General features: G+C 46.3%; 33 protein-coding genes and 1 pseudogene. 13 read left to right on the top strand and 21 right to left on the bottom strand.

What is annotated here, in order from left to right:
* A partial coding sequence (locus IQ270_RS03880) for a MerR family transcriptional regulator (protein WP_193971944.1) occupies positions 1-460 on the bottom strand: 460 nt, incomplete at its 3' end.
* Between the two features lie 291 nt (positions 461-751).
* Between IQ270_RS03880 and IQ270_RS03885 the strand changes: the two genes are divergently transcribed.
* Positions 752-1,852 (top strand): flagellar assembly protein H, encoded by a 1,101-nt coding sequence (locus IQ270_RS03885; protein ID WP_193971945.1) that lies wholly within the window; start codon positions 752-754, stop codon positions 1,850-1,852.
* A 178-nt stretch (positions 1,853-2,030) separates the two neighbouring features.
* Positions 2,031-3,944 (top strand): heavy metal translocating P-type ATPase, encoded by a 1,914-nt coding sequence (locus IQ270_RS03890; protein WP_193971946.1) that lies wholly within the window; start codon positions 2,031-2,033, stop codon positions 3,942-3,944.
* A gap of 238 nt (positions 3,945-4,182) precedes the next feature.
* Here IQ270_RS03890 and IQ270_RS03895 read toward each other — a convergent pair whose 3' ends face one another.
* The 4 genes from IQ270_RS03895 to IQ270_RS03910 all read right to left on the bottom strand — a co-directional run bounded on the left by IQ270_RS03895 (position 4,183) and on the right by IQ270_RS03910 (position 10,463).
* Positions 4,183-5,508, bottom strand: coding sequence for a hypothetical protein (locus IQ270_RS03895; protein WP_193971947.1), 1,326 nt, complete (start codon positions 5,506-5,508; stop codon positions 4,183-4,185).
* 280 nt (positions 5,509-5,788) lie between these two features.
* Positions 5,789-6,214 carry a hypothetical protein gene (locus IQ270_RS03900; protein ID WP_193971948.1) on the bottom strand — a complete coding sequence of 142 codons (426 nt, stop codon included), beginning with the start codon at positions 6,212-6,214 and terminating at the stop codon, positions 5,789-5,791.
* A 6-nt stretch (positions 6,215-6,220) separates the two neighbouring features.
* Positions 6,221-9,154, bottom strand: a complete 2,934-nt coding sequence (locus IQ270_RS03905) for a CHAT domain-containing protein (protein ID WP_228056062.1) — start codon at positions 9,152-9,154, stop codon at positions 6,221-6,223.
* Positions 9,155-9,368: 214 nt separating this feature from the next.
* Positions 9,369-10,463, bottom strand: a complete 1,095-nt coding sequence (locus IQ270_RS03910; RefSeq protein ID WP_193971949.1) for an ArsA family ATPase — start codon at positions 10,461-10,463, stop codon at positions 9,369-9,371.
* A 356-nt stretch (positions 10,464-10,819) separates the two neighbouring features.
* Between IQ270_RS03910 and IQ270_RS31790 the strand changes: the two genes are divergently transcribed.
* The 3 genes from IQ270_RS31790 to argJ all read left to right on the top strand — a co-directional run bounded on the left by IQ270_RS31790 (position 10,820) and on the right by argJ (position 12,996).
* A complete protein-coding gene (locus IQ270_RS31790; protein ID WP_255532362.1) occupies positions 10,820-10,942 on the top strand; it encodes a hypothetical protein in 123 nt (40 codons plus the stop codon).
* 113 nt (positions 10,943-11,055) lie between these two features.
* On the top strand, positions 11,056-11,250 hold the full coding sequence (locus IQ270_RS03915; RefSeq protein WP_193971950.1) for a hypothetical protein: 195 nt from the start codon (positions 11,056-11,058) through the stop codon (positions 11,248-11,250).
* 504 nt (positions 11,251-11,754) lie between these two features.
* The gene (argJ, locus tag IQ270_RS03920; RefSeq protein ID WP_193971951.1) at positions 11,755-12,996 is read left to right on the top strand and encodes a bifunctional ornithine acetyltransferase/N-acetylglutamate synthase; all 1,242 of its coding nucleotides are present in this window, start codon (positions 11,755-11,757) and stop codon (positions 12,994-12,996) included.
* A gap of 290 nt (positions 12,997-13,286) precedes the next feature.
* Here argJ and IQ270_RS03925 read toward each other — a convergent pair whose 3' ends face one another.
* Positions 13,287-14,288 carry a zinc-dependent alcohol dehydrogenase family protein gene (locus IQ270_RS03925; RefSeq protein WP_193971952.1) on the bottom strand — a complete coding sequence of 334 codons (1,002 nt, stop codon included), beginning with the start codon at positions 14,286-14,288 and terminating at the stop codon, positions 13,287-13,289.
* Between the two features lie 137 nt (positions 14,289-14,425).
* On the opposite strand from IQ270_RS03925, the gene IQ270_RS03930 reads away from it, so the two are divergent.
* Entirely contained in the window at positions 14,426-17,971 is a 3,546-nt protein-coding gene (locus IQ270_RS03930) for a bifunctional diguanylate cyclase/phosphodiesterase (RefSeq protein ID WP_193971953.1), read from the top strand.
* Between the two features lie 159 nt (positions 17,972-18,130).
* Here the strand turns inward: IQ270_RS03930 and ilvN are convergent, their stop codons facing one another.
* The 5 genes and pseudogenes from ilvN to IQ270_RS03955 all read right to left on the bottom strand — a co-directional run bounded on the left by ilvN (position 18,131) and on the right by IQ270_RS03955 (position 20,977).
* A complete protein-coding gene (ilvN, locus tag IQ270_RS03935) occupies positions 18,131-18,649 on the bottom strand; it encodes an acetolactate synthase small subunit (protein ID WP_193971954.1) in 519 nt (172 codons plus the stop codon).
* 216 nt (positions 18,650-18,865) lie between these two features.
* Positions 18,866-18,952: pseudogene (locus IQ270_RS03940) on the bottom strand (carbon-nitrogen hydrolase family protein); the annotation flags it as partial.
* 19 nt (positions 18,953-18,971) lie between these two features.
* Positions 18,972-19,784 carry a carbon-nitrogen hydrolase family protein gene (locus IQ270_RS03945; RefSeq protein ID WP_193971955.1) on the bottom strand — a complete coding sequence of 271 codons (813 nt, stop codon included), beginning with the start codon at positions 19,782-19,784 and terminating at the stop codon, positions 18,972-18,974.
* 459 nt (positions 19,785-20,243) lie between these two features.
* Positions 20,244-20,372, bottom strand: coding sequence for a photosystem I reaction center subunit IX (gene psaJ, locus IQ270_RS03950; RefSeq protein ID WP_193971956.1), 129 nt, complete (start codon positions 20,370-20,372; stop codon positions 20,244-20,246).
* 116 nt (positions 20,373-20,488) lie between these two features.
* On the bottom strand, positions 20,489-20,977 hold the full coding sequence (locus tag IQ270_RS03955) for a Photosystem I reaction center subunit III (RefSeq protein WP_193971957.1): 489 nt from the start codon (positions 20,975-20,977) through the stop codon (positions 20,489-20,491).
* A 333-nt stretch (positions 20,978-21,310) separates the two neighbouring features.
* Between IQ270_RS03955 and tsaD the strand changes: the two genes are divergently transcribed.
* The 3 genes from tsaD (at position 21,311) to IQ270_RS30675 (ending at position 23,643) form a co-directional block, all read left to right on the top strand.
* Positions 21,311-22,381, top strand: a complete 1,071-nt coding sequence (tsaD, locus tag IQ270_RS03960; RefSeq protein WP_193971958.1) for a tRNA (adenosine(37)-N6)-threonylcarbamoyltransferase complex transferase subunit TsaD — start codon at positions 21,311-21,313, stop codon at positions 22,379-22,381.
* 273 nt (positions 22,382-22,654) lie between these two features.
* Positions 22,655-23,146, top strand: a complete 492-nt coding sequence (locus IQ270_RS03965) for a GNAT family N-acetyltransferase (RefSeq protein ID WP_193971959.1) — start codon at positions 22,655-22,657, stop codon at positions 23,144-23,146.
* 338 nt (positions 23,147-23,484) lie between these two features.
* Positions 23,485-23,643 carry a hypothetical protein gene (locus IQ270_RS30675; protein ID WP_228056063.1) on the top strand — a complete coding sequence of 53 codons (159 nt, stop codon included), beginning with the start codon at positions 23,485-23,487 and terminating at the stop codon, positions 23,641-23,643.
* 12 nt (positions 23,644-23,655) lie between these two features.
* Here IQ270_RS30675 and IQ270_RS31795 read toward each other — a convergent pair whose 3' ends face one another.
* Positions 23,656-23,790, bottom strand: a complete 135-nt coding sequence (locus tag IQ270_RS31795; protein ID WP_255532363.1) for a hypothetical protein — start codon at positions 23,788-23,790, stop codon at positions 23,656-23,658.
* A gap of 139 nt (positions 23,791-23,929) precedes the next feature.
* On the opposite strand from IQ270_RS31795, the gene IQ270_RS03975 reads away from it, so the two are divergent.
* Both IQ270_RS03975 and IQ270_RS03980 read left to right on the top strand, forming a co-directional pair.
* Positions 23,930-27,208 (top strand): PAS domain S-box protein, encoded by a 3,279-nt coding sequence (locus IQ270_RS03975; protein ID WP_193971961.1) that lies wholly within the window; start codon positions 23,930-23,932, stop codon positions 27,206-27,208.
* A 421-nt stretch (positions 27,209-27,629) separates the two neighbouring features.
* On the top strand, positions 27,630-30,839 hold the full coding sequence (locus IQ270_RS03980; RefSeq protein ID WP_193971962.1) for an EAL domain-containing protein: 3,210 nt from the start codon (positions 27,630-27,632) through the stop codon (positions 30,837-30,839).
* 74 nt (positions 30,840-30,913) lie between these two features.
* Here IQ270_RS03980 and IQ270_RS03985 read toward each other — a convergent pair whose 3' ends face one another.
* The 7 genes from IQ270_RS03985 to IQ270_RS04015 all read right to left on the bottom strand — a co-directional run bounded on the left by IQ270_RS03985 (position 30,914) and on the right by IQ270_RS04015 (position 44,719).
* The gene (locus IQ270_RS03985) at positions 30,914-32,023 is read right to left on the bottom strand and encodes an ATP-binding protein (protein ID WP_193971963.1); all 1,110 of its coding nucleotides are present in this window, start codon (positions 32,021-32,023) and stop codon (positions 30,914-30,916) included.
* 4 nt (positions 32,024-32,027) lie between these two features.
* A complete protein-coding gene (locus IQ270_RS03990; RefSeq protein ID WP_228056064.1) occupies positions 32,028-35,732 on the bottom strand; it encodes a PAS domain S-box protein in 3,705 nt (1,234 codons plus the stop codon).
* A gap of 394 nt (positions 35,733-36,126) precedes the next feature.
* The gene (locus IQ270_RS03995; RefSeq protein WP_193971964.1) at positions 36,127-38,913 is read right to left on the bottom strand and encodes an adenylate/guanylate cyclase domain-containing protein; all 2,787 of its coding nucleotides are present in this window, start codon (positions 38,911-38,913) and stop codon (positions 36,127-36,129) included.
* A gap of 294 nt (positions 38,914-39,207) precedes the next feature.
* Positions 39,208-40,752, bottom strand: a complete 1,545-nt coding sequence (locus IQ270_RS04000; RefSeq protein ID WP_193971965.1) for a PAS domain-containing sensor histidine kinase — start codon at positions 40,750-40,752, stop codon at positions 39,208-39,210.
* Positions 40,749-41,285, bottom strand: coding sequence for a Rab family GTPase (locus IQ270_RS04005; protein ID WP_193971966.1), 537 nt, complete (start codon positions 41,283-41,285; stop codon positions 40,749-40,751). Before IQ270_RS04005 ends, IQ270_RS04000 begins: the two co-directional genes overlap by 4 nt.
* 2 nt (positions 41,286-41,287) lie before the next feature.
* Positions 41,288-44,104, bottom strand: a complete 2,817-nt coding sequence (locus tag IQ270_RS04010; RefSeq protein WP_193971967.1) for an OmpA family protein — start codon at positions 44,102-44,104, stop codon at positions 41,288-41,290.
* Positions 44,105-44,110: 6 nt separating this feature from the next.
* Positions 44,111-44,719 carry a hypothetical protein gene (locus tag IQ270_RS04015; protein ID WP_193971968.1) on the bottom strand — a complete coding sequence of 203 codons (609 nt, stop codon included), beginning with the start codon at positions 44,717-44,719 and terminating at the stop codon, positions 44,111-44,113.
* 1,428 nt (positions 44,720-46,147) lie between these two features.
* Between IQ270_RS04015 and alaS the strand changes: the two genes are divergently transcribed.
* Positions 46,148-48,844 (top strand): alanine--tRNA ligase, encoded by a 2,697-nt coding sequence (gene alaS, locus IQ270_RS04020; protein WP_193971969.1) that lies wholly within the window; start codon positions 46,148-46,150, stop codon positions 48,842-48,844.
* Positions 48,845-49,144: 300 nt separating this feature from the next.
* Here alaS and IQ270_RS04025 read toward each other — a convergent pair whose 3' ends face one another.
* Positions 49,145-50,974: a CHASE2 domain-containing protein gene (locus IQ270_RS04025; protein WP_193971970.1), complete on the bottom strand. Its 1,830-nt coding sequence runs from the start codon at positions 50,972-50,974 to the stop codon at positions 49,145-49,147.
* 560 nt (positions 50,975-51,534) lie between these two features.
* A complete protein-coding gene (locus tag IQ270_RS04030) occupies positions 51,535-52,743 on the bottom strand; it encodes a FecR domain-containing protein (protein ID WP_228056065.1) in 1,209 nt (402 codons plus the stop codon).
* A gap of 558 nt (positions 52,744-53,301) precedes the next feature.
* Between IQ270_RS04030 and IQ270_RS04035 the strand changes: the two genes are divergently transcribed.
* Positions 53,302-53,437 (top strand): cytochrome b6f subunit family protein (locus IQ270_RS04035; protein ID WP_193971971.1); only part of this gene is annotated, 136 nt, incomplete at its 3' end.

A 53,437-nucleotide genomic window follows, 5' to 3' on the forward strand; every position in this document is an offset into this window, starting at 1 on the left:
CATCCCAACCCTCCCAAACTTGTTCCAACCCTTCCAACTCCCCCTCAGTTTCGGCCTGCAACAGCCTCAATTGCGCCAATGCGCCCGCTTGCGCCGCTTGACACGAAAGATCCCGCCCCAGCAATCCTTCCAGCGCCGATGCCGTTTCTCTGAGGCGAACAATCTGCTGAATTACCTCCAGATATTGCCGTTGCAAAGCCGCCATCAGCGTCTCGCCGGAAGCATCGCTGTCAGTTTCTAACAGTTTGCGGATGTGAGACAGTTGAAAGCCTTGTTGTTTGAGTGCGACAATTTTTTGCAGTTTCTGTACGTCGCGGAGGGTGTACAGTCTGTAGTTGGAGGTCGATCGCACCGCCGGAGATAGCAGCCCCAAAGCGTGATAGTGCCGCACCATCCGAGGGGTAATTGTGCCTTTTACCGCTTCTGTAAGTTGTTTGATTGTCAGGTATTTTTGTTGCACAACACCAATTCTGCAAACTAGGACTAAATCTTCTAAATTATATCCGATATCTGTAGGGAAACGGCATTGCCTTGTCCGGCGCGGGACTATGCAATTTTTATAATAAATATTTTTATTTGAGAGCGTTTAATCGTTGATCGAAGTCAATCTTTAGAATTGTTATTACGACGAATAAAGTAATTCATATCTTGAAAATTGCTTTTTTTTAATAAACTAAAAGCTAAAATATTGCTATAAAGCATGATAAAGTCAACTGATGTAGTGAATCCAAAATCTTAAATATAAAATCTAATGACTCGATTAATTCACGATCGCTTTGCCAAAGAATACCTAGAAGAGATGCTGTCTCCATTAGGAACAGTCAATATCGGTCGCGATGTCACTTCCGAAGTGCAAGAAATCGATGTTTACTTTACTCATGAAGCCACAGTCCCAGAACATATCGAAAACTTAGGATTGTTGGGGCAACTAGCAACTGCGACGGCAATTTTTGAACCGTTCCGCAACCCGGTAACTATCAGGGAAGTTGTCGGTTGCATCAGCAAATTGTTTGATATTCAGGGCGAATTAGAGCGAGAAGCCAGAAGAGAGAATATTCGACTTAACGAAAATGACTTTCCGAAATTGTGGATTCTGACTCCCACAGCGTCAGAATCGCTGTTAAACGGGTTTCGGGCGCAACCAGACCAACCCAATTGGATGCCGGGAATCTATTTTTTGGGGGAATATTTGCGATCGGCAATTGTGGTAATCCATCAGTTGCCAAAAACTCCCGAAACCTTGTGGTTGAGGATTTTGGGCAGAGGAAAGGTGCAGGAAAAAGCAGTGGCTGAGTTGATCGCCTTGGCTACAGACAACCCCCTGCGAACTAATGCGTTAGAATTGCTGTATCGACTGCAATCAAACTTAGTAGCAGATTTAGAACAGCCCATAGAAATAGAAGACCGGGAGTTAATTATGACTATCGCACCTCTCTTTCAAGAACAGTTACAAGCAGCACAGGAACAAGGATTAGAACAAGGATTAGAACAAGGAAGACAAGCACAACAGCGCTTAATTTTAGAGAATTTTCTGCGAGTGAGATTTGGAGAACTAGACTCGTTGATGATAGCGTTTCTCTCTCCCGTGTCCAGGATACCTGCTGCCGAGTTTACGGTGATTTTACTGGCGATATCTATGCTCGCGGTGGATGCAGCAGGCAGGCAAGAAGCGGTGAGATTGTTAGCAGAAAATGTCTTGGCACTGCGGTTAAATGAATTTGGCGATAGTTTACCTACACTGGTTGCTAATTTGTTGGCTTTACCTGTCGCAGAGTTGACATTGTTGTTGGAACAATTGCCTCAGTTATCGGCTGATGAATTGAGTAGCAGATTGGGACAGATACCAGGGTAGAATTTGTTTTGAGCGCGATCGACTTTACCGACAGTTTATAGGGGTTTTCAATTCTAGGAAAGACAGGAAACGGCAGTTCCGTTTCCCTACCCGCAGGGAATTTAAACCAAAAGCTTGACATTGACATTAATGTCAAGGTTTACGATGCAGGAGTCATTCTACCAAGTCAAATTTTCCCATGACTCCCAATTCCCTCCCCACCTCGCGCCTGTCGCGCCTCGCCGCAGAGCACCCCGATGCTGTGACTGCCGCCCTGTGCGGAATTCTGGTAATTTTGGGCTCGATCGCCCTACAAGTCGGTTGGCTGGGCTTAGCGGTGTTAATTTTGCCCGCTGCTTACGTGATCGGCGGCTATTCCAGCACCCGCGAAGGCTTGACTACGCTTTTTCAAGAACATGAATTAGATGTAGATTTGTTGATGATTGTTGCTGCTTTAGGTGCGGCTGGTTTGGGGCTGTGGCGCCAAGAATATCATTTAATTGTTGACGGTGCGGTGCTGATTTTAATTTTTGCAATTAGCGGCGCGCTGGAAGGTTATGCGATGCAGCGGACTGAACGCAGTATTCGCAGTTTGATGAGTTTGACGGCGGATACTGCTAGGGTGATAATGTACGATGGGGAACGGTTGGTGGCGATCGACAAATTGGAAATTGGCGATCGGCTTTTAGTCAAGCCCGGAGAAATCGTCCCCACAGATGCGATAATTATTGAAGGCTACAGCGCGATCGACCAAGCCTCGATTACCGGCGAATCGATCCCAGTTGAAAAAACCACCGGCGATGAAGTTTATGCAGGTACAATTAACGGTGCCGGCGCGCTAAAACTCGAAGTTCATAAAACTCCCGAAAGCAGCTTGATTCAGCGAGTGATTCGGCTGGTGCAACAAGCACAAACCGAAGCGCCTCCTTCTCAAATGTTTGTGGAAAAATTCGAGCGCGGTTATGCTAAATTAATTGTCGGTTTAGGCTTGTTGCTGGCAATTTTGCCGCCCTTTATTTTGGGCTGGAATTGGGAAGATACAATTTATCGGGCGCTGATTTTCCTAGTAGTGGCTTCTCCCTGCGCGCTGATGGCTTCGATTATGCCTGCGCTGCTTTCCGGCATGGCTAACGGGGCGAAACAAGGAATTTTGTTTAAAAGTGGCGCGCAATTAGAGATAATTAGTAAAGTCCGGGCGATCGCCTTTGACAAAACCGGAACTCTCACCACCGGAAAACCTGAAGTTATCCAAATTGTACCAGCAGCCGGATATACTGAAACAGAAGTTCTGCAATTAGCTGCGGCCTTGGAAGCTCATTCCGAACACGCGATCGCCTCTTCAATTGTCCGCGCCGCCGGGCAGCAACAGTTACAATTGTCAACCGCTACCGACGTACAAGCAAAAATCGGCCGCGGCATTGTCGGCCGAGTTAACAATCAAATCATTGCCATTGGTAAAGCCAATTTTGTCGAAGCAACTTCCGAATTAACTCAAATCAGCCATCAGTTACAAGCCCAAGGCAAAACCGTTGTTTGGGTGGCAAAAAACAGTCAGCTTTTGGGAATCATTGCAGTAGCAGATACCCTCCGCCCCGAAGCAGCAGCCACAGTAAAACGCTTGCAAAAATTAGGCATAGAACATATAATTATGCTAACCGGCGACAACGAGCAAACCGCTCAACACATCGCCCGCCAATTAGGCATCAATCAGGTGTACGCCGAACTTTTGCCAGAAGACAAAGTTCACGTCATTAAACAACTGCAAACCCAGTATCAAACCGTCGCAATGGTAGGAGACGGCATCAACGACGCACCTGCCCTCGCTCAAGCTTCAGTCGGCATTGCGATGGGTATTTCCGGCAGCGATGTCGCTTTAGAAACGGCTGATATCGTATTAATGGCAGATAAGTTAGAGCAACTAGCCAAAGCAATTAGTTTAGGCCGCCGCGCTCAAAATGTTGTCAAACAAAACATTGTTTTTGCACTTAGTTGTATTATCCTGTTATTGGCGGCTAATTTTTTCGGAAATATTACCATGCCTTTAGGTGTAGTCGGTCACGAAGGCTCTACAGTAATCGTAACTCTGAGCGGTTTGCGACTGCTGAGACAGTAATTAAATTACTCGTTACCAGACGAATTTGTAGGGGCGGGTTCACCAACAATTTATGATAAAAAGCAACAATCTCATAAACCCGCCCTCCCCACCAACAATTCCAATGTACGATGAATTTATTGGTAAAATGTTCATGTAAATAATGGCGGGGATGGGGCGGGTTTATGAAATTGTTTGTGGGTTTCATAGATGGTTGGTGAACCCGCACCTACAGGACTTTGGGATTTTTTTTGCAAAACTAACGGCGGAAAATGCGTGGCCACAAAACTATAATTATCGCAGTCAGCAAGCTAGCCGCCACTCCTGATAAAATCGTAAATCCCATAATTATTCTCAATCCCGAACCAGGTTCAAAAAATGGGAATAGCGTATTGATGGCAGTATTAATAACGGGATTTGCTTCGATTTCTGTTTTGTAATTGGCACTTGCAGAGGCTATAGTACCGCCAGTAGACAGCCCGACTCCGACAATACCAACAATATTTTGAAAAGTGCGATCGCTCTCAGCCTTCCGAATCTCAACCGTCCCTCTAATCGTATCAGTCAAACTCCGCAAAATTTCCAAACAAGGACGAAAATTGTCAATATCTTTTTGGATTTGCTTGGGATAAGTTTGTTTGGCCTTGTCCCAAAAATCCTGCAAAAAACTCAAATCGTCCGTAGGCCTAGCCTGAGCTTGAATTTCAGCCAACTTAGCCTCATACTTCTCCAGATTAACGTTAATTGTACTATATTGCAGCTCCAGGTAATTAAGGTCGATCGCAAACTCAGACAATTTCCCCATCGCATCCATCAGCTTCTGGAGATTCAGTCGAGAAGTATTTCTCATCTCCACAATTTGGTTGTAATTACTCACCAACCGTTCTTTTAAAAATAAACTTTTCTCATAAGCCCAAATAATTTTATGGCGGTAACACAGCAAATCCAGCCAACTTATGTAAAAATTGCTGCATTCCCGAAAAGCAGCTTCATCGGGATATAAAATCACCAAAAGTTGCAAATTATCCTCAATCTTATCGCCCCAAAACTCAGCAACTTTCCCGCCCAAAAACTCACCGCTTCCTTGACAAACACCATCTTTTGCAAACAAACACTTGTAAACCTGTTTTGCAAGTTCTTCCGCTTCCAAATCAGTCCCAGATTCCAGCCAACCCGAAAGCATCCAAGTTTTGCCGATATTTTCCAACTTCGGTGGTTGGGGAATTAAATATTGCAAACTTTCAATCAGTTTAATAACTTGGTCAGGTTGATACTTATCATCAACGTAGCCGTCAAATAAAAGTTGATAATTATCGCTAACATTCCAGCGGCGGTAGCGGCCCTTAACTTGATGGTTGTTCAGGTTTCCTGTAAAAGGTAAATCGGCTACTGTTTTCTCATGTAGCGCCAGAAACTTTTGTTTTTGTTCAGCGGTAAAGGAAACATTCAGCTTTTTGTGCAATTGTGCAGACAAACCCTCTAAAAATCGGCGGTAAACTTTCCGAGTTTCCGGTTCACCGACACCCAACCCTTGTTTGAGAGTGTAGCTAAATAAATTCAGGGTAGGAGCAACTAATTTGAGCATAAAATATGTTTCTGATGGTTAGTTTTTCACTTAGTAAAATAAAATTATTCGGCGATTGGAAATCGCGTCTACACAAACCAAGTCCGCCTACGCGGACTAAAGAATAATATTACATCCTTGGTCATTCGGCGATTGGAAATCGCCGTTTTAACCGCCCAACAGCCACTCTTAATCCGCGTAGGCGGACATCGTTTGTGTAGCCGCGGTTTCAACCGCCGGGTGGCCTCCGTGTGTAGCAGAGGTTTCAACCGCCGGATAATCTTCGCCCGGTGCCCTTAAATCAAAACCTCAACCGATAAACCCGTTCCACCAAATCAGTAGCCTTTCCCAACAACTTTCTCGCCACACTCTGCGGATTAGGATTAGTCAAAGGAGGTGCCAAAAAATTATTATAATCATCAGTCTCTCGCGGCGGAGTATTTTCATCTAACTCAGGAAGAAACTTATTCTTTTCCTCCGACTCATCAAGTTCCAGCAAATCCTCATAAGCCTTATTAAAGCACTCAGAAAAAGCCGCATCTTTTTGAGCTATATTAATTAGCAAATCCGCTTTTTCTAACTTACCACTGACCAAAGCCTCGCCAACATTATTCACTTCAGCTATCAACTCAGGCGAAAGAGGTGCTTCATATCTCGCGAGGGCGATTAAAAAAGCTTTCGGCGCAAACTGATCGAATCCCGATAAAGTAACTTGTGTAGAAGTCATAATATGTTAGCCGTTGCCGGTGATAGTAAAAGCAGCCCAGTGGTAAGGGTGCTCGTAGGGTTTCTCATCTATTTTAGCTAATTTTTTTTGCAGTCGTGAGGCTTCCCTTTCAAAGAAAAAGATGTTGTCAAACTCAGCCTCTATCAGCAAAGGCAGCAACTCTCCAGCGTACCACTCGCCTAGCTTACCATTCGTGAGCTCTCGGAGCCAATCTTTTGCTTGTTGCAGGGCTGCCGGCGGCTGGATTCCCTGCTTCCATAACTGGTAAAAATAAATCATTAACAAAGCGCTAGAACGTTCGTCCACTCGCCACAGTGTACTGATAATATAATTAGTCTCCGGCAAAAAGCTGCTGGCTATGCCCACGAATTCATCGATTAACTCGCCTTTGTTGGTGATGCCGGTTTCGCAAGCGCTGAGGCAGACTAGGTAATAATTGACTAATTTTAACTGTAAAATCTCGGTCAACTTCAATTCTTCGTCTTCGCCTAATATTAACGCCGAAGCCTCGGATTTTTCGGTGTTGTGGTAGGCGTGACCTGTATAATGAAAGATGCCGCTATTGGCTTTTAGTGCTTCACTAATTGCCGTTTTAGTGGTTGCATTGGAGGCGCGCTCAGTCTGGTTAATTTGACAGATAGCCGCTGCTTCTATTTGGGTGAATTTTAAGGCGCTTTTGCCTTGTGAGTGCTCTACCATCAGCAGTGAATTTGGCGCAGTTGCGGTGGGGTTTTGGTGTTGCTGTTGGATGGCAATTTGGGCGCTGGGCAGGCGGGTAATCCTGCGGATTTTGATTGGCCGAGTATCTGTAAAAGACTCTGCGAAAAAGGGAGGAAAAAACAGAGAATCTAGGGGGAGGATGTGCAAGTCGCGGTGGGGAATTAAGATTAAGTGTTGGATATTGGTGAGGTGCGTACAAATTTCGGGAATTTTGAGGATGTCAGCGAGTTGTGGCAATTGCGCTGTCATTGACTCGCGCCAGGGATGGGATTCTTTGCTTTGCTGTTTGCTGGTAGTTTGGCCGTAATTTTGATAGTTGGTTTTCCAGTTTCCCAGCCATTTTTCTAAACTCTGACTGTTGCGCTTTGCGAATATATCGGTGACAGGTGTGCAGATAACTTCAAACTTTTCTACGGTAATGATAAAAGCAGTCAGGGAAACGGGGCTGAGATGCCAGTAAATAATCGCCGCTGCGGTGTTGTTTGCCAGTAAGTCTCGGATTTGGGGATAAGTCGGGCTTTCGGTACGGTTTTGTGAAGCTGCGCGCATCCATTGCAGGCAAAAGTTTTTCCGGGCTTCGGCTTTTTCCAGGGCGTTTGCTTTCTTGCCAGACTCAACGAGGGTATCGACTTCTAATTGGTAAAGTCCGGCAAATTTGCGCTGGAGTCGCTGTTTGATTTCGGGAACAGTTTCATTGTCTAAAATTAGATTTTCTAAGACGGTGGTAGCTTCGGTAAGGTACTCTGTGGTTTTGGGATCTCCCAAGCTGCGACAGACGGTAATTAAGCCTTCCATTACTTCTAAATAAGTTTCTGGGATCAGGGGAGATTTCAAGAATTCGCGGGCTTGTTCGTAGCTGGCTTTGGCTTTGTGGAAAAACTCAAAATAAGTGGTTGTTTGTTTGCCCTGTTCGTAGTGTGCCTCGCCTTTTTGCTGGTGCAAATTGCCGCAAGCTTCGCGATAGTCGCGGTTGCTGGGCCGATATTTCTGTAAGCCTTCATCCCAGTTTTGAATGGCTTCAATGTAGCTCCCGGATTTGAAAAATGCCAAACCTCGATTTACCCAAGCTTCCCAGAATTGATTGCCTGTAATTTCTAAGGCTTTCTCGAAGGCTGCGATCGCCTCACTGTTGCGGCCCAAATCATTTAGGGTAATGCCCAGCCCGTTCCAGGCATAGTGGTATTTGGGGTCAATTTCTAAGGCTTTCTCGAAGGCTGCGATCGCCTCACTATAGCGGCCCAACTCTTTTAGGGTAAGGCCCAGCCCGCTCCAGACATAGTGGAATTTGGGGTCAATTTCTAAGGCTTTCTCGAAGGCTGCGATCGCCTCACTATAGCGGCCCAAATCATTTAGGGTAACGCCCAGGTTGTTCCAGGCAATGTGGCATTTGGGGTCAATTTCTAAGGCTTTCTCGAAGGCTGCGATCGCCCCTCCTAAATCTCCTGCGTGACAACGTTCTATTCCTCTATTAAATAATTCTCCTGGTTTTTTACTTATTTGTATTCCTATAAATTTTAGCTGCGAGAGTGCCTCTCTGTTGCGAGGCAAATCATTTAGGCAAGCAAGCAATACCGTGAGGAATTGGGGGTCAATTTTTAAGGCTTGATCTAAGGTTGCATCCCCCCCTTCGCAATCTCCTGCCTGATAACGTTCTACTGCTTGAAAAAGTAATTTTTTTGCCTCTTTACTCATTTGTCTTCCTATAGATGTTGTCTGCGAGTTTGATTCCCCTTGATTAGTCGCCGATAAATTATCTGTAGGAAAACTCAAACTCTCCCTTCCAAACAATTCAGTAACAATATTTTCATTCCCAACAAATGAATCTTCCGCATCCTTCCGATTCAAACTCTCCCCAGCCAACAATTCCCTACCAATCTTCCCAGCAACCTCACTAATTCTCCCGCAATTCATCTCACCCAGCCGCACCATCCGCCCACCCAATTCTAAATGCGTTTCCGGCGATACCAGCAACCTTTCTCCAAAATCTTGCAGCCAGTTTACCCACTCAGCATCATTGATTTTGCTACCGATTAAAAAGCCTTTAATTTCGCCGCGACTCCAGCCTTCTTCAACACCCTCTAACAGTGCCATGAATTTCTGTTCGTATTCCCCAAAAGAGCGAATCGGAGTTGGCTTTGGCGGTGGGGGTGCTCCTTTGCGGAAATGTCGCTTAAGAAGCCGCCACAGATTGAGGATGCGTTGCCAAATTTGTCGGAACATTGGCTGGGTGGGTGATGTGTTGCTGGAGATTGTAACATAAGCAACGGAGGACACGGCAATGCCGTCTCCCTACCCTCGATTAATTGTAGGGAAACGGCACTGCCGTGTCCTGACTTTGGCCGCGGAGGATACGGCATTGCCGTCTCCCTACCCCACGTAATTTTCGGGAAACTAAGGACTTTAGTCCTTACTACAAACGAGCTGGTTTCTTACCCTAAAAAGAAACAATCAAGTAACCGCTTTGGAACTTAGCACCAGTAACAGACTTGCCAGCCAGCGCCGGAGGAACCAAAATATTGCGACGCTGATCGCCCGCTTCGATCGTCACTTCCGGCCCGGATTGAATCAATTTAATTTCTTTCTTGTCAAACCCAGGCAAAAACAAACTAACTTGACGCTGTGCAGTGTTTATGTTAATCGGTTTAGGAGCATTTTTGACCTCAGAAAAATCTGGCAAAGCATCAATTAGCGGCTGCCAGTTACTGTCGCTGTGTGCCGGTACCGAAACAGCCGTCAAAGGAGCGAAATCAGCAGCAATCGCTTCTGTAACCGCTGCTTGATTAACAATTACACCGCCGACAGTCAAACCAACTTGTTGAGAACTTCCCCACAGATAGCGAGCTGTGGCGATCGCACTTGCATCCGCAGTCGTCACCAAATAAGCCCCCGTGCGGTTCGGATCTGCCAGCGCTTCCTTACCCTTATCCAACAGATTATCCACTTGCTTAGTAGATTGAAAAGCATTGTCTCCCGACATATCCACAGTTAACACGGTACTGACAACTGGTTGAATAAAAGGCGACAAAGCTTTGCCCAAATCCGAATCCACCAAAGCTTGGCGGAAGCGGCGGATGTACCAGCTCAAAATTTCCGGCATTCCCAGCATCCGCAGCGTATCCATGTTACCGCTGCCGTCATAAACAATTACATCGTATTGTTTGCTTTCGTCGTATTCCCGAAGTTCGTTCAACGCCAGGGCGCTGTCCATTCCCGGTAACACCCCTAATTCTTGACCGTAAATCTGTTTGAAAAACGGAGTGCGGACGTATTGAGCTTCTAGTTGTTTAACTTCGTCCCACCTGCGTTCTAGCAGCGGCGCGCTTTGCACCTGAACTGCTTTGAGGTTGGGGGCGATTTCCACGGGCTCGACATTCAGGGGAACTCCTAGCAGAATACCCAATGCAGGGCCCGGATCTTGGCTAAACAGCAGAACTCGCTTGCCTTGAGCCGCGTATTTTTTAGCAGTTGCGATCGCGATCGTACTGCAGCCAGTGCCGCCTTTGCCTAAAAATGTCAAAATCAAAGCCATTTTCTGTTCTCAGTGCCAAATTTTCAGTAACATTAGGAATTATCAATGCTTTGAGCCATTACTGGCTTAAGTCCTGGTTACTTTTGACCAGACTTTGACTGATTTAACTTTTTACAGTTTGACATATTCACCTGTTGCGGATCTATCTACAAGCAAACCGATCTTGCAATATTCTAGAGTTTGGTTGGATGCGATCGCCAAGATCGATCGGGCATCAAGCCAGGCTTCAAAAATCGCAAACCATTGTAAATGCCCAAAAAAATAGACCAACTCCGGTTGGCTGATTCTGGGCTGCGGTTTTTTGGTCTCTGTCCAACTCGCACCCCAACCTCTGGCACCATTCGCTACTTAAGCCTGTGACTATATTTAATCTGGCAATTTTTGGCAAAAACTGCCAATTGCTGCTGCTTGAGGCTGCACTCTCGATCGCCCAAAGCCCGATCGCACTTTCTGTACTCTCGATCAACCGCAAATTATAAACTTTTGTGACAATCGACTTTTAGTAGCTTTAGATACAGAAATATCTGTTATAGTGATATCAGCAACAGAAAAACAGCACAAAATTAAATCAAAAAATACGGAGCAACCGCATATGTCTACCGAAAATCAAGCCCGCTCTCTGATGATGCGCCACCACCACATGGTAAAGAATCGGCAGCAATCGATGCTCAACCGCACCGCCACCGAAGTCGGGATGGAAGATACCCACTACTGGGGCCACATTCAAGGCAAACCACAGCCCAGCCTTCGAGCCAGCTACGATCGCAGCAACGCCACCATGAGCTAAGGCCAGCTCAATTTCCCCAACGGCCCGCAAACCTATTACCTAGCATTTGGAGAAACCAGTTATGTCTGCTGGGTAAAAAGCTCGCAGCCAGACGACGCACAAGAAACACCTCGTCAAAAATCGTCAGGAATCCATGCTGAGCCGTGCGGCTGCTAAAGTTGGTTTAGATGCTGGTAGAGAGGCGAGTGCCGATCGCCAATAACTCGTTTTTCAAACGGCGAGACAGTTGAATCGAATATGTTATTTTTCAACTAAATATTAATAACCACAGTTAGAAAACCGTCGCGACTTTTTCTCGATTTCGATATCGATAGAGGAAGTCGCGATGAATTTTGTTGGGTTGGTTAGAGACAAAAAGTCAGGTTGAGCCTTGCTTAAGTGAATTTCCACACACAGCCGGGGAACCAGAAAACCCCTGAAAATCTCCAATCTAAAATCTAAAATCTAAAATCTAAAATGATATAATCCCTTTTCAGCATATGGAAGGCTACTAGGGAGGTCATCATGTCGGACTGGAAAGTAATTGACGGCGGAGTTACAGCACCGAAAGGGTATCGAGCATCGGGAATTACAGCCGGCTTAAAGCCTTCAGGCTTGCCGGATTTAAGCTTAATTTTGTCAGAAGTAGACGCGATCGCCGCAGGAGTCTTCACCACATCCACCGTCCGGGCCGCTTGCGTGGACTACTGCCGCCAGCGCTTGCAAGCAAAACCCAGCGCCAAAGCAATTTTGTGCAATGCCGGACAAGCAAATGCTGCTACTGGGGAACAAGGTTTGGCAGATGCTCTCGAAAGTGCCAAATTGTTGGGAGAAGCGCTGAATATTCCTCCTGAATCGATTCTTTTGGCTTCCACCGGCGTGATCGGACAGCGGATTAAAATGGAGCCGCTCAGGGCCGGAATTCCGCAATTAGTTACCTCAGCATCCGAAACTGGTTCCGATGCGGCGGCGAAAGCTATTTGTACGACTGATTTAGTGCCGAAAACGATCGCCCTGGAAACCATGTTTGGCGATCGACCCGTGCGAATCGGCGGCATTTGCAAAGGTTCGGGAATGATTCACCCGAATATGGCAACAATGCTAGCATTTGTAACTTGCGATGCAGCAGTGTCGTCACATTTATGGCAAGAAATGGTGAGTCGGGCGGCTGACAGAAGTTTCAATCAAATTACTGTTGACGGCGATACCAGTACCAACGATTCGCTAATTGCTTTAGCTAACGGCCAATCCCGCACGCCGGCGATTACAGAAATGGATGCCGATGCTGAAAAACTAGAAGCGATGCTGACAGAAGTTTGCGTGTACTTAGCAAAGGCGATCGCCCGCGACGGCGAAGGTGCAACTTGTTTAGTGGAAGTGCAAGTTAGCGGCGCCGCCGACGAAGTTTCTGCCAGTAAAATTGCCAAAACAATAGTCGGTTCTTCTTTGGTGAAGGCTGCTATTTTTGGACGAGATCCGAATTGGGGCAGAATTGCTGCTGCTGCGGGGCGCGCTGCGGTACCTTTTGAACAAGAGAATTTGCGGATTCAATTGGGAGATTTTTTGATGATGGAAAACGGACAACCCAAAGAGTTCGATCGCGCTGCTGCGAGTAATTATATGAAAGCCGCCGCGGGCGGTGAATATTTGAAGGAAGACACAGTTTTAATTCAGATTAGTGTCGGGAATGGCGACGGTTTTGCCAAGGCTTGGGGATGCGATTTGAGTTACGACTACGTAAAAATTAATGCGGAGTATACCACTTAAAAAAGTCTGGGCAGTTGGAAACGACTGCCACAGGACTTGCACCCGACGGGAGCGGGTTAGATAGGAATCAAAAACAATTTCAGATCAATTCCTGTTTTCATCGTCCAGTATTCATTTCTCTCTAATCTCTCTGTGTTCTCTGTGTTCTAGTAAGGTTAAATCATTCCGATCCAACCAGAAACGATATCACCCAGTCATATAGCAACCGCCACAACTTCTTTCTCTGACTTCGCGTCAAGAGCGTCTTCGCGGTTCAATCATTCCGATGCTACCGGATTTGATCTCAAATGTCAGGAAATGAGTAAAACAATTTTACCTGTTACTGAGCCTGTTTCTAACAGTTCGTGGGCAGCTTGAGCTTGTGCCATCGGAAAAGTTTTGCTGACGTGAATTTTGAGCAAATTACGATCGCACAAACTAGCGCACTGCTGCAAAATACGAGCCTGCTGTTCCTGTTCTTCCACCAAACCTTGCAGCATCGGAGTTAACATTAATTCCAGACTAATTCGCAGATTTCGCATCCTCGCTGTTTTCAAATTCCCCAAAGCCTGATCTGGTTCCAAAATTGTTACCAAATCTCCATAAACCTTCACAGCCGCAATAGTTCGGTAAAAAGTTTCTCCCCCGACTGTATCGAAAGCCAAGTCAACTCCTTGTCCTTGAGTCCAAGTCAAAACTTCATCGACAACATCGGTATTTTTGTAGAAAATAACTGAATCTGCACCCAAAGATTTACAAAATTCGGCTTTTGAAGAGGAACTAACAGTGGTGCAAACCTCAGCGCCTAGCAACGAAGCTAACTGTACCGCAACGTGGCCGACACCGCCGGCACCAGCTTGGATCAACACTTTTTGCCCCGCTTGCAACCGCCCGCGATCGTACAGCGATTCCCATGCTGTAATTAAAACTAACGGTGCAGCCGCCGCCTCAGCAAAACTTAAAGCAGCAGGCTTGATGGCGAGGAAACGTTGATCGACAACGGCAAATTCAGCATAAGTACCGATCGAGCCGCCCAAACCGCCGTTGCAGAAAAAAACTTCGTCTCCCACTTGGAAACTTTGCACCGCAGCACCGACAGCCTCTACAACTCCAGCACCGTCGCACCCCAAAACGTGAGGACTTTTCTCCGGGTAAAAAGTGCCGCGCGATCGCAACTTAGTATCGATCGGATTGATCCCCGCCGCCCGCAACCGTACCAAAACTTCAGTTTCTGTTTGTATAGTAGGGGCGGGGATATCTTGCAGTCTCAATACGGACGCGCTTCCGGGCGTTTCAAAAACAATCGCTTTCATAGGGTGGTATTAGCTCTCTTGTCGCCTTCACTGCGATCGTACCTTGTTGGCGCTACCCATTCGTGACAATACTTAGTTATTTTTAATAAATAGATTGGCTTCAGATAACTACTATAATTGTCGAGCGGTGTAGATCAATGTTTGATCGAGATTTATTTTTTTACTTTGAGATTCTTGCATACCTTCTAGGATTATCGGCGACTTCAGCTTTTGCCGGAGCGATTTATCTCAAATTGCAGCGAAGGCCTCCCAGTCTGCCCCCCGCCGAAGAGCAGCGACAGTTGTCAGAATTAAACGACGATTTACCTGCAAAATTGAAAATTCAGAAAAACTTTTTGATTTTCCCCAACTTAAATCTGTTGCCCGTCGCTGACAGATTCTGGCGTAAAGTTTTAGGTATTTGCCGCGCTCTATTATTTCCCCAGCAACAGCGCCCAACAGTAAATTCTTCACCTGTTGTCGGCGATTCCACCAGCAAAACAGCAAGTTTGAGCGTGGAGGGAGAGATGGCCCAAAATCGCTCTCGCCAGTATGCCAACAACCAAGCCGCTGTCAGCGATTCCCCGGAATTAAATGAAGACTTGCTCGGCCACATCCTAGCAGGTACTGATGCGCCGGGGGGAGCAGAATTCTTTGATACCTTAGTTCGCCAGTTGGCCTGTGCACTGGGAGTTCGCAGCGCCTTGGCGGCCAAGTCGATTAAGTCGATCGAGCGCAGCGATGCGATTCCCGATAGATTGCAAGTTATCAGTTTTTGGAGCGGCGGACAGCAACAGCCAAACTTTGAGTGCGACACCGCCAACACTCCCGAAATGCTGGTGTTCGAGCAAGCAATCTACTCCTGTCCCGACAACCTGCTGGAAAACTTCCCACAAGACCGCAGAGCGGTAGTTACAGGTGCGCGCAGTTTCCTAGGAACCCTGCTCAAAAACTGTTACGGCGAACCTTTAGGCATTATTTGTATTTTCGACGATCGACCTCTGATAGAAGCATCTCTAACTAAATTCCGACTAATTCTCAGGATCTTTGCCGCACGGGCCACCGCCGAATTAGAGCGGCAGCGCCTAGAATCAGCGCTGTCCACGGTAGAAGCGAAATACTGCGCCCTGGTAGAACAAATGCCGGCTGTCACCTACATTTCTCCCCTCAACCGCACCGCTGCCAAACTTTACATCAGTCCGCAAATCGAGACTTTTCTGGGTTATTCTGTAGCTGAATGGAGGGCCGACCCCGACCTGTGGCTGAAACTCGTTCACCCAGAAGACCGCGCTCGCGTGTTGGTGGAAAACGCCACAAAGAAATTTAGCGAGGCGGAAGATATCTTTGGCGATGCGCCCCTGGTTTCAGAATACCGCGCGATCGCCCGCAACGGTCGAGTCGTCTGGTTCCGCGATCGAGCCATCGCAGTTCGCGACGCAGCCAGCAAGTCCGTCATCCTTCAAGGCGCGATGTTTGACATCACCGAGACTAAAGTAGCTGACAGCGCCCTGTTAGAAAGCGAATATCGCTATTACACCCTGGCAAAAATCCTGCCTGTCGGGATTTTCCGCGCTGACGCGGCTGGAGATTGTTTTTACGTCAACGAGCGATTTTTGGAGATGGCGGGACTGTCGGCACCGCAGGCACTTGGCGAAGGTTGGACCGATAGTTTGCATCCAGAAGACCGCGAGAGCGTTTTGAGCCAGTGGTATGGCGCTGTCAAAGACAAGTTGTGTTGTCAGTTAGAGTACCGCTTTTGCAACGGAGATTCCACAACTTGGGTATTTTGGCAAGCAGTGCCGGAAATTGCCAGTAGCGGGGATGTTCTGGGCTTTCTCGGCACGCTGACCGATATCAGCGCTCGCAAACAGGCTGAATTCGCGCTGCAACAAGCCGAGGAGAAATACCGCAGCATTTTTGAAAATGCGATCGAGGGAATTTTTCAGACAACTCCCGACGGGCGCTACCTCAGCGCTAACCCTGCTTTGGCGAGAATTTACGGCTACTCCTCGGCCCCGGAACTGATCGCAAACATCCACAACATAGACCGCCAACTCTATGTCGATCCCAACCGCCGCGTCGAGTTTTTGCGCGCGATCGAAAAACACGGTTCTGTGTCGGAGTTCGAGTCCCAAGTTTACCGCGCTGACGGCACCACCATCTGGGTTTCCGAAAACGGCCGGGCTGTTCGCGACCAGGAAGGCGGCAGTTTGCTTTACTACGAAGGCACTGTCGAAGATATCACCCTCCGCAAAATAGCAGAAGAGAAGTTACTGCACGATGCTTTGCACGATACGCTGACGGGTTTGCCCAACCGAGCTTTATTTCTCGATCGCTTGGGTCACGCGATCGAGCTTTCAAAACGCCGTCCCGAGGTTTTGTTTGCGGTGCTGTTTATCGATCTCGACCGCTTTAAAGTTGTCAACGACAGTTTGGGGCATTTAGTGGGCGATCGCTTGCTGATCGCGATCGCGCAGCGGCTGGAGATTTGTTTGCGCGCTGGCGATACCGTTGCGCGTCTCGGCGGCGACGAATTCGCTATTTTGCTGGAAAATATCAAAAATACCGAGGATGCGATCCACATTGCCGAACGAGTGCAAGCGGAACTGGCAGAGCCTTTTTACCTCAACGAATATCAAGTTTTTACCAGTGCTAGCATTGGCATTGTTTGTTCTGGTTTGCCTCCGGAGCCGGGGGAAAACAGCCAACAGTCTAATCCAGAAAATCTCGGAAATATCGATCGACCAACTTCTTTGTCTGACTTCTCTTCCGAGTCTCCTGTTCCCAATGTTCCGTTCCGAATGTTGTACGATCGACCCGAAGAACTGCTGCGAGATGCAGATGCTGCCATGTATCACGCTAAGGGATTGGGCAAAGCTCGCCACGAAGTTTTTGACTTAAGTATGCACACTCGCGCCGTCGCCCTTTTACAACTGGAAAATGATTTGCGGCGCGCTCTCGAGTCTCAGGAATTTCGGCTTTACTACCAACCCATCGTCTCTCTAACCAGCGGTACGATCAGGGGTTTTGAAGCGCTGCTGCGGTGGTATCACCCGCTGCGGGGTTTAGTATCTCCCGGCGAGTTTATTTTAGTTGCAGAAGAAACTAAATTGATTGTACCTATTGGTTGGTGGATGATGGGCTCGGCTTGCCGTCAGATCCACCAGTGGCACCAAAATTTCCCAGCTAATCCGCCGTTGACTGTCAGCGTCAACCTTTCTAACGAACAATTCAAACATCCGGATTTAATCGATCGCCTCAGGGAAATTTTACACGAAACTCAGCTTGACCCCCGCACTTTAAAAATAGAAATTACTGAAGGCGTCATCATGGACAATGCCGAATCAGCAGCCGCTACCCTCGCCCAATTGAAAAGTTTAGAAATTCAATTATACATTGACGATTTCGGCACTGGCTATTCTTCTTTGAGCCGCCTGCACACTTTTCCCACTGATGCTTTAAAGATCGATCGAGCTTTTGTCAGCCGCATGACTGAAGATGAAGGAAACGAAGCCATCGTACAGACTATTTTAATTTTAGCCAGTCATTTAGGTATGGACGTAATTGCTGAAGGAATCGAAACCATCGAACAGCTTAATTTGCTCAGAGCGCTGCAATGCGAATACGGACAGGGATACTTTTTCTCAAAGCCGGTTGACAGCATCGCCGCCACACTTTTGATAGAAAGTCAACCACAATGGTAATTTGTTAGTTAACGGTTGACTGTTGTCATTGGTCATTAGTCAGTTGTCATTAGTCAGCAGTCATTAGTCAGAAAGAATGTTTTAAGTTTTAAGTTTTGACTTCTCATTACCAATTACCAATTACCAATTACCAAAGACTAATGACTAATGACTAATGACTCAAACTTTTGCTTCCAAAGACTTGAGAAACTCGGTATTTACCCCCGACTCCCGCGTCATGGCAAGTTTTCCAGTCCGGGCAATTTCCTTAATCCCAAATTTATTCAGAACCTGGACAATTGCCACCATTTTACCCGGATCTCCCACAACTTCCAAAGTCAGCGTATCATCACCAATATCCACCACTCGCGCTCTAAAAATCTGAGCTAACTCAATGATTTCCGATCGCGTCCCGCTAGCAGCATTAACTTTCAGCAACATCAACTCCCGTTCCACACAGGGAATTTCCGTTATATCCTGAACTTTCAGCACGTTAATCAACTTGTACAGTTGCTTGGTCAACTGCTCGATAATCTGGTCATCTCCCGGTACAACCATCGTAATCCGAGACACTCCCACTTGCTCCGCCGGGCCCACGGTGAGACTTTCAATATTAAAACCCCGACGGGCAAACAAACCAGCAATTCGAGTGAGGACACCCGCTTCATCTTCAACTAAAACCGAAAGAGTGTGTTTCATTTCTCCAAAAAAGACGCATTTCGTGCAATTCTACTTTCGCCAATTCCCCTTTTAGCAGAACTGCACGGTCATTGAACCTTCATTAAACATTTTTTTAGTGTACGAACGTACACAATTCATTCCTAGAATAAAAACTATTCAGGTCTGGTGGCTGGCGAAAACTGCAATTTTGACACCAATTGGTGACAAAACTGCGAAGTACCAAGCCACCATAACTTACATAAAAACCCGGTGTTGCAGCGAAGGCATTTGGCGGCGGACTTGTTCTAGCCGATCGGGATTAATTTCCCCAATTTTGAGACCAATTAATCTCAAAATTCCTTCACAGAAAAACCCGGTGTTGCAGGGATGGCATTTGGCGGCGGACTTGTTCTAGTCGATCGGGATTAATTTCTGCAATCGCCACACCCGGTTCTTCTCCGGCATCCGCCAAAACCGCACCCCAAGGGTCTACAATCATCGCGTGACCGTGAGTTTGACGGCGGCCGTAGTGGTGTCCCGTCTGTGCCGGGGCGATCGCATAACAAGTATTCTCGATCGCCCTAGCTTGCAGCAACACCTTCCAGTGATCCTTGCCCGTGTATGCCGTAAACGCCGCCGGCACGAACAAAACATCAGCTCCCTTGTGCGACAAATGCCTGTACACTTCCGGGAACCGCACGTCGTAGCACACCGAAAGTCCCAGCGTCCCCAACTCCGGCGACACATAAACCTGCGGCAAATCTTCACCAGCTTTCACCGTGCTCGATTCCCTGTAAGTAATGCCGTCTGGCACATTCACATCAAACAAATGTACTTTTTTGTACCTTGCCAACTCGCTGCCGTTTGGGTCTACGAGCAGACAAGTATTGTATACCTTCCCGTTCTCGGTCGGCACCGGAAACCCTCCGCCCAGAATAGTTACCTGGAACCGCAGGGCCATCGTTTTGAGGAATTTTTCGCTTTGGAGTCCGATCGCCTCTGCTTGAGCAATTTTCTCCTCCTCTTCTCCCATAAACGAGAAATTTTCTGGTAAGGAAACTAACTCCGCACCCCGACGCACTGCCAGGTCGATTAATTCCTCTGCCTGTACCAAATTTTTTTGCAGGTCAGGCAAGCTAGTCATTTGAATTGCTGCGGCGAGATAAGACTTCATCGATTCACAATATTAGTCAATAGTCAGTTGTCATTAGTCATTAGTCATTAGTCATTGGTCATCAGTTATTGGTTATTGGTTATTGGTTATTGGTCATCAGTTATTGGTTATTGGTTCTTAGTACCTATGCCCCATGCCCCATGCCCCATGCCCTTAGTCATTGGTCATTGGTCATCAGTCATCAGTTATTGGTTCTTAGTACCTATGCCCAATTCCCAATTCCCTGCGCGGGCCAATTCCCTGCGCGGGCCAATTCCCTGCGCGGGCCCATTCCCTGCGCGGGCCAATTCCCTGCGCGGGCCCATTCCCCATTCCCAATGCTCACCTCATGTTATTGAGAAAGTCTATAGAGTTTGAGAGTTTTGATGTTTGAGTTTCAATTAACCTTTAACCGATCGCTCAAAACTCAAAACTCTCAACTTTTTTTCCTAGGTTTTGCGATCTAATTTCGCTCAAATTTTACGGCAGCGGATGGAAAAGCAAGTCTGGAAAAAAGCGGTTAAATTCAATCAAACCCGCAGCTTGGATTGAGATCCAGAGGATTGCCAATACTGGCGCGGTCGAAAGAAACTTGACAAAATATTGCATGAATTCTGCTCCTAAAACTTCGAGACAGTTGGTAATTTTCGGTCTACCGCTAATTGCTAATTTGCAGTTAATTGTTAGTTAACTACTTGCTATTAGCGCTGCTCCATTTCCCTATTTTAGCGGGGGGAAACAGTGATTTCGTCGTCCTTTGCAAACATTTCACCAGTGGTGATTTCTTTGAGGGCAGCCAGAGGCCACAAAACGCCGCTAAGCATACAGCTAATTGCCAAAGGAACGTCGATAATAATCTCTTTTTCCTCGGGAGTTGATGATTTTTTGGCTGTTTGCAAGTAAGCGCGGCCTACCCAACCAATCCAACCAGCAATATACAAGAACAGAGCGCTGGGAATCAAAAAGTCGCCAGCGAAACTCAAATTGCCGTCTACGATTAAGTGCGGGTATCCTTCCGGGCCGCACATCTCCGCAGAATAGCGATCGAATCGCGCTTTGGCAGATGCCGGATCACCATTTGTCGAACGCGCATTTTTAGCAAGTTCCTGGAATGCGGGAGAGTCCTTGCACGGCACCAAATTGTAAGCCGAAGCAACTGGAGCAAAACTCATCCACAAACTAACCACTAAAATTGCAGCAAACAATCGTCGCATGAAATTGTTTCCTTTTGTTACAAAACAATAAGTTTTTTTACAAGCATTTCAACTTGCCGATCGCGAATCCAGATTACCGCACTTGCTGAGAGTGTAAAGTCTCAATCATTGAGGCGGCAAAACCAATAAAATTAGGGATTCGCGTGTCATCAGTCAAGGCGCCAGCTAGCAATACTGCGAAGATATTCTACAGCTTGCATCGCTGCGCCTGGGCCTGTCCTTCGGGGGGCAGATGCTCCCGCTAGCTATAACCTGAGTACAAGTATAGCGGGGGACTTGCTCCGAATTAGTTAAGCTAGCAATAGCTAACCTATCAAATAAAATTACCAGTTAATGGCAACCATTTTCGCGATCGAAACAAGTTGTGACGAAACAGCAGCAGCAATTGTTAAGAATCGTCAAATTTATAGCAATGTTGTAGCATCACAAATTAAAATCCACGAGCAGTATGGTGGGGTAGTGCCAGAAGTGGCTTCGCGCAGTCACCTCGAAATGCTAAATCAGGTAATTGCCCAGTGTCTGAGTGAAGCCAACCTGAGTTGGTCAGAAATTGACGGGATTGCAGCGACTTGTGCCCCCGGTTTAGTAGGTGCATTGTTAGTGGGGCTAACAGCGGCAAAAAGCTTAGCAATAGTCCACCAAAAACCTTTTTTAGGTGTTCACCACCTCGAAGGACACATCTACGCTTCTTACCTTACCGAACCCGACTTGCAGCCGCCATTTTTGTGCCTGTTAGTTTCCGGGGGACACACCAGCTTAATTTACGTCAAAGATTGCGGCGTTTACGAAACTGTAGGACAAACACGCGACGATGCGGCCGGTGAAGCTTTTGATAAAGTCGCGAGATTGTTGCAGCTAGGATATCCGGGCGGGCCGCTGATTGACAAATTGGCAGCCCTGGGCAATCCCCAAGCATACCCCCTGCCCGAAGGCAGAATTTCGCTGCCGGGAGGTGGCTATCATCCCTACGATAGCAGTTTTAGCGGGTTGAAAACAGCAGTTTTGCAATTAGTGCAGAAACTCAAAAAACAAGATATTAATATCGGTGGCGAAGGCATTTTGGCTGCTTCTACAATTAATGATATTGCGGCGAGTTTTCAGGAAACAGTGGCTAAGAGTTTAACAAAAAGGGCGATCGGGTGTGCGATCGATTTCGGACTCAGCACAATTGTAGTCGGGGGCGGAGTTGCAGCAAACAGCGGACTGCGAAAACACTTACAAGCAGCAGCAACCAAACACAACTTGCGAGTATTGTTTCCGCCATTAAAATATTGTACGGACAACGCAGCAATGATCGGCTGTGCGGCGGCAGAACACTTGCAGCGAGGACACGCATCACCGCTGAATTTAGGAGCAAATTCGCGGATGGCCGTCAGCGATGTTATGCAATTGTACAAGAGTTGACTGTTATTTGTTATTTGTTGTTTGTTGTTTGTTATTTGTTGTTTGTTATTTGTTATTTGTTATTTGTTGTTTGTTGTTTGTTGTTTGTTATTTGTTGTTTGTTATTAATTGATAGCTAACAGTCAACAGTCAACAGCTAACAGTCAACAGCCAACAGTCAACAGCTAACAGTCAACAGCTAACAGTCAACAGTCAACAGTCAACAGTCAACAGCTAACAGCCAACAGCTAACAGCTAACAGCTAACAGCCAACAGTCAACAGTCAACCAAATCATGAAAATCCGATCCGCAGTAGAAAGCGATTTGCCAGCAATTGTTCAAATCTACAACGCAGCAATACCGGGCAGAATAGCCACAGCAGATTTAGAACCAGTCTCAGTAGAAAGCCGCCTCGCGTGGTACAGAGAACACCCTCCCAATTCCTGGCCGATTTGGGTAATGGAATCAGAACAAAATATTGTTGGCTGGCTGAGTTTTCAGCTTTTCTACGGACGCGCCGCCTATCAGCATACAGCAGAAATTAGCATCTACGTCGCGCCCGATCGCCAACGCTGCGGAATCGGACAAAAATTATTGCAATCGGCAATCGTGCGGAGTCCAGAATTGCAAATTAAAACCCTGATTGGCATGATTTTTGCCCACAATCAGCCGAGTTTAAGATTGTTCGAGAAATTTGGTTTTCAGCAGTGGGGATATCTGCCACAAGTCGCGGAACTTGACGGGGTTGAGAGAGATGTGATAATTCTCGGTTTGCGTTGTTTGTAGGGATTTAGGCGAAAGTCTTTCCGAAAGTGTCAACTTAAGATAAAAAAGCTGACAAAGCTTTTTTTGCATTTAAGTTGTCTGTTAAAAAACGATCGAACAATCATATCAATTCCGGTTGCACTCATACATGACTGTTGACTGTTGACTGTTGACTCGATTTTATTAGACCTCTTGCAACCGGAAACGATATCAGTGGGGCCCACTCCACAAGACTTTAAATAAAAATTACCAGACAAATTAGATGCAGACCAGCTTATCGGAAATCCGATCGCCCTCGCCTCGCATCCCTGGGTGGTTTCCCCAACTTGCGCCACATAATTGAGCTTGGATGGCGGCTTGTGCGCCCCATTCCTGAGAAAGGGCGACACACCAACGCCGGCGCGGAAAATTCGCGATCGCCCGATGCCCCGAACCGCCCCGGTATTCTGTCGATCGCCCCCAAACCACAACCTGTGCGAGAATATAGTTACGCTCACCCAGAACCCGCCCGCACTTAGGTGACAGGGGTTTTAGATCCGATCGCACCGCAATTGCCGATCGACACGCCAAACCCTCAAATCAGCACTCTTTAAATAGACTTCTGGCATAATTATTGTGGAACCTACATCTTGCTCGCTTACTGGCTTTTTAAGGAAAACTCTCATAGCGTCTCCCGCCTCCAACCACCCCCGAGGCGCGCCACTAAAAAATTATAAATGTATAATTTAATCGGCAACTACATATTTTTTATTTCTCATATTTAATTTTTATTCTCAAAGTAACACTTGTCGAAAAATCAAAAATATGTCTGAAATTCCGGCAAAAAGTTCCGCAGTGTTTCACAACAGCATCAGTGAGCTAGAGCAGGCGGAATCAGCCCTCGAACTCGCTTGGAACGAACTCGAAAAACAAACAGCAGAAACCATTGCTCAGATAGCCAAAACCGACGAAGCAAACGCACAGAAAATCAGCGATCGCTTGGCCTCGGCAAAACAACTGCGCCAGCAGCTTCAAACCCAAATACAACAAACCAACTCGCGCCTGGAATTTCACCTAAAAAACTCGCCAATGGCAGTTATAGAATGGGACAGCGAATATCGCGCAGTGCGGTGGTCGGCAATGGCCGAACAAATATTTGGCTGGAGTGCAGCAGAAGTAATCGGTAAACACTGGCAAGAATGGTCAATTGTTTATCCAGAAGACATCGAACGAGTGTCCGCCGCCACAAATCAACTGTTACAGAACAAAGAAGCGTGCAGCATTTGCCGCAACCGCAACTATACCAAAGATGGCTCGGTAATTTACTGCGAATGGTATAATTGTGCACTAATCGATGCAGAGGGAAAAGTAGTTTCAATTCTCTCTTTTGCTAGAGACATAACCGCACACCACCGCACTCAAGAAGAACTTCGCCAGCGCGAACAGGCATTCAGCGCGATCGCCGAAAACGCTACCGACATCATAGCCCGGTTCGACCGACAACTGCGCCACCTTTATATCAACCAAGCAGCGGAAGTTGTTACCGGAAAAACCCAAGCACAATTTATCGGCAAAACTACCAGCGAATTGGAACTCTCGCCGCAGTTGTGCAACCCATTAAACGCAGCTTGTTCCCAAGTTTTCAGCACAGGAAAACCAGAAACAATAGAATTTGACTATCCTACTCCCAGCGGCTCAAAATATTACCAGTGTCGAATTATTCCAGAATTTGCTGAGGACAATTCAGTAGAAACAGTTTTAGCGATCGTCCGCGAGTTCACAGAAATCAAACAAATTGAAGCTCAGTTGCGCCAAAGCGAGGCTCGATTTAGGCGCGTCGTGGATTCTAACATGATCGGGATTGTTTTTTGGAACATTAACGGCGAGATTACCGATGCCAATCAGGCTTTTTTAAACCTAGTAGGGTACAGGCGAGAACATTTATTTTTTCAAAAAATTGGCTGGCAAACAATGACACCGCCAGAGTACCGCAGCCTCGATCAAGAAAAAGTTGCAGAATTGGCAGCTAACAACACAAATACCCCTTTTGAAAAAGAATTCATCCGAGCCGACGGCAGCCGCGTGTCGGTGCTGCTAGGCTCTGCATTGTTAGAAGGGTCGCGGGAATTGGGAGTGAGTTTTGTACTCGATCTTACCGATCGCAAACAAGCCGAATTTGAGCTAGAAAAACAGCAAGAACTTTTAGAAAGCATCATTAAAACCATCCCCAACTTCCTGTACATTTACGACACAGAAGCACAGCAAAATATCTATGCAAATGCAGCCGTCACAGCCATGCTGGGCTACAGTCCCCAAGAATTGCAAGAGAGAGGTCCAGAAGTTGTCTCTAGCTTGATTCATCAGGAGGATATGCCCAAGTTAATTGCAGGTATGCAGCGGCTGGAAAACAGCACGAATCCCTACGAAACAGATGACATCGACTACAGAATTAAACACAAAAATGGGGAATGGCGCTGGGTTCACGATCGATCGACTATCTTCAAAAGAACGCCAGAGGGACAAATGAAGCAAGTAATCGGTTCCGTACTCGACATTACAGATCGCAAAAGGGCCGAAGAATGCTTACAGCAGCAAAACGAATTGCTGCAAACAATCTTCAATAACGTCCCAGTCATGCTGGCATTCTTAGATTCCCAGGGCGAATTAACTTGGGTAAACCGCCACTGGGAACAAGTGCTCGGCTGGAGTTTTGCAGAAACCAAAAACCGCGATATGTTGGCGGAATTTTATCCGCAGCCGGAATACCGACAACAGGTTTTGGAGTGGATTCAAGCAGCAACCGAACACTGGGGCGACTTCCAAACTAAAGTTAGAGACGGGCGAGTTATCGACACGACTTGGGCAAATGTTCGCCTCTCCGACGGCAGGTTAATTTGCATCGGTCAAGATATCAGCGACCGCAAGCGAGCCGAAGCAGAACTCCAACAGCTCAACGAAACTTTAGAAGCTCAAGTCGCCCAGCGTACCGCCGAACTACAGACTTTTTTCGATGCTTTACCCGATCGCATTTTTGTTGTTGAACGCGAAAATATGCGCCAGCGTTTTGTCAACAAATCAGTTGCCAAAATTGCTGGATTCAACAGCAGAACAGAGATGCAGGGAAAAACTGTTTTTGAATGTTTTCCCACCGAAATCGCTGAACAATTTTGCCTCGAAAATTTGCACGTATTTGAAACTGGCGAAACTCTGCATTACCAGGAAAAGTTTTTGATATCCGGTGGCATCACCTATTACGACACTTTTAAAATTCCGTTGAGAAATGTCGAGGGCGAGATTTATGCTTTAATTGGCACTTCTCGCGATATCACTGAGTTGATAAAGACGAAACAAGCTTTGTCGGAACGCACGGAGCAATTAGAGGCTGCCAATCAAGAATTAGAATCTTTTGGCTACTCGGTTTCTCACGACTTGCGCGCTCCTTTGCGCCATATTTCAGGTTTTGTTAGTGCTTTGAAAAAGCGGTTAGAATCGACTGAGGTTTTGAACGATCCTAAAATCGTTCATTACATTGAAATAATTGATGACAGCAGTCAAAAAATGAGCTTGTTGATTGACGGTTTGCTGGCTCTTTCGCGGGTGGGGCGCACCGAGTTGATCCAAGTTCCGATCGATCTTGCCCGTTTGGTGCAAACCGCGATTAAATTGAATAAATTCCGGACTGTAGCAGAGCAGCCGGAAACTTCTGACAGCAAAGTTGAATTTACTGTCGGAGATTTGCCGGGGGTGATGGGAGATCCAACCTTGCTGCAACAGGTGTTCAGCAACTTGATCGACAACGCCGTCAAGTTCAGCCGCGGACGCAATCCGGCTACAATAGTGATTGATGCTTTACCGGACGGAACAATTTTTGTCAAGGATAACGGGGTGGGTTTTCCGATGGAATATGCCGATCGGCTGTTTGGAGTTTTTCAGAGGCTGCACTCGCCGAGAGAATTTGAAGGTACCGGCATCGGTTTGGCGATCGTGCAGCGGATTATTCACCGCCACGGCGGCACGATTTGGGCAAGGAGCGTACCTAGTCAAGGAGCCACGTTTTACTTTAAACTAAGCCAAACAATCTCAAACGGTAATAGAGATTCGTAAGTTACCGTTATAGTAGTTTTTAATTCATTAAGCTGTTGTGGCATTTAAATTTTATGTAAAAAACAATAAAACTATTGTGGGGTGGGATCGCTCGCGTGCCCTGAATATGCAATGTTTATTTGTGCAACAGCTTATTTCCAACTATTATACATTTAAACTAAGTCACAGTCGGTTCTGTCTGGGAACATCTCTGTTTTGTATTTGTAGTGCGAGCGAGGACGATCCGCAGGCGTTAAGATAATAATTTTACGTAAAATTCTCCAGTTCGGTCAGCCCTGGATTACGGGTAATAAATAATTCTTAGAGAGGATAAATATTTTACCTAAAAACTATTGATAATCGGAAAAAACTCAACCAAGATTACTTCAGAAAATGACATTTATCAACCAAATAAAACAAATTCAAACATTCCGAATACCTTATGTTAAATAGAAATGAGACCAACAATCTACTAAAACTGGCAGATGAATCAACATTAAAATTGTTGATTGTAGAAGACATGGCAGAAGATATGGAATTAATAGCGCTCGCCCTAGAAGCAGGGGGAGTAAACTTTAATTGCGACACTGCCCAAACAGCGACAGAGTGCAGAGAACTGCTCCAAAAATACAAGTACGATGCGGTGCTGTCAGATTACCGCCTCCCCGGCTTCAACGGTTTAGAAGTCTTGAAATTCATGCAGGAATTAGGACAAAATATACCATTTATTTTAGTAACGGGAAGTTTGGGAGAAGAAGCGGCAGTTGAGTGCATCAAAGCAGGCATGACCGATTACGTATTAAAAGGACGGCTGTTTAGGTTGCCAACAGTATTAGAACGATCGCTCCAAGAATACAAAATGCGGCGCCAGCAGCAAGAGGCGATCGCCCAAATTCAGCGGCAAGCGACTCGTGAGGCGATCGTCAACCGCATCGTCCAAGCCATGCGCTTCACCCTCGTACTCGACGAAGTGCTGCAAACCACCGCAGATCAACTGCACGAAGCACTCAAAAGCAGCGGCTGCGCCATATTGCAGCCAAATGCCGAAGGCCGGATCGTAGTTCGCTACATCAGCAAAGCCGCCAACAAACAATCGCTGCTGGGGCTAAATTGTGCATTTGCCGAACACTACCAAACCTCTCTGGCGGCTGGAGAAACCGTCGTCCTCGACGAGTTATCGAGTCTGTGTGGAGAACTGCAATCGCTATCAAAGTTGATAGATTTTCGCGCCGTCACGATCGCACCGCTGCTTTACAATCAGTCATTTTTGGGAGGAATTAGCCTCTACCAGTGCGATCGCGCCCGTTGTTGGAGTCCTGAAGAACTATCCCTAGTCAAAGCCATAGCCGATCAGTGCGCGATCGCGATCCACCAAGCCGAACTCTACCAAAGGGCCCAAACCGAACTCGCAGAACGCAAGCGCGCCGAAGCAGAAGTCCGCGGCATCCAGCAGCAGCTAGCCACAATGGCAGCCAACATTCCCGGCTCAGTCTACCGCGTCGCGCTGCATCCAGACGGCACAATGTCCATCCCCTACATCAGTCCCGGGGTGCGCGAACTTACTGGGTTCGATCCCCAAGAAGTAATGGCGCGCCCGGAAATGTTGACCGAAATCATTCATCCAGAGGACAAAAGAGTCTTTGACAGCAACGTAACAGCATCGAGCGGCAGTCTGCAGCCCTGCGATCGCCAGTACCGGATCGTGTTGAATTCCGGCAAAGTCAAGTGGGTGCAAGACAGCGCCAGATTTTCTCAAAACGAAAATGGGTACACTGTTATAGACGGAGTAGCACTCGACATCAGCGATCGGAAATTTGCCGAATCAGCCCTGCGAGAAAGCGAACAGCGATTTCGATCGCTGATTGAAAATGCCACAGACATCACGATCATTCTCGACGGCGAAGGTATATTTCGCTACATCAGCCCCTCAGTCAAGCGAATTTTAGGATACGCGCCCCACCAGGCGATCGGGCGCAGCGCCCTAGGGGCAGTTCACCCCGACGACTGCGCCGCGATCGCCCAAACCCTCCACAAAACCATTGAAAACCCCAAAAGAAGCCAGTCCCCACTCGAATACCGAGTCCGCCACCGCAACGGTTCTTGGTGTTATCTAGAAGCTGTAGCCACCAACTTGCTGCACGATCCGGCAGTCAAGGGAATCGTGATCAACTGTCACGACATCACTGGGCGCAAAAAAGCCGAGGAACAACTGCTGCACGACGCTTTTCATGATGCGCTTACCGGATTGCCCAACAGAGCGCTATTTATCGATCGGCTCGAACACGCTCTGAGGCTGGCAAAACGGCGCACAGACTACTTGTTTGCCGTGCTGTTTCTCGATTTAGATCGATTTAAAGTAGTCAACGATTCCCTCGGTCACACGATCGGCGATCAACTCTTATTCGCGATCGCCCGCCGTCTAGAAACTTGTCTCAGAGCCGGAGATACAGTCGCCCGCCTCGGAGGAGACGAGTTCGTGCTTTTGCTAGAAGACATCGACGGCGTAAATGAAGCTAGTAGCATTGTCAACCGCCTGCAACAGCAAATCACCTCCCCCATCCTGCTAGAGGGACACGAAGTATTTATCACCGCCAGCATCGGCATTGCTTTGAGTTCTGACGAATACCTGGAACCGACCAACCTGCTGCGCGACGCTGACACCGCCATGTACCGCGCCAAAGAACTCGGCCGAGCCCGACACGAAGTTTTCAACAGTTCCATGCACGCCCACGCTTTGCGGCTGTTGCAGCTAGAAAACGATTTGCGGCGGGCGATCGAATCAATTAGAGACCGGGCCATAGAATCAGACTCTACCCGATCGCCCCGATCGGCCTTACCTCCCTTATCCGCAGCCCCCCAGTTTATCATTCACTATCAGCCGATCGTCAGCATCGCCAATAACACAATTATCGGTTTTGAGGCCCTAGTACGCTGGCAGCATCCAGAACGAGGCTTAGTTTCGCCCAACGAATTTATTCCGATCGCCGAAGAAACCGGATTAATCGTAGCCCTCGGCCGCTGGGTACTGCGAACAGCTTGCCAACAAATCCGCCAGTGGCAGCAACTATTTCAAAACAACCCGCCCTTAAGCGTCAACGTCAACCTTTCAGTCAAACAATTTTCACAGCCAGATTTAATCGAATACATCGATCTAGTTCTCCAAGAAAGTCAGCTTGAGGGCAGCAGTTTAAAACTAGAAATTACCGAAAGCGTACTCATAGAAAATTCCGACTCAGTAACAGCAATGCTGGGGGAGCTTAGAGCCAGAAACATCAACCTGTGCATCGACGACTTCGGCACCGGCTATTCATCCCTCTCCTACCTGCACCGCTTCCCCACCAACACCTTAAAAATAGACCGCTCTTTTGTCAGCCGAATGGGAGACGAGTTCAACCAGGGCAAAGGAGGCATTGATCCCACAGAAATTGTGCGGTCGATCGTCACTTTATCGCACAATTTGGGCATGGATGTGGTAGCCGAAGGAGTCGAACAAGCCTCGCAGCTATCTATACTCAAAGGATTAAAATGCGAGTTCGCCCAGGGATTCTTTTTCTCAAAGCCAGTAGACTCTCAAACAGCAGCAACCCTGATCCGACAGCAAGCAGAAAATCAGAATTTACAGACATTAAGTTTGTTAGAAAAAGGCAATTAAAAAAAGCATGGGCCCGGGCTCGCAGACAACCGTCAACAATTCCGGTATGAGTGCAACCGGAATTGATATGACTACTAACTAAAAAAAGGCAGGGCGACAATAAATGTAGTACCTTTACCGATCGCAGTTTCCACACTTATTGTACCGCCGTGCAGGTCAACTATGTGTTTGACAATGCAGAGTCCCAAACCAGAGCCTTTAATTTTACCTACATTCTCGCCCCGCTCAAACTGCTGAAATAGTTTTCTTTCATATTCCGCTGTCATTCCAATTCCTTCATCTCGAACTGCAAATATTATTTGCTCGTTTTCGCAGATTAATTCTAAAGTGACATTGCCGCCGTTGGGAGAATATTTAATAGCATTTGAAACCAAATTAGTCAGCAGGTGGTGCAGCAATTTTGCATCGAGATTAGCGTGCACTGGCTCTGTTTTGGTAGCAAAAGTTAGGAGGTGTTTGTCACTGAGAATCGGTTGCAGTTCTTCTAAAACCGAAGCGCAGAAATCAGTCACATTTATCTGATTTAAATTCAATGAAACTTTACCTGACTCTGCTTTGCTGATCATTAAAATATCCTCCAGCAATCCACTCATGTTGCTGACCGCTTTTTTAATGCGATCGATATTTTTGTTTTTCGTTCCTGGCAAGTTCATAAACTCGCAATCTTCCAGCATTTCAGCCGATAGCTGTATGGTAGTTAAAGGAGTGTTTAAATCGTGGTATGCCATTGAAATAAATCGCGATCGGTTGTCGCTTTTTGTGGCTGCTAGTGCCAGAAGTGTTTGCATATTAACTGCTTCTTGATGTTTGCTCAGCACTATCTTGATGGTGGCGTGCAGTTCTCTTTCTTTAAACGGTTTGAGCAGGTAGCCGTAAGAACCAGTATTTTCGGCTCGCTGCAAAGTTTCGTCGTCTGCATAGGCAGTTGTATAGATAATTGGGATATCTAGTTTCTGATTAATTATTGCTGCTGTTTCTATGCCGTCAATCTCGCCTTTGATGACTATATCCATTAAAATTAAATCTGGTTTCATTTCGACTGCGCGATCGATGGCGTCGGCTCCAGAAGAAACGATGCCGACGATTTGATATCCCAACTTCTCTAATTTTAAAGATAAGTTCTTGGCAATCAATAATTCGTCTTCGACTATCAAAATATTAATTGCTTTAAATTTAAGATCCATAACTCTAAAACCTTTGAACGTAATTTAGTTCGTTGAATGTTAAGTGAAATTCTGTGCCGGTTTGTCTTGAGAGTTCGATGGTTCCTTCTAACTGTTGGGTTAAAGTGCAAACAACTTGAAAGCCCATCGAGTTAGTTTTCCGAAAATCTAAGTTTTGAGGAAAGCCCGTACCGTTGTCCTTAACGAAGAGGTGGATTTGCCGATCGCCCGTTTGATAGCATTTTACACTAACTGTACCGCTCGTACCATTAGGAAAAGCGTGTTTCAGGGTATTTGAGACCAATTCATTAGCAATTAAGCCACAGGGAGTAGCAGTCTCAAGATTTAGGGAAATTGGTTCGGCTATTACCTGCAACTGAATGCGGTTGTCACTAATATTATAAGAGTGAAACAAATTAGTTACCAAATCTTCGAGATATTCGCTAAAATTAATTTGCGCCTGGTTGGTCGATTTGTAAAGTTTTTCGTGAATCAAAGCCATAGAGTACAGGCGGTTTTGACTTTCTTCAAACATTTTAGCTAATTGCGTGTCGGCAACGGTGTTAGATTGCAATTCTAGTAAACTGGCAACTACGCAGAGGTTGTTTTTGACGCGGTGGTGAATTTCTTTGAGCAAAATCTCTTTCTCTTTGAGGGAGTTTTTCAAATTTGCTTGTGCTTGTTTGCGATCGCTCAGTTCAGCTTCCAGTTGCTGGTAGAGTAGAGATTGCTGAATGGCGATCGCCAATTGATTGATCAACTGATGAAATAAATTGATTTCCCATTCTTGCCAATCCCTGGGCTCGTCGCACTGGTGTGCAATCAGCAATCCCCAAAGTTTGCCGTGCTGAATAATAGGCACGACTAACTTTGCCTTAACTTGAATTTCTTTCATAAACTCCAGCATACAAGGTTCTATGGAGGAGTTATCTAGTTCGGAGATTGCACAAATTCGCCCTTGCAAATAAAGCTGATAACTGTCGGTAGGAAAAATCTCTTCGCCAAAATATCTATCCACCAGTGGACTGCATCCTTCTGCCACCGCTTCGGCAATGACTCGACCGCCTTCGAGCAAGATTTGATAAACCAAAACTCGATCGGCTAACAATACTTGCTGGAGTTCGGCAACCGTAGTGTTGAGAATTTCATCTAGTTGTAAAGACTGGCGGACGCGGCGGGCGATCGCCTCCACCAGCCGTTCTTGCTCGAACTGCTGCCTCAGAGCGATTTCGGCCTGTTTAGAATTGCTGATATCAGCCGCGTAACCAATAATTTCGAGCGGTTTTCCCCTGCTATCTACCAATAGTTTGATTTCCGTCCGCAGCCAGCGGTAAAGTCCGTCTCTGTGTAGAATTCTGTACTCTAAAATACGATTTTTTTTATCCGACAAATTAGCAAAGTTTAGGATAAATTGCGTGCGGTCTTCCGGGTGAACGCGACTCGACCAAAAGTGAGAATCTGCTAACAGCTTTTGAGGCTCGTAGCCAAAAATAGTTTTCACGTTGTCGCTAATATAAGTAGTAGCGAAATCCCCTCTCGGTTCCACAGTAAAAATTACCGCCGGATTGAAGGCTAGCAAAAATTGTAACCGTTCTTTTAACTGTTGCAATTCCATTTCTGCCCGCTTACGATCGCTGATATCTTCCATCGCCGCCATGCTGTAAAGAGGAATACCTTCGCTGTCGCGGATCAGCGTCACCGTCAAGTTAGCCCACATCAGCTCGCCATTCTTCTTAATCAAGCGTTTTTGTATCCCGAAACGAGAAATTTTGCCCTCGATTAACTGCTTGACTTGCTCTATATCTGCTTCTACATCTTCTGGATGCGTGAGCTCAAAAAAAGTCATGTTGGCAAACTCCGCATCGCTGTAGCCCAGCATCTGCCGATGAGCTTCATTCACTTGAATGGTGCGGTAGTCGCGCACGCTTGCCAAACCGAGCGCGATCGGCGCATCATCAAATAAGTTGCGAAACTTTTCCTCGCTTTTTTGCAATGCAGCTTCTGTGTTTTTCCGAACAGTAATGTCTCGGGCAACCCACATCACCCGATCGACTCCCAGCGGCGAAATACTCGCATCAAACCAGAATAACTTGCCCTCAATTTCCATGCTGTATTCAACCCTGTGGGTTTGCCGAGATGCCAAGGTTTGGCGAATGTGGCCGAGGGCAAAATTAGCTTCTGCTTCTGAGAAGATTTCCGCGAGGGTTTTGCCCAGCACTTCAGCAGCCGGTTTGTACAGCAGTTCGGGGGCCGTGGGGGCGACTTTGAGGTAGCGGCCGCTGCCGTCGAAAACCATCACAATATCCGTCATCGCATTAAACAGCGCCAGCAGTTCGGCTTCGGAGTTTTGCAGTTTTTCTGCGGTCAATTTGCGATCGGTAATGTCGGTGTCAGTCCCGATCAGCCGGCAGGCTTTGCCCTCGGGCGATCGAACAGCAGTCCCGCGGGCAAGCATCCAGCAGGTGCTACCGTCTTTGCACAGCATCCGGTGTTCGACTTCAAAAATTTCTGTCACACCCTCTAGATAAGCATTTACTGCTGCCCCGACGGCAACTCGATCGTCGGGATGAACCGCAGATCCCCAATGTTCCATGTAGTTGGGAATCTCTGCGTCTTGATAGCCCAACAAAGCTTTTAAAGACGGATCAACATAGATTTCGTCGGTTTCCAAATTCCAGTCCCAAACCCCCACTTTGCCCGCGGATACTGCCAGTTCGTAAAATTTAGTCCGCTGCTGGACTTGCACTTCTAACTCTGCATTGAGTTGTTGCAAAGCGATTTCTGCTTGTTTGCGATCCGTGACATCTCGGCCCACAGCTTGATACTCGACAATTTGTCCGCTTTCGTCAAAGATAGCCCGATCGCTCCACTGCTGAGTGCGAATTTCCCCGCTCGGCAAAATTACCCGCTGTTGGCAACTAAAAACAGGCTTTTCGAGAGACAGTAAATTATATTGCTCCATCAGAGATTCTCGGTCTTCCTCTAAAATCAGCGACATAAAGCTGTTACCCAGCAAGTCTTCTGGTTGCACGCCAAAATAGCGACAGCAAGCTTGATTGACAAATGTGATTTTGCCGTCGGGGAGGTAGCGGCAAATCAATTCCGTTTGGTCTTCCACAATCGCCCGGTAGCGGGCTTCGCTCTCTTGCAGAGCATTTTGGCGGTCGATCACTTGTTTTGCGATTTTTGACTGGTTTTCTAAGAGTTCACACTGTTTTTGCTGAAATTTTACAACTTCTTGCTGCAACATTGTGACGAGGCGGTAAATTTCTGGGCGAATCCTGGCTTCGGTGACTGAGCCTACTGGCTGACCTTGTTCGTCTACAATTGGCAAGCAATCGATCGAGTGTTGACAAAATAGCTTATAGGCGGTAAAAATATCGGTAAATTCTGATTCTTTTAAAACTATTAAATTCTCGGTCATTGCATCGGCGACGTTCATTTCTTGCCATCGGGATTCTGCGGCTAGGTTGAGCGCGTCACCGGGGCTTAGCACTCCGACTAGCTGATTTCGATCGACAACTAAGAGGGAACTAATCGATGTTTTTACCACTGCGTTTGAGTCGGGCGGTGAATTCGGCAGCCGACAAGAGTTTTTCGCCGGACGCATCAGAGCGATCGCCTCTGGGAGGGAAGTTGAGGGCGCAACCGTTACAGGATGGCGATCGACAAACCGGGCGGGCGATCGTAAATTTGCCGATAAATTAGCAAGTTCCATAAACCTTGGCATAAAAGTATTGGTAATTAACTTTAATAACACTTTTCGCCATCAGCCAGCACTCACAAGTCATAGGATTTCCAGTTGAACTCCTTCGGAATAGTTGACTGTTGACTCTATTTTATGATTGCGATGCAACCGGAAACGATATCGCCGCCTAAAATTTAAGGCTAATTAAATAAGTAAATTATCACACATACAGCGTATTCCAGGTTTATGAAGTACACACTCCTAACCGGGTTTCTGTACAGTTCTCGCATCATTACTGATTCTGTTCTGTGAAACCCGGTTTCTCACTCTCTACATCTACATAAAATATGCTGTATAGCGGTTCTCAATCGTTGTGAGGTATGCCCTGTTTGGCCAATTCCCAGCAGCACCTCATCTTTCTGAGAAATCCTATACCTTATTTTCTGCCAACGAGCAAATAAGTTTTCATTGGTCCTTTTCCTTTAACATCAATAATTCCCCGCTCCTGAAACAAATATTTCCCCTCCAATAACTTATAAGTAGTTTCGCTGACTTGAATCTGCCAAGACAAACCGTGAGATTCCATCCGAGAAGCAATATTTACCGTGTCCCCCCACAAATCATAAATAAACTTTTTAATCCCAATTACTCCCGCAACAACCGGGCCACTGTGGATGCCGACACGGATGCTAAAATATTTCCGATTCTCAGCATTAAACCCAGCTATTTCTGTTTGCATATCTAGGGCCATTTGGGCGATCGCCTCAGCGTGGTCAGCCCGGGGATTCGGCAGCCCTCCCGCCACCATGTACGCATCGCCGATCGTCTTGATTTTCTCTAAGCCGTGCTGTTCGCACAACAGGTCGAATCTTGAGAAAATCTGATTGAGGAGTTCCACAAGCTCGATCGGATTCATGTGAGCAGACAAAGGTGTAAACCCCACAATATCTGCAAACAAAACAGTCACTGCTGGAAAATATTCAGCAATAGTAGTTTCATCTTCCTTCAAGCGTTCTGCTATTGCCTTCGGCAAAATATTTAACAGCAGTTTTTCTGATTTTGCTTGTTCTTCTCGCAGTGCATTTTCTGCTTGCTTGCGTTCGGTAATATCGTGATAACTCCAAACTCTGCCGATAATTTGGTCTCCCAGCCGCTGCGGTTCCGAATAGCGTTCAAAAAATCTACCATCTTGAAATTCCAACAAGTCAAAACTTTCAGCTTCTGGCTGCTCGTAAAGCGATTCTATTCTGTCTTGGAATGCTTGCGGATCTTTGAGTTGGTTCAGCACAAAGGCGATCGCTGTAGCGTCGTCTCGCAGCGCCATCACTTCATTAGGTATGCCCCATATTTCCACAAATTCTCGATTGAAACTGACTATTTTTCCGCTCCTGTTAATCGCTAAAATACCGTCAGCAGTAGAATCAAACGTTGCTTGCAGCAAAGACACAGATTGTGCTAAAGCATCTTCCGCCATTTTGCGATCGGTAATGTCTCGCAAAATAGCGCGAATCGCTACTAGCGAACCTTCCGCAAATTTACAGCTTATGCTGCCTTCGAGCAAAATTTGTTCGGAAGATTTCGTAATAAATATTACTTCGACCGAATCGGGATAAAATGTATGTTCGTTGAAATCTTTTTTAGTAATAGCTTGATATAATATATCCAGAGAGTCTTGCGAACTGTTAGGATGAATGATATCAAAAACAGTCATTTGAGCAATTTCTGCTTCGCTGTAGCCCAGAGTTTCCCGCCAAGCCCGATTTACATACAAAAAATGACCGTCGGCTCCAATACTTTGAATTAAATCAGTAGCATTTTCAAATAAATCTCGCAATTGTTCTTCGCTTTCCCGCAAAGCTATTTCGGCTTGCTTTCGCTTGATAAATTGACCGATTTGACTGCCGATTGTAGCCATTGTCTGGAGCAATTCTTCATCAGCATACCGCACTTTACAGCTAAATAAAGTCATCACCCCCAACACAGATTTATCCGAATTTTCCTGCTCGTAGTCGCCCAAAATGGGGAAGGCAAATGCTCCGTGCAGTCCTTCGGCGATAGCGATTTCTCGGCGCAGAAAATAGCCGCTTTCTGTGACATCTGCAATCCACTGAGGAGAACCGCTGGCCCAAGCGAGACCGGGCAATCCTTCACCTAACCCGCAGGTCATTTGTTCGCCAAATTCGGCAAATCTGGGGATAGAAACTGAGCCTTTTGTCCAACTGGCCGCGCACCTGAGCAAATTGGGGTCAGAAACCGCAGTTATTCTCTTACTTCCTGACACTAGTTTTTCTCCAGCTTCTGGCATCCAAAGTTCGACTGTATCCCATTCCAAGGTGTCGCAAATTACGGGTAAAATTGCTGTTAAAGCTTTTTTGATTGTTTCGGATGTAGACAGGATACGAGTGGTGACGTACTGAGCTAATTTTCGCTTGCGGGCTCGTTCTCTATCTGTAATATCGCGGCCGATGTACACGAAATCTTGGAGGGCGGCTGTTGTTTCATAAATCCCTTGAATTTCACTCGAAATCGCCGTACAGGAAAAGGCAATTGTGAGATTTTCTCCGGTTTTTGCCGTGCAAACTACTTCGACATTGGTTTGAGAGGGTTGAGGTTGCTCTTGGCTGACTGCTTGCAAAGATTCACCCTCAGCAGCAATAGTGTCTATTTGCTGACCTACTAATTCTGATTCGCTGTAACCGAACAAATTTCGAGCAGCTTGATTGACTTTTTTGATCTTTCCCGATGCCGTTGTTACAAACAAAACTTCAGCCATTGAAGTAATAATCTTTTCAACATAATTATTAGTAGCGGCTAAGGTACTCAATAAAATATTCATTTCATTGGTAGCTTGAACTAGAGTTTGTTCCAAACCCATCCTGTCGGTTACATCTTCAAAAAATACAATTAATCTCTGAGCATTATCGTCATTGCTGAGTTCAACGATATACATATCAAAATAAAGCCGCGAGCCATTTTCTAATACCCGAGTTATCGCTTTTAATTCAAAGTTTGGCAACCGCCCTTCAAAAATATCGATTAAAATTTCTTCAGTTCCTATCAATTCTGGAAAGGGAGTGCGGACATCGTTGCCGGCCACTACCTCCTCGGCGCAGTCGCCAAAGCGCTGCACTTTGAGAGATGTTTCTTGGATTAAAAAGTCTCTATCCAGTGCTAGGTACTCCAAGTGGTGGGGAACCAACAGTTTTTTTAACAGGGTTTTCATGTTGGATTTTTAGTAGTGAACGTGCCCTCTATTCCTGATAGTTATCAATCAGTAGATTTTAGATTTATATCCTGTCCTATCGACTATCATAACAAAAACAGTTCGTAGTGCGGACTTTAGTCCGCTCTTGCGCTGCGGACTAAAGTCCGCACTACGAACCAATAATTTTACTGCGGTTAATCTATCGGATACGATATTACTTCATAGATGATCTGCAAGCAAGTACCCGTTTTTGAGCGGGTCATTCCCAAATCTTCAATGCTTCAATGCTTCAATGCGTAAATCGTATTACTTCTATTTGTAAAATGGGATTGTGACTATAAAGGTAGTGCCTAATCCTGTCTCGCTGGAAAATTCGATTTGACCTCCGTGCAAGTCTACACACTGCTTGACTATGGATAAACCCAGTCCTGTTCCGGGTATTTTTCCGACATTTTGGGCTCGGTAATACGATTCAAATAGTTGTTCTTGGTCTTCTATCGGAATGCCAATGCCTGCGTCTTTAATTTTAAAGGTAGCTTTTTCATTATTACAGTTTAATTGAAAATAAATATTGCTGTCCACCGGCGAATATTTGACAGCATTAGAAAGCAAGTTTGTCAAGATGTGCCTGAGCAATTTTGGATCGAGCGCGGGCTGGTGTTGTGTTTTTTCCGAATCGCGATCGGGTTTTTTCGCGAGGGAAGTTGGTTTTCGGTAAATAAAGTTAATTTGATGATTTTTTCCGTAACTAATTTTAATTGATTCTACTAACTCGGTGCAAAAATTTTGTAAGTCAACTGGTGCGGGATTGAATTGGAGTTTTCCGGCTTCGGCGCTGCTGAGCAGCCGCACGTCGTCTAATAGCTGAGCCATGTGTTTAGATGCTGATTTGACGTGTCCGAGATATTCTTGTTTTTCAGCGTGGGTGATTTCGTCGCCGTATTCTTTGAGGATTTGAGTAGCAAATAATACGGTATTTAAAGGATTGCCGAACTCGTGAGCAAGCATTGAGAAAAAACGAGATTTTACTTGTCTGAGTTCTTGCTCTTTTGCCAAAGAACGGCGAATTTCTAGTTCTTGTTGCTTGCGTTCTGTGACATCTCTACCGATATAGACAAAATCGTAAAGTCCCTCTAATTCTGTCTGAATTGCTGAACAGGAAAATTCTACCCAGATTTCTTCTCCGGCTTTTGTAGTGCAGACTACTTCCAGTTCTCTGAGAAACTCTTTTTGAGACAAAATATAGCGGTGACGAGCTTGGTAAAGCAAGGTTTCTTCGACTACTATTTTGGAGAGCGGGTGGTCGATCAATTCTGCTTCGCTGTACCCAAATAGCCCTTGTGCCGATTGATTGACTGTTTTGATAATTCCTAATGTTGTTGTCACCAACAAAGCATCGCCCATCGAACGGATAACTTTATCTATATAATCTTTAGAAGCGGCTAAGGCGCTCACCAAAAGATTAGCTTCATTCGCTGTCTGAATCAAGGATTGCTTCATCACCATTTTTTCGGTGGCGTCTTCAATCAAGATGAGCAAATTAATTGGCATATCTTGTTCTTTTTCATGTTCTACAGCCAACATATCGAAGTATAAAGGGCGGTTTTTGTCGGCAAACCGAGCGATACCTTTGAGTTCAAAACTCGGCCGCCGTCCCATCAATATCGACATCAGGATATTTTCAATGCCAATCAGTTCGGGAAAACTGATGCGAGCATCTGCACCGGGGATCGCGTCGCTCGGGGTATCGGCATAGTGCTGCACTTCGGCGGAGATTTCCTGAATGATGAAATTGTGGTTTATTACAAAATATTCTGTTTGTCGCGGGCCCAATAGCTTTCTAAAAAGGGGGTTCATGCTTGTTCTACCATTGTGTAAGCGAGTTTGTGGAAGATTTGGTCAACGTCTTTGCCTGTTTTAGCAGATGTGGTGTAAACTGCTATTACTTTGTCTTGACCGAGCGCATGGGAAATTTCTACTAGCAGTGCCAATTTTTCTTCGTCTATCAAGTCTACTTTGTTCAAAGCGATGATAATTGACCCTTTGGGATTGACTGAAGAAAAAAGTTTGATGTGTTCGGAGATTCGCTCAACTGTTTCGGTGCGGCTGACATCGGCAACGATTAAAACGCCGCTAGCTCCCTGCAAGTAAGTCGGTGCGATTCCTTTGAATTTTGTATGGCCTTCTAAGTCCCAAATCAGCAACTGTGCAGTGACGTTTTCTCGCTCTTTGATGCCTTCTAATTCTAGGCTTTTGCGGGAAATTTTGACTCCGACAGTGGATAGGTACTCGTCGCTGAATTGCCGATCGACAAAACGGCGGATTAGGCTAGTTTTGCCTACACCAAAATCGCCGATCATGCACATTTTTTTAGATATAGTAACTGCCATAATTATTTGCTGTTTATGCTCTTAGTTATTGGTTCAAATAGTACGCATCTGCTTAAAACTAGCGGCTGATTGGGTTCCACGCCGTCGGGAGGAATTGAGCTGGCAACCGCTTGGAGGCGCTTGGGGTCAGCACCTTGCTGCACCAAAGCATCTTGCACTGTAGCGGCACGCCTGAGCGACAATCGTTGATTGGTGGCAAGATCCCCAGTTCCATCGCTGTGCCCAATTATCTTAATATGTTTTTGAGGATATCGATCCATGAATTTTTTGACACTGGCGATGATTTCTGCTGATGTTGAGTCTAATTTTGTCGTTCCAGGGTCAAAGTAGATGCGGCTTGGAATTGTGAGCGGATCTAGTTTAACAGTGCTGATGACGGACTGAACGCCGGGAATTTGCTTCAGGGATTGGGCAATTTTCTGCGAGTCGGCAGTGTCGGTGACTGTGCCCTCTACTGTAACTTTGCGATCGCCATACCGACTAGAAATATAAACGCCCTGCATCTGGTTCAAAACAGCGGTAATCCGCTGTACTTCTCCCGCCGTCAAAACTGGGTCTGGAGGTACATCTACAGCGATAATTTGATTGTCTAATTTCAGATTTGGTAGAGTTGATGCAGCTATTTTTTCAGCTTTTGCCCGCAATTCTGGATTTGGCAATTTTCCGGTTAATTTGAGAGTGTTGCCTTCAACGTCGGCGTTTAAGCGGTAAACTGCTAATTCTGGGGTCGATGCTAAAGCTAAAGCGACATTTGTTACCAGGGGGCGGTCGATGCTGCGGCGGTACTGATACATTCCCCAAGGTATTAAGATTAAGCTGAGGGCGACTAAACTGATCCCGGCTAGGGCGATCGGAGGTTTGGTGGATTTTTCCTTTTCCAGTGGGTCGAATAAAGTTTTGATAAACGGGTGCAGCGAATCGGGTATAGTATCGGGGTCGCCGTTAAATTCGTGAATTAATTTAGCGTAGTTAAGGATGAGATTACTAAGTGTTTTCCGCATTTTTTTGATGAACGAGTCTGGCGGTTCTCCTTTAATTACGATTGCCATGTAGCAGTATCCCGCTACTTCTAGCAAAATTTTTGAGTCGCCGTATTCAATTTGATTGAGTTCGGAAATTTCTCCCGGCACAACGATGCACTCGTTCACAAAGCTGCGAATAGCTGTGAGCATTCCTGCTACCATTTCTGATTCTAACTGGTAGCTTTCGGAGTTTTGAACTTCGGAAATCACTAAGCCTGATGCTTTGTGAATTAAGAAGGCTGCTTGGATGGAAAAGGGTACTGATTCTTGGAGGATTAATTCGGCTTCGGAGACTCCTTGTACTTTGGAGCGAATTTTGCGCCTAACTCCTTCCACGCTCATGGCATTTGACACTTTTTCATTGATTGTCTTGATTGCTTCTGCCATGTATCTGGAAATAGTGTTGCCAATTACTGGATAGAGGGCATCTACCATTGCGTCTCGTTCGAGTTCTATTTGGGCTGTAATCGCTTTGCCCATTTCTGGGGCGAGGGCTTGGGCGATCGACTCTTTGTCGAGGCGAATTTGCTCTTTAATTGCCATGCCGATTTCTGGGGCGATCGCCTTAGCAATATCTTGTGGCGAATTTTCTATTTGTTGAGAAAGTGCGTCGGGGAGTAGCTCAGCGATTGCTGAACTCATTGCCGACTTGTTTTCCACGGTTTTTGCTCTAATTACTTCGTCAATAATTGGCCCGATCGCCTGCACGACTTCTTCTCGGGAATCGGTAATTTTGCGGCTGAGAATTTGTGCGATCCAAGGCAGCATCAGCGCGATCAGCTCTTGGGGATCGTAGATTTGGTGTTCGAGTTTTCCTAATTTATCGTTGATAGTTACCATCAGTTGGCGCACACCTGGCAAGTCGTTTTGCGCCAGGAGGTTTTTCACTTGCTCGATATCCGACATTTGCGAGCCAAAAATCAGAGTTTGCAGCCTTTCCATCGCGCTGTCGGCTTCATTTAAGTCTTGTTTAATTTCGCCTAATATTTCTGAGCGCTGCGATATCGGTGTCGGCTGTTCTGGCACTTCTGGCATCGATTGCAGCTTGTGAACTACCGCATCTAAATATATTTTTTCCGAAGGCGCAGGAATTGTGGGAACTGCGGCATTTGGCTCATTTGCTGCGGGCGGTTGCAGATTTGGGCGATCGGACAAATTCTCTAAAGCGGTGTCGAAATCTTGGAATTTTTCCGCCTGTACTTTCTGCGGAAAATCTGATATTGTCAAGTCAGGCGATTCTCTCTCAAAATCGGAAACATCGGCAGAAATATCTATAGTTTTAGCTGAGGAATAGTTTCTTTCTAGTTCTGAGCTTTTGAGTTTGTGAGTATCGAACAGCCAACTTTTGGAATCGCCTGAAACAGCCGGCGACTGTGTAGATTTTGGTTGTTGAGAGCCAGTTTTTGGCGGAGCGATCGGTGCAGTTTCCTCTGGCTCTTGCAAATCTGAAATACCTAACAAATCCATCAACCCGCCCAGGGCTTCGGCTTGACCTTTTTTGTTGATTATGTCAGCTTCGGAATCTGGGTTTTGCGGCGGTGCAATTTCGTTTGGGTCTTGCTCAGAAATACCTAACAAATCCATCAACCCGCCGGGGGTCCCAGCTCGATCGTTGCTGCTGCTGTCACTTTCGGACTCAGCATTTTGCTGGTTTGAACCAGCTAAAATTTTGAGTTCGACTAACAGATTCAGCAAGGGTTCTAGCTGGGTTGCGGCCGAGGCCGCGGACTCGTCAGGTTGAGAAACAAAACCCTCTAGCTGATTTTCATCTGCTGGATTTTCTTTCGGTAAAGCCATGCGTTATTATCCGTGGTGGTGGCGCTCCGGCAACAGAAATTCGTTATTTAACTTATTGTCAGTAACGCCTTTTAGTTCGGGGACAAATTCTGTTCCTTTGAGCCTCATACCGAGTTCAAACAGAATTTCTGCCATGTCGTCTCTGGAAACTTTAACATCTCGGAGCATGGAAAAGCGCCGATCGAGTTCTTCAAAAACTTGTGTTTTCAGAGTGCGGGTTTCTTCGGAGAGTCGCTCTCGGGTTTGGGAGAGTTCGTCGCGAATCGAACTGGTTTGATTGTCGATCGCCTCGTCGAGTGATTCTATGCTGCTGGAGAATTTCCGGTTAACGCGATCGATTTGCTGGCGGAGATCGGCACTTTCTTCTTGCGTGTTTGAGGTTAGGGATTTAACTTTCTTTTCAAACGAATCAACTGCTACCTTGACTTCGGCTGACAGAACTGCTTTTATCTGTTCGATGCGACTTTGCACATCTTGCTGCATCATTGACAGTTCAGAATCTATTTTATCAAAACGATTGTCGTATTCTCTAAGCTGCGCCCCGAAAATTATATCTCGAATCTGGTCGATATTTCCCAGCCGTTCGCGCATTTCTTCTTTAGTTATTTCTGCCATGCTTGTACCTCGAATCTCCCTAAATTGTAAGTTTTGGAACTGTGTTGAATTTTTTGTTAAACTACCTGTCGAGCATTTTAAGTAGGCTCAAAAGACGTGCCGGGGGCTTTTTCTGCGGTGATTTACCGCAACAGTTGGCTGAACTGCCTTTTTTTGAGTTGGCAGAACTTTATTGCTTGAAACTCTCACCCCTGCGTCGGGGAGGGGATTTTTTAGAGTTTTGACTCTTTTATATCCTGAGATTCAAATTCTTGGGGCGGGTTCTGTGGCCCAAAATGGCGGTTTGCTATTCTTGTTTTGCAGCAAGCTCCTCAAGCTTAGACTTTCCTGCTATACAGGGGGGTAGGTTTTAATGTCTTGTCTTGACTTTTCAATGATATCCCATCTTTGAGAGCGCCTAATGCCGGGGCATCTAGGTCACGGCAAAAAAAGGGGCGGACGTGATCGCACCGGTGCAAATATCTATAATATCCTGTCTCGTCGATTCACAACGATAAAATTGGTTCGCGCGTGCGGACTTTAGTCCGCAACCAGGAGCCGACTTTAGTCCGCACACGAACTGTTTTTGTTACGATGACCGGACGTGATACGATCTGTGGCTCGAAAGATCCAACTCGGCGGTTAAAATCAGGTCTGCACAAACGGGAGCATCTGGTGTTTTGTAGTTGAGCGTGTTTCGATCGCGGATTGTGCAACTCGCGAGCTCGCGACAGCTCGCACGCTCAATAAAAAAATTCTTTTTGCAAAACACAGATGCTCCCTGCACAAACTTTCCTCCGCATCCGCAGACTGAAGAATAGACATCGAACTTTCTCCCCGTCTCCCTCTGAAAAAGCGTAGGGCCCGATCGACAGCGATCGGACCCAATAATATGAGAGTTTTGTTTTTTCTAACAAACGGGATGTGTTTCCGGTAAAGAACAATTACTTACTAGGGTTGACAGTTTGTGCAACTTTACTTTTAATCCGCAAGCACAATAAGTCTGACTCGACTGCGGTTTGGCTTGACTGCCCGATCGGCAGTTTTGCCACTATTCCAAGTTGTGTTAGGTTAATTTCGGCTGCGCTGGGGAATCTAGACCGGAGACACCATGCCTATATCCTTGAAGTTTGCTTCTAAATATGGCGACCTCCTGTTTCTTTCTGTTCCGGTGTCTATTATTTAACTTAGCACGAGCTTTCGCAGGAGTAAAGCACTACTTGCAAAACTTGATTTGTCTTTACATTACTAAGTATAATGATATTAATATCCACATAGATGTAAGTTAGGACTCATGCACTCGCCCGCAAAGAAACAGGTTTTTTTTACCGGGATTGAGGATTTACCAACCGTGTATTTTGGTAGAAAAACTCGATTTCTCGACAGGGATGCGTCTAGGACTATAAATTCTATTGTTGCTACATCTTCACATACTTAACAGTTTTTGTCATGTCTATTTCTCCTAAGTTTCTCTCAGGCACCGAAATCCGCGAAACCTTCCTGCAATTTTATGCCCAGCGGGGACATAAAATTTTGCCCAGCGCTTCTTTGATACCCGAAGATCCGACAGTGTTGCTGACGATCGCCGGAATGCTGCAATTCAAGCCGATATTTCTGGGACAGCGGGCGGCCCAATCGCCGCGCGCCACCACTTCGCAAAAGTGCATCCGCACCAACGACATCGAAAACGTCGGCCGCACCGCCCGCCACCACACGTTTTTTGAAATGTTGGGTAATTTCAGTTTCGGGGATTATTTCAAGAAACAGGCGATTGCTTGGGCTTGGGAACTTTCCACGGAAGTTTTCGGTTTGTCACCGTCGAATTTGGTTGTGAGTGTTTTCCGAGAAGATGACGAAGCTTTTGCGATTTGGCGCGACGAAATTGGCATTCCGGGCGATCGAATTCAGCGCATGGGAGAAGCTGACAATTTCTGGCAATCGGGCCCGACAGGCCCCTGCGGCCCTTGTTCCGAGATTTACTACGATTTCCACCCAGAAAGAGGCGATAATATTGACCTCGAAGATGATAGCAGGTTTATCGAATTTTACAACCTGGTTTTCATGCAGTACAATCAGGATGCAGAGGGCAATTTAACCCCCCTGCAAAATCAAAATATTGATACTGGGATGGGATTGGAACGGATGGCGCAAATCCTGCAAGAAGTCCCTAACAATTACGAAACAGATTTAATTTTTCCCATCATTGAATCGGCAGCAAAAATTGCCGGAGTTGATTACCACAACAGTGATGAAAAAGTCAAGGTTTCGCTGAAAGTAATTGGCGACCATATTCGGGCTGTGGTGCACATGATTGCAGACGAAATTCGCGCATCGAATGTGGGTCGCGGTTACATTTTACGAAGGTTAATTCGCCGGGTGGTGCGCCACGGGCGGCTGATAGGAATTGAGGGCGAATTTACGGCGACTGTGGCCGAAAGTGCGATCGCCCTTTCGGAAGCAGCGTATCCCAATGTGCGCCTGCGCGAAGCTCAAATTAAAGCAGAATTAGCCAGGGAAGAGGCGCAGTTTCTCAAAACTTTGGAACGCGGAGAGAAGCTGCTGGAAGAAATTGTCAAAAAAGCTCTTGTGGAACAGGAGTCTGGCTTGTTGCTTTCTGGGGGCGGGCAAGATGCCCACCCCACAGTAGAGATTTCTGGTCAAGATGCTTTCACTCTTTACGATACCTACGGTTTTCCCTTAGAACTGACACAAGAAATTGCTGAAGAACAGGGAATTTCTGTCGATTTGGACGGATTTGAAAGGGCGATGAAGGAACAGCAAACTCGCGCCAAAGATGCTCATCAAACAATTGATTTGACGGTGCAGGGTTCTTTGGATAAATTGGCTGAGACTATTGAAGTAACTGAATTTGTCGGTTATAATAAGCAGTCAATTTTAGCTGAGGTAGAAGTTATCTTAGTTGAAGGCAAATCTGTGGAATCGGCAGAGGCGGGAACTGAGGTACAAATTGTTTTGAACAAAACGCCGTTTTATGCTGAATCCGGCGGACAAATTGGCGATCGAGGTTATTTGAAAAGCGGAGAAAATGGTGATGGTTTGTTGGTGAGAGTTGATGATGTGAAAAAAGAATCGGATTTCTTCGTGCATTTCGGTTTGGTGGAACGGGGAACGCTGAAAATTGGCGATAAAATTACTGCCAAAATTGACAATAGCAGCCGCCGCCGCATTCAGGCGAACCACACAGCAACTCACTTATTACAGTCAGCTTTGCGACAAGTTGTAGATGATTCAATTTCCCAAGCTGGTTCGCTGGTGTCGCCTGAGAGATTGCGGTTTGACTTCAATTCTCCCCGCGCTGTCACCGCAGAAGAGTTGGAAAAGATTGAGGATTTAATTAATAGTTGGATTGCTGAGGCCCACGCTGCGGAAGTTGCAGAAATGCCGATCGCCCAAGCGAGAGAAAAAGGCGCTACTGCGATGTTTGGCGAGAAGTACGGCGACGTGGTGCGGGTAATCGATTTTCCCGGCGTTTCGATGGAATTGTGCGGGGGGACTCACGTCAGCAATACCGCAGAAATCGGGCTGTTTAAGGTTGTTTCCGAAGCTGGAGTAGCAGCGGGTACTCGCCGGATTGAGGCGGTTTCGGGCCAAGCTGTTTTGGATTATTTGAACCTGCGAGACAAGGTTGTGCGCGATTTGGGCGATCGATTTAAGGCGAAGCCTGAAGAATTGCCCAACCGGATTACTAATTTGCAGAACGAGTTGAAGGACACTCAGAAACAGTTGGCTGCTGCGAAGTCAGAATTGGCGATCGCGAAATCCGACCAATTGCTAAATGCGGCTGAGGATCTCGGTGAATTCAAAATCATTGTAGCTCAATTGGGGGATGTCGATGCAGAAGCGCTCAAAACGGCCGCGGAAAGATTGCAGCAAAAATTAGGAAATGCTGCGGTAGTTTTGGCATCGGTTGCTGATGCGGAAAAAGTAACTTTAGTGGCAGCTTTTAGTCCCGAAGTTAATCGAAAAGGATTGCAAGCCGGCAAATTTATCGGGGGAATAGCTCAAATTTGTGGCGGAAAAGGCGGCGGGCGGCCTAATTTGGCGCAAGCTGGGGGACGCGATGCAAGTAAGTTGCAGTCAGCGCTAGAATCTGCTCGCAATTTGTTGATTGAAGGGTTGGGTTAGTTGACTGTTGACTGTTGACTGTTGACTGTTGACTGTTAACTGTTGACTGTTAACTGTTGACTGTTGACTGTTGACTGTTGACTGTTGGCTAAGGAATGAGAATTAAATAACTTGCATTTTTTGTAGGAAGTTATTTAATCCCCGATCCTAAGAGGGGGCACGGGCACCGCCCCACTGACTAATAACCAATAACCAATCACCAATAACCAATCACCAATAACCAATCACCAATAACCAATCACCAATAACCAATCACCAATAACCAATAACCAATCACCAATAACCAATAACCAATAACTACTAACCACTAACCACTGACTCTTGCTTTTCCCCCAAAATAGCATAAACCACAGTCTCTTCTTTTTTACCCCGCAATTGAATCGCTCCTACTTTTTGGCCATCGTAGCGATCGCGCACGTAAGCAAAAGTCCTCCCCGTCACCAACAAATTAAAAGGACTATCAGAAACAATTTCCTTATTCATAGCCTCCAATCTAGCAGCAACGTTGACAGCATCGCCGATCACAGAATAATTCAAACGCCGGGAACCGCCGACGCTACCAGCAACTAACTGTCCGGTATGCAAACCTATGCCAAACTTAATTAAAGGTTTGCGTTCAAGTCTCAGCTTTTGGTTGATTTCGTGTAGCTTTTCGTGCATCGCGATGCAAGCGGCAACTGCATTCAAAGCATCTTGTTGAATTTCTGAATATTCTGTGTGGCAAAAAGGCACTCCAAAAACTGCCATAATTGCATCACCGATGTATTTATCGACAACGCCGCCGTGATCCATAATACAGTCGGTCATCGCTTCCAAATAATTGTTCAGCCAGGTGAGCAAATCCCGCGCGGGCATTTTTTCGGAAATTGAAGTAAAACTGCGAATATCCATAAACAGTACAGTTGCTGTAAGTTCTTGAGGTTCGAGTTCTCCTTGTTCAAATATCTCGGCTTTGCGCTGCCAAATAAGCTGAGCAGTTTCGGGAGCGACGTGCTTTTCAAATAACTTCATTAACTGCTGTTTTTCGTATTGTTCCCGCAGTTGCAAAGCAGTTCCAGATAACATTAAAGTGCCGATGGGTGCGACAACGGGAATCCACCAAAAATAGTAGCTAAATAAGACAGCAGCGGCGCAAACCCAAATTACAGGTAAACCGAGGACGATCGCGATTCTCTCTTTAACACCTCGGTTGCACAGAACCCAAGTAGTAAGCGGGCCAATTCCCAACAGTAACAAAATTTCTAGCCGTAGCGGCAGCCCCTGCAGCAATCGTTGATTCAGCAAATTGTCAAGCAGCGCTGCATATAAATAAACCCCAGCCGTCGTCTTGTCTAGAGGTGTAGATATCTGGTCAACACCCGTAGCGACGAAGCCGACTAAGATTAATTTATTCTCTAAAGCATTTTCAGGAATTCTACCTTCGACAACATCAACAAAAGCATAGGTGGGTAGATTTTGTGTTTTCCCTGGCCAGTTAACCCAGACTTTTTCGTCTTGCAGATGTTCTGGCTGCGGCAGCAATACAGGGTTTTGCGGGTTAGCAGCATTATACCTGTGAGCCATTGCTAAAGCGAAGTTAGGAATAGATCCCAGAAAGATTTTTGCATCGCGACTAACGCCGTCGCTGTTGGGTTCGTGCACGATGTGTCCGACACCTGCGGCGGCTGCTTTTAAAGATGCGACAGGTTCTTCTTTGGTGGTTCTCGGAAGTACAACTTTGCCGTTGGCGGCGATCGCCTCCGTTAAAATATCATCTTTCGGGCTCGGATCGAGAAAAAGAATGTCGAAACCAACTGCTGTGGGGGGAGATTTTTTCAAAGCCTGCAGCAGTTGGGCGTAGCGATTGCGCGGCCAAGGAAATTTACCGTATTCCTGCAAGCTTTGGGGTTCGATCGCAATTACGGCAATTCTCGCATCCCACCCCGGATTTGGCAAAATTCCCGATTGTCTAATTTGAAATAGTGTTTTGTATCCCAAATATTCTAGGTGTTTCCACATTCCCAATTGCAGCATGGCTAAAGAAATTATGCCTGCTACAGCGCCTGTCATCCAGGGAGGATTTGTGATTATATATTGCCGGAGGGCGATCGGTTGATGTTTGAGATGCTCAATCAATTTTTTGAACTTCATGCAATTAATTTGACGCAATAATTGACATTCGAGTCCGACGTTCTAGAGGATTTATAGTCATGATTTTTTACAATAGCGCAAGGGAAAAGCGTTGCCGCAAAGTTTCTTTATTTTGACTGCCGAAATTCACCGCAAAACGCTTCGCCCCTACAAGAAATAATCAACCCAAATAAAATTTAGTATATATACTGGTGCTCAAAAAAGTGAGGTATCCGGGATATGTCCGGCGCGGGCATATCCCGGATAGTATAGCGTTTCCAGCGAAAGATGAGGTATGCCGAGGTATACTGGAACCCTTATAGTATCAAGCTTTTCTTGGCAAAATGGGCACCTCACTTTTTAGAGAAAGGCTATACCTCATATCAGAGATCGAAAGGCTATAACTTAAATATTGCACCAATATCGATCGGGCTCTTTTTTGTGGCTGGGGGCGGGTTTATTTAACCTGTTTGCAGCACAGGCTCAAGAGTGAACCCGCCCCTTGTATCTTAAAAGAGTGAGGACGGTCGATCGCTAGATCAAACAGGCGATCGCGCTTTCCTTACTCCTAGATAAGTTGTTTAAGGAACTGCAAGGCTGTAATGCCGTTCCCTGACGGAGGGGGCTCGCACTACGATGTTGAGGCGGCGGCTGGGAGGTAAAATCCCTTGGATTTTGAATTTGCCCTCTCGATCGACCTCAATCGCTTCGTTGTTGACATAAATTATGTTGATCGGGTTAATTTGACCGCTGAAGCGATAGATATCGCCGCTGAGTCTGAACAAACTGCGGACTTGGAGTTCGACTAGGCGAGGGCTCGCTGATGGTGTCGCGGGCTGGCTTTGAGAGAAAATTGTCGTCGCGCTGCCGCCGTTGACAACGACTTCTGAGTCGGTGCTTCCCGATACTGCGACTGCACCTTCAATAGTTTCGACTGCGGTTTTGCCGTCGCCGACGCTGACTCCAAAGGAAGTGCCGCGGACTCCGGCCACGCCTTCGGGGGTTTCAACCCTCACAGGCGCGGTTCTGGCAGATTTTTTTTGTTGGGCAATTTGACTCGAATTTCCGAGTCCGCTGAAGGTATTGAGGGCCACAATTTGGTTCGGCGGGATAATTGTTGAGGTGTTGGCTGCCGGAGTTGCCGCATTTGTTTTGCCGACGGACAACCTGACTCGCCCCCTGCTCACAAAAATGGCTGTGTTTTTTTCGTCGCCTGCACCGCTTGACAAATTGGATATTCTGACTGCTGTGTTTTCGTCAACTTCCACGATGCCGCCGTTGTTTTCGATCGCCAAACGGGCTGTGGAATTTGCGCCGGTGATGATTTCGTCTCCGGGAGCTTGGAGCCGATCGCCCGCGACGGCAGGCCTGCCTTTAAAGCTGACAGTACCCCGAATTTCTTTAATTTCGAGCGATCGTCCGGCTGCTGTTCCCTGAGCGTTTGTGGTTGCTGCTGGGGATGGATTTGCCGCCCGGCCTGCCGAAAAATCTGGATACTTTGAGTCCGTAGGCTTTGTTGGCGGTCGATCCACTGAAACAATTTTAGTAGGGTTTGACTGCTGTTTGGGGGATGGAGATAGCGGACTGGCGATCGTCCCGCTAAATGCCGGCAGACAGCCGAGCACAGCCAAGGACAAACTTCTGAACCCTATTTTGGTCGATCGCCAGCACGGAAACATTTTCTTCATAATTTCAATTTTGTCATGTTGAAGTTCCTCAACTTCCTTTCCTTTATTAGACTTCCTTAATCCGGCAATCGTTCCATTTTTTTTGCTGTCAAACAGCAGCAAAAATAAGCTTTCTCAGCCACAAAGCTTAGCATTAAATCTTCTTTTTACTGTCAAATTTTAGTAAACTGTTACAACCAGCCCCTTTGCTAAACTCTGATCTACAGCAAATTTAGCATACCAGACTCTAAGTCTTTCCCTGCAAGAGATTGGACCGATGTCAAGGTTCTAGGACGAGTATTTATCTATACCGAATATAAAATTTATTACTGCTGATGAATGCTTTTTGCATTCTGCCGGAAGGATGAACAATTGGGGAGAAATCCTGTAATTGTGGCAGTTAATAAAAAGATTCGTTTAAGGAAGCGATAAAAAATAATTATCGGTAGCGGTGCGACGGGAGATGGCGAGTGGAGGTTGCTGTGGAACCCTAGTCGGAGCTGCTTGTCGCGACCCAAGCAGCTCCGACTAGAATACCGTCTTTTACCGAAAGTTCGGTCGAAATTTCCCCGAAAAATTATCGCTGGCGATCTGGTCGCTAGCGTTGCTGTTCGATCGCTCCCGCCAAACTGTAAAATGGACGCTTGTATATAGGTTATATAGAGCAGGAGAACAATTTCAGTGGCAATAGAAGTAGGTCAGAGAGTAAAGGTGCGCCGCCTCAGAGATCGGATACCTCCAAATATGGTGGGCAAGATCAAGGAGAATCCCGTAGGCACTGTTGACGGATTCAGAATGGTTGACGGCAGTGGAGTAG

The organism is Microcoleus sp. LEGE 07076 (assembly GCF_015207455.1).
Taxonomy (GTDB): Bacteria; Cyanobacteriota; Cyanobacteriia; order Cyanobacteriales; family Microcoleaceae; genus Microcoleus.

What these genes read in the sequence shown, in the direction of transcription:
- IQ270_RS04000 (WP_193971965.1), bottom strand. Translation starts at nt 40,752, where the DNA reads ATGAACCCCCTTTTTAGAAAGCTATTGGGCCCGCGACAAACAGAATAT.
- IQ270_RS04005 (WP_193971966.1), bottom strand. Translation starts at nt 41,285, where the DNA reads ATGGCAGTTACTATATCTAAAAAAATGTGCATGATCGGCGATTTTGGT.
- IQ270_RS03890 (WP_193971946.1), top strand. Translation starts at nt 2,031, where the DNA reads ATGACTCCCAATTCCCTCCCCACCTCGCGCCTGTCGCGCCTCGCCGCA.
- IQ270_RS04010 (WP_193971967.1), bottom strand. Translation starts at nt 44,104, where the DNA reads ATGGCTTTACCGAAAGAAAATCCAGCAGATGAAAATCAGCTAGAGGGT.
- IQ270_RS03930 (WP_193971953.1), top strand. Translation starts at nt 14,426, where the DNA reads ATGTTTGATCGAGATTTATTTTTTTACTTTGAGATTCTTGCATACCTT.
- tsaD (WP_193971958.1), top strand. Translation starts at nt 21,311, where the DNA reads ATGGCAACCATTTTCGCGATCGAAACAAGTTGTGACGAAACAGCAGCA.
- IQ270_RS03975 (WP_193971961.1), top strand. Translation starts at nt 23,930, where the DNA reads ATGTCTGAAATTCCGGCAAAAAGTTCCGCAGTGTTTCACAACAGCATC.
- IQ270_RS03990 (WP_228056064.1), bottom strand. Translation starts at nt 35,732, where the DNA reads ATGCCAAGGTTTATGGAACTTGCTAATTTATCGGCAAATTTACGATCG.
- IQ270_RS04015 (WP_193971968.1), bottom strand. Translation starts at nt 44,719, where the DNA reads ATGGCAGAAATAACTAAAGAAGAAATGCGCGAACGGCTGGGAAATATC.
- IQ270_RS03980 (WP_193971962.1), top strand. Translation starts at nt 27,630, where the DNA reads ATGTTAAATAGAAATGAGACCAACAATCTACTAAAACTGGCAGATGAA.
- IQ270_RS03900 (WP_193971948.1), bottom strand. Translation starts at nt 6,214, where the DNA reads ATGACTTCTACACAAGTTACTTTATCGGGATTCGATCAGTTTGCGCCG.
- IQ270_RS03895 (WP_193971947.1), bottom strand. Translation starts at nt 5,508, where the DNA reads ATGCTCAAATTAGTTGCTCCTACCCTGAATTTATTTAGCTACACTCTC.
- IQ270_RS31795 (WP_255532363.1), bottom strand. Translation starts at nt 23,790, where the DNA reads ATGAGAGTTTTCCTTAAAAAGCCAGTAAGCGAGCAAGATGTAGGTTCC.
- IQ270_RS03985 (WP_193971963.1), bottom strand. Translation starts at nt 32,023, where the DNA reads ATGGATCTTAAATTTAAAGCAATTAATATTTTGATAGTCGAAGACGAA.
- psaJ (WP_193971956.1), bottom strand. Translation starts at nt 20,372, where the DNA reads ATGCAATATTTTGTCAAGTTTCTTTCGACCGCGCCAGTATTGGCAATC.
- IQ270_RS03945 (WP_193971955.1), bottom strand. Translation starts at nt 19,784, where the DNA reads ATGAAGTCTTATCTCGCCGCAGCAATTCAAATGACTAGCTTGCCTGAC.
- IQ270_RS03885 (WP_193971945.1), top strand. Translation starts at nt 752, where the DNA reads ATGACTCGATTAATTCACGATCGCTTTGCCAAAGAATACCTAGAAGAG.
- alaS (WP_193971969.1), top strand. Translation starts at nt 46,148, where the DNA reads ATGTCTATTTCTCCTAAGTTTCTCTCAGGCACCGAAATCCGCGAAACC.
- IQ270_RS03925 (WP_193971952.1), bottom strand. Translation starts at nt 14,288, where the DNA reads ATGAAAGCGATTGTTTTTGAAACGCCCGGAAGCGCGTCCGTATTGAGA.
- IQ270_RS03915 (WP_193971950.1), top strand. Translation starts at nt 11,056, where the DNA reads ATGTCTACCGAAAATCAAGCCCGCTCTCTGATGATGCGCCACCACCAC.
- ilvN (WP_193971954.1), bottom strand. Translation starts at nt 18,649, where the DNA reads ATGAAACACACTCTTTCGGTTTTAGTTGAAGATGAAGCGGGTGTCCTC.
- IQ270_RS04025 (WP_193971970.1), bottom strand. Translation starts at nt 50,974, where the DNA reads ATGAAGTTCAAAAAATTGATTGAGCATCTCAAACATCAACCGATCGCC.
- argJ (WP_193971951.1), top strand. Translation starts at nt 11,755, where the DNA reads ATGTCGGACTGGAAAGTAATTGACGGCGGAGTTACAGCACCGAAAGGG.
- IQ270_RS03965 (WP_193971959.1), top strand. Translation starts at nt 22,655, where the DNA reads ATGAAAATCCGATCCGCAGTAGAAAGCGATTTGCCAGCAATTGTTCAA.
- IQ270_RS03995 (WP_193971964.1), bottom strand. Translation starts at nt 38,913, where the DNA reads ATGAAAACCCTGTTAAAAAAACTGTTGGTTCCCCACCACTTGGAGTAC.
- IQ270_RS03905 (WP_228056062.1), bottom strand. Translation starts at nt 9,154, where the DNA reads ATGTTCCGACAAATTTGGCAACGCATCCTCAATCTGTGGCGGCTTCTT.
- IQ270_RS03955 (WP_193971957.1), bottom strand. Translation starts at nt 20,977, where the DNA reads ATGCGACGATTGTTTGCTGCAATTTTAGTGGTTAGTTTGTGGATGAGT.
- IQ270_RS03910 (WP_193971949.1), bottom strand. Translation starts at nt 10,463, where the DNA reads ATGGCTTTGATTTTGACATTTTTAGGCAAAGGCGGCACTGGCTGCAGT.